The organism is Acidovorax sp. FG27, assembly GCF_040365715.1.
Classification (GTDB): Bacteria; Pseudomonadota; Gammaproteobacteria; order Burkholderiales; family Burkholderiaceae_C; genus Paracidovorax.
Genome location: NZ_BAABVY010000001.1, coordinates 56,607 through 113,671, shown reverse-complemented (window position 1 = coordinate 113,671; position 57,065 = coordinate 56,607). Strand labels below are relative to the sequence as shown.

Annotated in this window: 50 protein-coding genes (2 of these 50 cut by a window edge); 37 read left to right on the top strand and 13 right to left on the bottom strand. The window is 64.7% G+C overall.

What is annotated here, in order from left to right; genetic code table 11:
• Positions 1-1,069, top strand: partial view of an apolipoprotein N-acyltransferase gene (gene lnt / locus ABWV53_RS00500; protein WP_353361827.1) — the 3' portion only. The gene continues 554 nt to the left of window position 1, outside the view; the window shows 1,069 of its 1,623 coding nt (coding positions 555-1,623); its start codon lies beyond the left edge, outside the window; it ends in the stop codon at positions 1,067-1,069.
• A gap of 10 nt (positions 1,070-1,079) precedes the next feature.
• Here lnt and ABWV53_RS00495 read toward each other — a convergent pair whose 3' ends face one another.
• A complete protein-coding gene (locus tag ABWV53_RS00495; RefSeq protein ID WP_353361825.1) occupies positions 1,080-2,012 on the bottom strand; it encodes a LysR family transcriptional regulator in 933 nt (310 codons plus the stop codon).
• A 327-nt stretch (positions 2,013-2,339) separates the two neighbouring features.
• On the opposite strand from ABWV53_RS00495, the gene ABWV53_RS00490 reads away from it, so the two are divergent.
• The 12 genes from ABWV53_RS00490 (at position 2,340) to ABWV53_RS00435 (ending at position 17,618) form a co-directional block, all read left to right on the top strand.
• Positions 2,340-3,452: a type II asparaginase gene (locus ABWV53_RS00490; RefSeq protein ID WP_353361823.1), complete on the top strand. Its 1,113-nt coding sequence runs from the start codon at positions 2,340-2,342 to the stop codon at positions 3,450-3,452.
• A gap of 330 nt (positions 3,453-3,782) precedes the next feature.
• Complete coding sequence (gene fabA, locus ABWV53_RS00485) at positions 3,783-4,325, top strand: 3-hydroxyacyl-[acyl-carrier-protein] dehydratase FabA (RefSeq protein ID WP_353361821.1); 543 nt, start codon at positions 3,783-3,785, stop codon at positions 4,323-4,325.
• Positions 4,322-5,548 (top strand): beta-ketoacyl-ACP synthase I, encoded by a 1,227-nt coding sequence (fabB, locus tag ABWV53_RS00480; RefSeq protein WP_353361819.1) that lies wholly within the window; start codon positions 4,322-4,324, stop codon positions 5,546-5,548. The genes fabA and fabB overlap by 4 nt, the downstream gene beginning before the upstream one ends.
• 327 nt (positions 5,549-5,875) lie before the next feature.
• A complete protein-coding gene (locus ABWV53_RS00475; RefSeq protein WP_502903800.1) occupies positions 5,876-6,709 on the top strand; it encodes an ABC transporter permease in 834 nt (277 codons plus the stop codon).
• A complete protein-coding gene (locus ABWV53_RS00470) occupies positions 6,699-8,078 on the top strand; it encodes an ABC transporter ATP-binding protein (RefSeq protein ID WP_353361815.1) in 1,380 nt (459 codons plus the stop codon). The genes ABWV53_RS00475 and ABWV53_RS00470 overlap by 11 nt, the downstream gene beginning before the upstream one ends.
• Positions 8,071-11,019, top strand: a complete 2,949-nt coding sequence (locus ABWV53_RS00465) for a glycosyltransferase (protein ID WP_353361813.1) — start codon at positions 8,071-8,073, stop codon at positions 11,017-11,019. The genes ABWV53_RS00470 and ABWV53_RS00465 overlap by 8 nt, the downstream gene beginning before the upstream one ends.
• 293 nt (positions 11,020-11,312) lie before the next feature.
• The gene (gene glyQ, locus ABWV53_RS00460; RefSeq protein WP_353361811.1) at positions 11,313-12,269 is read left to right on the top strand and encodes a glycine--tRNA ligase subunit alpha; all 957 of its coding nucleotides are present in this window, start codon (positions 11,313-11,315) and stop codon (positions 12,267-12,269) included.
• 24 nt (positions 12,270-12,293) lie between these two features.
• A complete protein-coding gene (gene glyS / locus ABWV53_RS00455) occupies positions 12,294-14,465 on the top strand; it encodes a glycine--tRNA ligase subunit beta (RefSeq protein ID WP_353361809.1) in 2,172 nt (723 codons plus the stop codon).
• 79 nt (positions 14,466-14,544) lie between these two features.
• A complete protein-coding gene (locus tag ABWV53_RS00450) occupies positions 14,545-15,156 on the top strand; it encodes a D-glycero-alpha-D-manno-heptose-1,7-bisphosphate 7-phosphatase (RefSeq protein ID WP_353361807.1) in 612 nt (203 codons plus the stop codon).
• 86 nt (positions 15,157-15,242) lie between these two features.
• Complete coding sequence (locus ABWV53_RS00445) at positions 15,243-16,025, top strand: lysophospholipid acyltransferase family protein (protein WP_353361805.1); 783 nt, start codon at positions 15,243-15,245, stop codon at positions 16,023-16,025.
• Positions 16,026-16,028: 3 nt separating this feature from the next.
• Complete coding sequence (locus tag ABWV53_RS00440) at positions 16,029-17,075, top strand: M48 family metallopeptidase (RefSeq protein ID WP_353361803.1); 1,047 nt, start codon at positions 16,029-16,031, stop codon at positions 17,073-17,075.
• Between the two features lie 81 nt (positions 17,076-17,156).
• Positions 17,157-17,618 carry a rhodanese-like domain-containing protein gene (locus ABWV53_RS00435; RefSeq protein ID WP_502903799.1) on the top strand — a complete coding sequence of 154 codons (462 nt, stop codon included), beginning with the start codon at positions 17,157-17,159 and terminating at the stop codon, positions 17,616-17,618.
• Between the two features lie 6 nt (positions 17,619-17,624).
• Here the strand turns inward: ABWV53_RS00435 and ABWV53_RS00430 are convergent, their stop codons facing one another.
• The 8 genes from ABWV53_RS00430 to lysM all read right to left on the bottom strand — a co-directional run bounded on the left by ABWV53_RS00430 (position 17,625) and on the right by lysM (position 26,411).
• The gene (locus tag ABWV53_RS00430; RefSeq protein ID WP_353361799.1) at positions 17,625-18,035 is read right to left on the bottom strand and encodes a GtrA family protein; all 411 of its coding nucleotides are present in this window, start codon (positions 18,033-18,035) and stop codon (positions 17,625-17,627) included.
• 5 nt (positions 18,036-18,040) lie between these two features.
• A complete protein-coding gene (locus ABWV53_RS00425) occupies positions 18,041-19,378 on the bottom strand; it encodes an NAD(P)/FAD-dependent oxidoreductase (protein WP_353361797.1) in 1,338 nt (445 codons plus the stop codon).
• Complete coding sequence (locus tag ABWV53_RS00420; protein ID WP_353361795.1) at positions 19,378-20,316, bottom strand: NAD-dependent epimerase/dehydratase family protein; 939 nt, start codon at positions 20,314-20,316, stop codon at positions 19,378-19,380. The genes ABWV53_RS00425 and ABWV53_RS00420 overlap by 1 nt, the downstream gene beginning before the upstream one ends.
• Before the next feature lie 40 nt (positions 20,317-20,356).
• Positions 20,357-22,090 carry a hypothetical protein gene (locus ABWV53_RS00415; protein WP_353361793.1) on the bottom strand — a complete coding sequence of 578 codons (1,734 nt, stop codon included), beginning with the start codon at positions 22,088-22,090 and terminating at the stop codon, positions 20,357-20,359.
• Between the two features lie 3 nt (positions 22,091-22,093).
• A complete protein-coding gene (locus ABWV53_RS00410) occupies positions 22,094-22,858 on the bottom strand; it encodes an SDR family NAD(P)-dependent oxidoreductase (RefSeq protein WP_353361791.1) in 765 nt (254 codons plus the stop codon).
• A 50-nt stretch (positions 22,859-22,908) separates the two neighbouring features.
• Positions 22,909-24,117 carry an FAD-binding oxidoreductase gene (locus ABWV53_RS00405; RefSeq protein ID WP_353361789.1) on the bottom strand — a complete coding sequence of 403 codons (1,209 nt, stop codon included), beginning with the start codon at positions 24,115-24,117 and terminating at the stop codon, positions 22,909-22,911.
• 113 nt (positions 24,118-24,230) lie between these two features.
• Entirely contained in the window at positions 24,231-25,703 is a 1,473-nt protein-coding gene (locus ABWV53_RS00400) for a UbiA family prenyltransferase (RefSeq protein ID WP_353361787.1), read from the bottom strand.
• 225 nt (positions 25,704-25,928) lie between these two features.
• Entirely contained in the window at positions 25,929-26,411 is a 483-nt protein-coding gene (lysM, locus tag ABWV53_RS00395; RefSeq protein ID WP_353361785.1) for a peptidoglycan-binding protein LysM, read from the bottom strand.
• Between the two features lie 195 nt (positions 26,412-26,606).
• On the opposite strand from lysM, the gene ABWV53_RS00390 reads away from it, so the two are divergent.
• Positions 26,607-27,383, top strand: a complete 777-nt coding sequence (locus tag ABWV53_RS00390; RefSeq protein WP_353361783.1) for a type III pantothenate kinase — start codon at positions 26,607-26,609, stop codon at positions 27,381-27,383.
• Between the two features lie 45 nt (positions 27,384-27,428).
• Here ABWV53_RS00390 and ABWV53_RS00385 read toward each other — a convergent pair whose 3' ends face one another.
• A complete protein-coding gene (locus tag ABWV53_RS00385) occupies positions 27,429-28,223 on the bottom strand; it encodes a hypothetical protein (protein ID WP_353361781.1) in 795 nt (264 codons plus the stop codon).
• A gap of 26 nt (positions 28,224-28,249) precedes the next feature.
• A complete protein-coding gene (locus tag ABWV53_RS00380) occupies positions 28,250-28,924 on the bottom strand; it encodes a TetR/AcrR family transcriptional regulator (protein ID WP_353361779.1) in 675 nt (224 codons plus the stop codon).
• A 183-nt stretch (positions 28,925-29,107) separates the two neighbouring features.
• Between ABWV53_RS00380 and rfbB the strand changes: the two genes are divergently transcribed.
• From rfbB to rfbC, 5 genes are read left to right on the top strand one after another with little or no spacing between them, the layout of a single operon-like run.
• Complete coding sequence (gene rfbB, locus ABWV53_RS00375) at positions 29,108-30,178, top strand: dTDP-glucose 4,6-dehydratase (RefSeq protein ID WP_353361777.1); 1,071 nt, start codon at positions 29,108-29,110, stop codon at positions 30,176-30,178.
• Complete coding sequence (gene rfbD / locus ABWV53_RS00370; protein WP_353361775.1) at positions 30,175-31,065, top strand: dTDP-4-dehydrorhamnose reductase; 891 nt, start codon at positions 30,175-30,177, stop codon at positions 31,063-31,065. The genes rfbB and rfbD overlap by 4 nt, the downstream gene beginning before the upstream one ends.
• 16 nt (positions 31,066-31,081) lie before the next feature.
• Complete coding sequence (gene rfbA, locus ABWV53_RS00365; RefSeq protein WP_353361773.1) at positions 31,082-31,969, top strand: glucose-1-phosphate thymidylyltransferase RfbA; 888 nt, start codon at positions 31,082-31,084, stop codon at positions 31,967-31,969.
• Positions 31,966-33,804, top strand: a complete 1,839-nt coding sequence (locus tag ABWV53_RS00360) for an O-linked N-acetylglucosamine transferase, SPINDLY family protein (RefSeq protein WP_353361771.1) — start codon at positions 31,966-31,968, stop codon at positions 33,802-33,804. Before rfbA ends, ABWV53_RS00360 begins: the two co-directional genes overlap by 4 nt.
• Before the next feature lie 29 nt (positions 33,805-33,833).
• Entirely contained in the window at positions 33,834-34,379 is a 546-nt protein-coding gene (gene rfbC, locus ABWV53_RS00355; RefSeq protein ID WP_353361769.1) for a dTDP-4-dehydrorhamnose 3,5-epimerase, read from the top strand.
• Between the two features lie 45 nt (positions 34,380-34,424).
• On the opposite strand, the gene ABWV53_RS00350 is transcribed toward rfbC, so the two are convergent.
• Positions 34,425-36,308: a hypothetical protein gene (locus tag ABWV53_RS00350; RefSeq protein WP_353361767.1), complete on the bottom strand. Its 1,884-nt coding sequence runs from the start codon at positions 36,306-36,308 to the stop codon at positions 34,425-34,427.
• 347 nt (positions 36,309-36,655) lie between these two features.
• On the opposite strand from ABWV53_RS00350, the gene gspE reads away from it, so the two are divergent.
• The 18 genes from gspE (at position 36,656) to ABWV53_RS00260 (ending at position 55,566) form a co-directional block, all read left to right on the top strand.
• Entirely contained in the window at positions 36,656-38,398 is a 1,743-nt protein-coding gene (gspE, locus tag ABWV53_RS00345; RefSeq protein ID WP_353361765.1) for a type II secretion system ATPase GspE, read from the top strand.
• The gene (locus ABWV53_RS00340) at positions 38,391-39,659 is read left to right on the top strand and encodes a type II secretion system F family protein (protein ID WP_353361763.1); all 1,269 of its coding nucleotides are present in this window, start codon (positions 38,391-38,393) and stop codon (positions 39,657-39,659) included. The genes gspE and ABWV53_RS00340 overlap by 8 nt, the downstream gene beginning before the upstream one ends.
• 28 nt (positions 39,660-39,687) lie before the next feature.
• Entirely contained in the window at positions 39,688-40,143 is a 456-nt protein-coding gene (gene gspG, locus ABWV53_RS00335; protein ID WP_353361761.1) for a type II secretion system major pseudopilin GspG, read from the top strand.
• 36 nt (positions 40,144-40,179) lie between these two features.
• Positions 40,180-40,626, top strand: a complete 447-nt coding sequence (locus ABWV53_RS00330; RefSeq protein ID WP_353361759.1) for a GspH/FimT family pseudopilin — start codon at positions 40,180-40,182, stop codon at positions 40,624-40,626.
• Positions 40,623-41,027, top strand: coding sequence for a type IV pilus modification PilV family protein (locus ABWV53_RS00325; RefSeq protein WP_353361757.1), 405 nt, complete (start codon positions 40,623-40,625; stop codon positions 41,025-41,027). The genes ABWV53_RS00330 and ABWV53_RS00325 overlap by 4 nt, the downstream gene beginning before the upstream one ends.
• Positions 41,024-41,734, top strand: coding sequence for a prepilin-type N-terminal cleavage/methylation domain-containing protein (locus ABWV53_RS00320; RefSeq protein WP_353361755.1), 711 nt, complete (start codon positions 41,024-41,026; stop codon positions 41,732-41,734). The genes ABWV53_RS00325 and ABWV53_RS00320 overlap by 4 nt, the downstream gene beginning before the upstream one ends.
• A gap of 61 nt (positions 41,735-41,795) precedes the next feature.
• Entirely contained in the window at positions 41,796-42,617 is an 822-nt protein-coding gene (locus ABWV53_RS00315; protein ID WP_353361753.1) for a type II secretion system minor pseudopilin, read from the top strand.
• Positions 42,618-42,620: 3 nt separating this feature from the next.
• On the top strand, positions 42,621-43,928 hold the full coding sequence (locus ABWV53_RS00310) for a PilN domain-containing protein (protein WP_353361751.1): 1,308 nt from the start codon (positions 42,621-42,623) through the stop codon (positions 43,926-43,928).
• Positions 43,928-44,488, top strand: a complete 561-nt coding sequence (gene gspM, locus ABWV53_RS00305) for a type II secretion system protein GspM (RefSeq protein ID WP_353361749.1) — start codon at positions 43,928-43,930, stop codon at positions 44,486-44,488. Before ABWV53_RS00310 ends, gspM begins: the two co-directional genes overlap by 1 nt.
• Positions 44,485-45,219 (top strand): hypothetical protein, encoded by a 735-nt coding sequence (locus tag ABWV53_RS00300; RefSeq protein WP_353361747.1) that lies wholly within the window; start codon positions 44,485-44,487, stop codon positions 45,217-45,219. Before gspM ends, ABWV53_RS00300 begins: the two co-directional genes overlap by 4 nt.
• A 24-nt stretch (positions 45,220-45,243) precedes the next feature.
• The gene (gene gspD / locus ABWV53_RS00295) at positions 45,244-47,703 is read left to right on the top strand and encodes a type II secretion system secretin GspD (RefSeq protein ID WP_353361847.1); all 2,460 of its coding nucleotides are present in this window, start codon (positions 45,244-45,246) and stop codon (positions 47,701-47,703) included.
• A gap of 60 nt (positions 47,704-47,763) precedes the next feature.
• Complete coding sequence (locus ABWV53_RS00290; protein WP_353361745.1) at positions 47,764-48,180, top strand: hypothetical protein; 417 nt, start codon at positions 47,764-47,766, stop codon at positions 48,178-48,180.
• A gap of 174 nt (positions 48,181-48,354) precedes the next feature.
• Positions 48,355-50,088, top strand: coding sequence for a cell surface protein (locus ABWV53_RS00285; RefSeq protein WP_353361743.1), 1,734 nt, complete (start codon positions 48,355-48,357; stop codon positions 50,086-50,088).
• A gap of 101 nt (positions 50,089-50,189) precedes the next feature.
• A complete protein-coding gene (locus tag ABWV53_RS00280; protein WP_353361741.1) occupies positions 50,190-51,194 on the top strand; it encodes a peptidylprolyl isomerase in 1,005 nt (334 codons plus the stop codon).
• A 234-nt stretch (positions 51,195-51,428) separates the two neighbouring features.
• On the top strand, positions 51,429-52,229 hold the full coding sequence (locus tag ABWV53_RS00275; RefSeq protein WP_353361739.1) for an ABC transporter permease: 801 nt from the start codon (positions 51,429-51,431) through the stop codon (positions 52,227-52,229).
• A 68-nt stretch (positions 52,230-52,297) separates the two neighbouring features.
• On the top strand, positions 52,298-53,581 hold the full coding sequence (locus ABWV53_RS00270; RefSeq protein WP_353361737.1) for an ABC transporter ATP-binding protein: 1,284 nt from the start codon (positions 52,298-52,300) through the stop codon (positions 53,579-53,581).
• Positions 53,582-53,729: 148 nt separating this feature from the next.
• The gene (locus ABWV53_RS00265) at positions 53,730-54,626 is read left to right on the top strand and encodes a class I SAM-dependent methyltransferase (RefSeq protein WP_353361735.1); all 897 of its coding nucleotides are present in this window, start codon (positions 53,730-53,732) and stop codon (positions 54,624-54,626) included.
• A gap of 82 nt (positions 54,627-54,708) precedes the next feature.
• The gene (locus tag ABWV53_RS00260) at positions 54,709-55,566 is read left to right on the top strand and encodes a class I SAM-dependent methyltransferase (RefSeq protein WP_353361733.1); all 858 of its coding nucleotides are present in this window, start codon (positions 54,709-54,711) and stop codon (positions 55,564-55,566) included.
• Positions 55,567-55,876: 310 nt separating this feature from the next.
• Here ABWV53_RS00260 and ABWV53_RS00255 read toward each other — a convergent pair whose 3' ends face one another.
• Positions 55,877-57,065, bottom strand: the 3' portion of a protein-coding gene (locus tag ABWV53_RS00255; RefSeq protein WP_353361731.1) for a methyltransferase domain-containing protein. The gene runs 2,843 nt beyond the window's last position; only the last 1,189 of its 4,032 coding nucleotides appear in the window; the start codon falls outside the window, past its right edge; the stop codon is at positions 55,877-55,879.

Sequence of the window (57,065 nt, the reverse complement as noted above, 5' to 3'; positions counted from 1 at the left end):
CAGCGTGGGCGTGTACGGCATCGGCTTCGCCGCCGCCGCGCTGGCCATGGGCATCGCGCTGCTGCGCCGGGCCGACGCGCGCCGCCGGGGCGTCTGGGTGCTGGCGACCGTCGCGCTGCTGGCCTGGGCGGCGCTCACGGCGCAGCGGCATTGCGCGGTGGAGCTCTGCCACACGGCCATCGAGCCGCCGCGCACGCTGTCGCTGGCCCTGCTGCAGGGCAACATCCCGCAGGACGAGAAATTCCAGCCCGGCAGCGGCGTGCCGCTGGCGCTGCGCTGGTACGCCGACCAGCTCGACGCCGCCACCGCGTCGCTGGTGGTAGCGCCGGAAACCGCCATTCCCCTGCTGCCCCAACAGCTCATGCCCGGCTACCTGGAGGGCATCACCGCCCGCTACGCCACCGGCCGGCAGGCCGCGCTGATCGGCATTCCGCTCGGCAACGGCGAGCTGGGCTACACCAATTCCGTGCTGGGCTTCGCGTCCGGGCAGCGCGCTCCCTACCGCTACGACAAGCACCACCTGGTGCCGTTCGGCGAATTCATTCCGCCCTTCTTCCGCTGGTTCACCGAGCTGATGAACATCCCGCTGGGCGACTTCAACCGCGGAGCCGTCGGCCAGCCGTCTTTCGACTGGCAGGGCGAGCGCATCGCGCCCAACATCTGCTATGAAGACCTGTTCGGCGAGGAGCTGGGCGCGCGCTTCGCTGATGCCTCCACCGCGCCGACGGTGATGGTCAACCTCAGTAACATCGGCTGGTTCGGCGACAGCCTGGCCATCGACCAGCATCTGGCCATCAGCCGCATGCGCACGCTGGAGTTCGAGCGCCCCATGGTGCGCGCCACCAACACCGGCGCCACGGCCGTCATCGACCACCGGGGCCGCGTGACGCACGCGCTGGCGCCGCACACGCGCGGCGTGCTCGCGGCCGAGGTGCAGGGCAAGAGCGGCGCCGTCACGCCGTTCGCGTGGTGGGTGTCGCGCTGGGGGCTGTGGCCGTTCTGGGCGCTGGGGCTGGCGGTGGCGGGGGCTGCGTGGGCAGCGCGGTGGCGCCGCACGCTCCGCGGCTGAGACCGGATTCCTACTCCGCAGGCTGCGCGGGCTGCGCGTGCGGCCGTGCCAGTGCGCGGTCGAGCAGCCCCGGCAGCGACGCCAGCAGCCGCGCCGCCTGGCGGTCGGGCGGCCAGCGGGTGGCGTGGTAGGCGTAGAAGGGAATGGGCGGCAGGTCGCGCACCGGCACGGCGGCCATGGTGGCGGCGTCCAGGTTGCTGGCGGTGAGGAACTCCACCATCGTCCAGCCCATGCCGCGCTTGACCAGCTCCAGCGCCAGCTGCGATGTCTGCACCTGGATGCCCAGCTCCTGATGCACGCCCAGCTGCCGCGCCAGCTCCGCCATGTGCGGGCGCATGGGGTCGTCGCCCAGCAGCGGAATCATCGGCGTATTGGCCAGGAAGCTGAGCGGGTCGGACCGGTTCACGCGCACGGCGCGCTGCCAGATCTCGCGGGTGATGGCGATGAAGAGCGGTCCGCTGACCAGGATCTCGCTGTGCACCTGCGGGTGCGGATGCGGGTAGAAGCCCAGGCCGACGTCGACCGCGCGGGTGAGCAGCGCCTGGGCGATCTGATCCTGGTGCAGCGTGCGCACTTCGATCTGCACGCGGGGCGCGCGCAGGGCGTGCTGCTCCAGCACCGCCGGCAGGAAGGCATGCGTGACCGAAGGAATCGCGGCGATGCGCACCAGGCCGCCCTCCGGCTGGCGCAGGTTCAGGGCCGTGTGGCGCAGCTCGTCCAGCTGGCGGTGGATCTGGCTGGACGCGGCGAACAGCGCCTGCGCTTCGGGCGTGGGCACCAGCGTGCCGCGCACGCGGCTGAAGAGCAGGTAGCCCAGCTGCAGCTCGGCATGGGCGATGGTCTTGCTCACGGCCGACGGCGTGATGCGGATCAGCCGCCCGGCGGCGCTCATGTTGCCGGTCTGCATGACCGCCTGGAAGACTTCGAGTTGCCGCAGGTTCATGGGGCTCAGCAGGAGGGTCCGCGCCGCTGCCGGTGGGGAAAGATAAGGAGGGCCGGGACGGATTCGTTCGCGCCGACGGGGCCGCGCCACCGGCTGGCACGGATCGTGATAGCGCTGGGCGGCGGTGTTTTCCCGGATATGACTTCCGTTCACACCCGGCCGGCGATTATTCCCCATCGGCCTCTCGGCGGCTCCCTACCATACGGCACCTGCGGCGATCGGCGCGGGTCGGTGGGGAGCCGGGCCAGGGCGCGAGGCGTGCCCCGGCCGCGAACCACCGCCGCATTGCAACGACCCCTTCCTGACATTTCCGGAGAATCGACCACCATGTTTTCGCACCTGAAACTCAAGCGCCTGCTGGCCGGCGCCGCCTTTGCCGCCTGGGCCATCGCCGCGCCCGCGCAGCAGCTGGCCCCCGCCGCGCAACCCGCGCAGCAGGCCGTCGTCGTCGCCAAGCCCCAGGTGGTGGTGCTGGCGACCGGCGGCACCATCGCCGGCGCGGGCGCCTCGGCCACCAACAGCGCGTCGTACGCGGCCGCCAAGGTGCCGGTCGACAAGCTGCTGGCCGGCCTGCCCGAGCTGGGCAACGTGGCCACGGTGCGGGGCGAGCAGGTGTTCCAGATCGCGTCGGAGAGCTTCACCAACGCGCAGCTGCTGGCGCTGGGCAAGCGCGTGTCCGCGCTGGCCAAGCAGCCCGACGTGAACGGCATCGTCATCACCCACGGCACCGACACGCTGGAAGAGACCGCCTACTTCCTGAACCTGGTGGTGCGCACCAGCAAGCCCATCGTGGTGGTGGGCTCGATGCGGCCGGGCACGTCGCTGTCGGCCGACGGCGCGCTGAACCTGCTGGACGCCGTCACCGTGGCCGCCAGCCCGGAATCGGCCGGCAAGGGCGTGCTGGTGACCATGAGCGACGAGATCCAGAGCGGGCGTGACGTCACCAAGGGCGTCAACATCAAGACCCAGGCGTTCCGCAGCCAGTGGGGCCCGCTGGGCATGGTGGTCGAAGGCAAGAGCTACTGGTTCCGCGCGCCGGTCAAGCGCCACACGGCGCAGTCGGAATTCAACATCGACGAGATCGACACGCTGGCGCCGGTGGAGATCGTCTACGGCTACGGCAACGTGCCGCGCTCGACGGTCGAGGCCGTGGGCCGCTCGGGCGTGAAGGCGCTGATCCACGCCGGCACCGGCAACGGCTCGGTGGCCGACCGCGTGGTGCCCGCGCTGCAGGAGCTGCGCGGCCAGGGCGTGCACGTGGTGCGCTCCTCGCGCGTGGCCGACGGCTTCGTGCTGCGCAATGCTGAACAGCCCGACGACAAGTACGACTGGGTGGTCGCGCACGACCTGAACCCGCAGAAGGCCCGCATCCTGGCCGCCGTGGCGCTGACGCGTCCGCAGAGCAGCCAGGAACTGCAGCGCATCTTCTGGCAGTACTGATCTGCTGATCTGCTGAACTGAGAGCCGGGCGGGGTACGCCGCCGCTCGGCGGCAGCCTTGCGCCACCCTCCACAAAAGCCCCATCCGGGGCTTTTGTGGGTTCTGGCCTACCGGCCAGGTGGCGCTTTGGGGGCAGGATAGGTGATCTCCCTTGTCCCTGGCGCATGCCCGGGGCATCGGCACGCTGGATAATGCAGGGCGGCGGCCCGGCACAATATGGGCCCCTGTACATGCGCCGCCATGGCGGCGCATGCTGGCATTTGCGAGTTTTTTTTAGTTTCCCACCCCTCCCCCGCGACGGCAAGGTGCCGATCTGGAGCACGACTGACAATGGCTGATTCCTTTTCCTATGAACAACTGATCGCCTCGGGTGAAGGCCGGCTGTTCACCCCCGACAGCGGCCGCCTGCCGCTGCCGCCCATGCTGATGTTCGACCGCATCACGCACATCGACGCCGACGGCGGCGCCCACGGGCTGGGAAAGATTCGTGCCGAACTCGACGTCAAGCCGGACCTCTGGTTCTTTGCCTGCCATTTCCAGGGCGACCCGGTCATGCCCGGCTGCCTGGGGCTGGACGCCATGTGGCAACTCATCGGCTTCTACCTCACCTGGCTGCAACTGCCCGGCCGCGGCCGCGCCCTGGGCGCGGGTGAAGTCAAGTTCACTGGCGAAGTGGGCCCTCAGGTCAAGCTCGTCACCTACGAGATCGACATCAAGCGCGTCATCAAGCGCAAGCTGGTCATGGCCATCGGCGATGCCCGCCTGCTGGCGGACGGCCAGGAGATCTATGTGGCCAACGACCTCCGCGTCGGCCTCTTCAAGCGCGAAGAAGACGGGAAGGACGGAGCACCCGCAGCGGGAGCCACGGCATGACCAGCAAGAAGCGCGTCGTCATCACGGGCGCGGGCATCGTCTCGTGCATCGGCAATGACCGGCAGACGGTGGTGCAGTCGCTGCGCGAAAGCCGCTCCGGCATCCGCGCCATGCCCGAGTTCAAGGAGCTCGGCCTGCGCAGCCAGGTGGCGGGCATTCCCCAGATCGACCTGGACGCGCTGATCGACCGCAAGCTGCGCCGCTTCATGGGCGATGCGGCGGCCTACGCCTATCTGTCGCTGAAGGACGCCATCGCCCAGGCGGGCCTGGCGCCCGAGCAGGTCTCCAACCCCCGCACCGGCCTCATCATGGGTTCGGGCGGCGGCTCGCCGGCCAACCAGATCGAGGCGGCCGACACCCTGCGCTCCAAGGGCATCCGCCGCGTCGGGCCCTACCAGGTCACGCGCTGCATGGGCTCCACCGTGTCGGCCAACCTGTCCACGGCCTTCGCCATCAAGGGCATCAATTTCTCGATCACCTCGGCCTGCAGCACGTCCGCGCACTGCATCGGCGTGGCGGCCCAGCAGATCGCCTTCGGCCTGCAGGACGTGATGTTCGCGGGCGGCGGCGAAGAGCTGTCCTGGGGCCTGGCCATGCTGTTCGACGGCATGGGCGCCATGTCCGCCAAGTACAACGACACGCCCGAGAAGGCGTCGCGCCCCTACGACGTGGACCGCGATGGCTTCGTCATCGCTGGCGGTGGCGGCGCGCTGGTGCTGGAGAGCCTGGAGCACGCCCAGGCGCGCGGCGCCACCATCCTGGCCGAGATCGTCGGCTTCGGCCTGTCGTCGGACGGCGAAGACATGGTCGCGCCCTCGGGCGACGGCGCCATCGCCTGCATGCGGCAGGCCGTGGCCGAAGCCGGTGGCGGCCCCATCGACTACGTGAACACGCACGGCACCTCCACCCCGGTGGGCGATCTGCCCGAGCTGCGCGCGCTGCGCGAGGTGTTCGGCGACAAGGTGCCGCCGTTCTCTTCGACGAAGTCGCTCACCGGCCACTCGCAGGGCGCGACGGGCGTGCAGGAGGCGATCTACTGCCTCTACATGCTGCAGGAAGGCTTCATCGCCGGCTCGGCCCACATCGAGAACCTGGACCCGGCCGCCGAAGGCATGCCCGTGGTGCGCCAGTCGCGCGACGCCGAGCTGACCACCGTGCTGTCCAACAGCTTCGGCTTCGGCGGCACCAACGCCAGCCTGGTGCTGCGCCGCTGGACGGCCTGATCCGGCACCGCAACGCACCGCCTTGGTGTGTTGCTATGAAAATAATAGCTACAGGCGCTTATGTATTAAGCGAATGTAGCTATTTTGCTTTCGTCGGTCGCGTGCTATCTGTCAGGCGGAATATGCACTGCTGGGGGTTGTAGAATCCGCCGCTTTGCGCTTGCCCGCTTACTTCGGCGCGCCATCACCGGACGCCACTTCAACCATGGTCATGTGGGCTTTCCCGCGATCCTCATCTAGCCTGCCCTCATTCATGCGTCACAGCACTGCACGAATCCATCACCAGGCGAAGTCTTGCCGGTCATTCGAAAGCGGCGAGGTGTTGGTTTGAATCCGAATGCTGAACAGCCCACGTCGTTGCGCTCCTGTGTCGGAAGCCTATGGCGACACAGATCCTTGATTGTCCAAATGGCCCGTCGGGAGGTGGTGGGACGATACAAGGGATCGGCCATGGGCCTGCTGTGGTCGCTGATCAACCCACTCATGATGCTGGTCATCTACACCTTCGTTTTTTCGGTGGTGTTCAAGGCGAAGTGGCATGCAGGCGATGCCGCCGAGCCTCGCTCGCAGTTCGCCATCTTGCTGTTCGCCGGAATGATCGTCCAGGCGTTCTTCGCCGAGGTGCTCAACCGCTCTCCCCAGTTGATCGTGGCGAACGCCAACTACGTCAAGAAGGTGGTGTTCCCTTTGGAAGTTCTGGTAGCGGTAGTGACCTTGGCTGCCCTCTTTCATACGGTCATCAGCGTCGGCGTGCTGTTGCTGGCATACGCCGTGGTGCACGAGGGACTGCAGTGGACAGCTGTTTTCTTGCCTCTCGTGTTTCTGCCCCTGGCGATGCTGTCGATGGGTTGCGGATGGGTCATCTCGTCACTGGGTGTGTTCGCCCGTGACATCGGCCAGATAGTCGGTGTCTTGACGACGGTGCTGATGTTCCTGTCGCCCATTTTCTTTCCCGTTAGTGCACTTCCACCATCGATCCAGCCCTGGATGCAACTCAACCCCCTGACCTTCATCATCGAACAGACTCGCGCGGTGCTGATCTTCGGCCAATTGCCAGATTGGTCCGGGCTGGCAAGCTACGCATTCTTCGCCTCGATGGCTGCTTGGGCGGGTTATGCATGGTTTCAGAAAACCCGCAAAGGTTTCGCCGATGTCCTCTGACGAAATCGCCATCCGGGTAGAACATCTCAGCAAGTGCTACCAGATCTACGACCAACCTGGTGATCGCCTCAAGCAGTTCATCGCACCCAGGTTTCAACGCTGGATGGGACGGGAGCCGCGCAATTTCTACAACGAGTTCTGGGCATTGCGTGATGTGTCTTTCGAGGTGCGAAGAGGGGACACGGTGGGCATCATCGGACGCAACGGGTCGGGGAAGTCCACCCTCTTGCAGGCCATCTGCGGCACGTTGACGCCTACTGCGGGCCGCGTCGAAGTGCACGGTCGGGTCGCTGCGCTCCTGGAACTCGGCGCCGGCTTCAATCCGGAGTTCTCCGGTCGCGACAATGTCTACATGAACGCCGCGCTGCTCGGGTTGAACTCCGAGCAGGTCGATCAGCGGTTCGACGCCATCGCGGCCTTCGCGGATATCGGTTCCTTCATCGAGCAGCCGGTGAAGACCTATTCCAGCGGGATGTACATCCGGCTTGCTTTCTCGGTGATCGCTCACGTGGACGCTGACGTTCTCATCATCGACGAGGCACTCTCGGTGGGGGACGCTGTTTTCACCCAGAAGTGCATGCGCTTCATCCGGTCCTTCCAGGAGAAGGGCACGCTGCTTTTTGTCAGCCATGACATGGGGTCTGTCCAGAATCTGTGCCGGACTTCTCTCTGGATGTCGCACGGCCAAATCATGCAATCGGGCTCGTCACAACGCGTGGTGGAGGCCTATCTGCGCTCTACGTTGCAGGATGTATATGGCAACGCCACGGATCTTCAAGAGCTGAACACAGATTCGTCGGCCAGTGCGTCCAACGAAGGATCCAGCGTGAATGCGTCGGCAGCGGAGGTGGCGCCGCCTGTGGTGGATTACGAAGCTTCGGTCCGTATCGAGCATTCCAACCTGGAGCAAGCGCGGGGCTGGAAAACGGGAGGGGCGGAAATCACCGCAGTGGAGTTGAAGAGAGCGGACGGCGAGGATGTCGCACTGCTGGAGGGTGGAGAGCGGGTGCAGGTCACGATACGTGCCGTGGCACATCAGGATCTTGATCGCCCGATCCTGGGGTTTCTTTTGAAAGATCGACTCGGGCAGGACCTGATCGGGGAAAACACCCTTCCCCTCACTGCGACCTCTCCACGATCCATGAAAGCGGGTCAGGTTTGTACCGCACGCTTCACCTTCCGTCTTCCGATGTTGCCCAACGGCGCATACGCCCTGATGGCCTCAGTGGCTGACGGCACGCTGGAGAGCAACGTGCAACACCATTACATGCACGACGCGCTCATCCTTAATGTTGCATCCAGCAAGGTCCGTTGGGGCTTGGTGGGCGTGCCATTCGAGAGTATTGATTTTGAGGTGACCCATGGTTGAACCCACGTTGATGCAGCTTTACCGGTCGCATCAGGGCAAGGTCTCGGACAAGTGGGATATCTATCTCGCTGAATACGACAGGCTGTTCACGCCATTCAGGAACTCACCGATTCGGCTGCTGGAAATCGGTATTCAGAACGGCGGCTCGTTGGAGATATGGGCTTCATACTTCCTGGCTGCGCGCAGCATCATCGGGTGTGACATCAACCCCGAATGCCGACACCTGGTCTATGCAGATCCACGCATCTCAGTCGTCGTTGGCGATGCAAATACAGACGCGGCGCACGCTGCGATCCTGAGCCATGGCGGTGACCTGGATATCGTCATAGATGATGGATCTCACACATCGAGCGACATCGTCAAGTCGTTCGTGCGGTACTTTGCTCATTTGAAGCCAGGAGGACTTTTCCTGGCTGAGGATCTGCATTGCAGTTACTGGGCGGGCTTCGAAGGCGGGCTGTTCGATCCTGCTTCGTCCATGGCTTTCTTCAAGCGCCTTGCCGACGTGATCAATCACGAGCACTGGGGAGTGCGCGCCGAGCGTGCAGATGTCCTCGCCAGCTTCGCGCGTGAATACGACATCGGTTTCGACGAGGAAATCCTCGCCCAGGTGCACTCGGTGGAATTCATCAACTCACTGTGCGTCGTGCGCAAGGCGGACGCACCGCGAAACGTTCTGGGAGTGCGCCATATCGTGGGGGGTGAAGCCCTCGTGGTGGCAGAGCTCAACACGCTGACCCCCTATGTTCCTGATGAGTCGAACAATCGGTGGTCGCAAGTTGTGCCCCTGCCTGAAGACGAGCTGCCCCGCTTGCGCACCGAGTTGAGTCATCTCCAGGCTCGTCACGCCGAGCTGGAGAGCGCCCTGCATGCGGAAAGACAAAGCCTGGCAACCGAACGGCAAAGCCTCGAATCCGCTAGGGCCCGTGTGGGTCTTCTCGATGCCGAGGTCAGCCGGGTCACCACTCTGGTTCGGGCGATGGAGAATACGCTCAGCTGGCGTATCACGCAGCCGTTGCGCAGCGCGCGCGGAAAGATGGCCTGGGCTCGGCGTTTTGGCCGGGTACTGGCAACCCGACTGGGCTCGGGTGATGCAGTCGTCGCTACGGGGAAGGCGGTTTTCTCGGTGGCGCGCGAACGTGGTATTGAGGGGGTTTTAGAGGCATTGGCACGGGCAGGCCAGCAGCGGGCTCCGGGCACTTCGAATGGCGTACCGGGTGACTACGCAAGGTGGATGGCGGCATACGACACCATTGACGACACGATGCGGCAGAGACTGCGGTCAGAGATCTCGTCCATGCCGACGCACCCGTTGATTTCCGTCGTCATGCCTACCTACAACGCCAGGATCGATTGGTTGCGGGAGGCCATTGAATCCGTGCGTTCGCAAATCTATCCGCACTGGGAACTCTGCATTGCGGATGACGCCTCCAGCGACGTGGAAGTCCGCCGCCTGCTGGCGCGCTACGCCAAGGACGATCCGCGCATCAAAGTGGAGTTCAGAAAAGAAAACGGTCACATCTCTGCAGCGTCCAACTCGGCGGTGGATCTGGTCAGAGGCCAATGGATCGCGCTCATGGATCATGACGATCTGCTGCCCGAGCACGCCCTCTTCTGGATGGCCGACGCCATACACCGCTTTCCCGATGCGCGCCTGTTCTATTCAGACGAAGACAAGATCGGTGCGTCGAACCAACGGTGCGAGCCCTATTTCAAGCCGGATTGGAACCTGGATCTCTTTTACTCGCAGAACTTCTTCTGCCACCTCGGCGTCTATGACGCGTCACTCGTGCGAGACGTCGGGGGCTTTCGCGTCGGTTTTGAAGGCGCGCAGGATCATGACTTGGTGTTGCGCTGCATCGAGAAACTGGAGCCTTCACAGATCCAGCATGTGCCTCGCATCCTCTATCACTGGCGGGCGCATCCCCAAAGCACGGCGCAGGCCTCGGAAGCGAAGCCATACGCACTGGAAGCGGGAAGGCGCGCCATCAGTGAGCATCTTGCGCGCAAGGGAGTGGAAGCCACTGTCACTGCCGACCTGAGCGGCTATCACGTTTCGTACGCGCTTCCGGCAGCGCGGCCTCTGGTCTCGCTGGTCATTCCCACGCGCAATGCTGCGGGACTGGTTCAACAGTGTATCGACAGCATCGTCGAAAAGACTCTCTACCGAGAGTACGAAATCATCCTGATAGACAACGGGTCTGACGATCCGGCCGCAGTCGACTACTTTAAAAGTCTCGATGCTAGGCCTGGAATTCGGGTGCTGCGCGACGATGGCGAATTCAATTACTCGGCGCTGAACAATCGGGCCGTCGAGGAAGCGCGCGGCCAGTTGATCGGGCTGATCAATAACGATATCGAAGTCATCGCACCGGAGTGGTTGGGTGAGATGGTCGGTTTGGCGCTGCAGCCTGGCGTGGGTGCAGTGGGCGCCAAACTGCTTTACCCCGACGGCCGGTTGCAGCACGGGGGAGTGGTGCTGGGGCTGGGCGGCGTTGCTGGTCATGCCATGAAATACTTTTCCCGTGGCCATACCGGGTACTTCAACAGAAGCAATCTGATTCAGTCGTACTCTGCCGTCACGGCCGCTTGCCTCTTGGTTCAGAAGAGACACTATCAGGCAGTGGGTGGTTTGAACGAGCGCGATTTGAAGGTGGCCTTCAATGACGTCGATTTCTGCCTGCGGTTGCGTGAAGTCGGCTTGAGGAATGTTTGGACTCCTCATGCGCTGCTCTACCACCATGAGTCGGCGACACGGGGACAGGACATCGCTCCGGAGAAGCAGCAAAGATTCGCGTCGGAAGTGCATTACATGCACAGGCGTTGGGCGGCCGAACTCGTGCGTGACCCCGCTTACAACCCCAACCTGACCCTGATGGCGGAAGACTTTTCGCTCGCCTTTCCTCCACGAGTGGAATCGTGGAATTCACCAGCCCAGTAGAGCGCGCCTGTCTCGCGGTATCGCCCGGCCGCGGGCCGGAGAGCTGATGCCGCGCGAAGGCCTTTTGGGGGGTCACTGCTCCGCGAACGGTCTTCGTGTCCACGGTGCTATAAAGTCTATAGCTGCAGTTGTTCGTATGCCGAGCGCTGGCAACGATTTTTAATTCGAGCAACCCGTACGGCGCTGCCGCCGGTGCCCTGCCGCCCCGGGCTCGTAAAATCGGCGGTTCCGCGCGCGCCCGCGTGCCTTTCCCCTTTATCCATCGCATGGCCCCCGGCCGTGCCAGAACACGCATGTTGACCTTCCAGCAAATCATCTTGAAGCTGCAGTCGTACTGGGCTGAACAAGGCTGCGCGCTGCTGCAGCCCTACGACATGGAAGTCGGCGCCGGCACTTCGCACACTGCCACCTTTCTGCGGGCCCTGGGCCCCGAGCCCTGGAAGGCCGCCTATGTGCAGCCCAGCCGCCGGCCCAAGGACGGCCGCTACGGCGAGAACCCCAACCGCCTGCAGCACTACTACCAGTACCAGGTGGTGCTGAAACCCGCGCCGGCCAACATCCTGGAGCTGTACCTGGGCTCGCTGGAGGCGCTGGGGTTCGACCTGAAGAAGAACGATATCCGCTTCGTGGAAGACGACTGGGAGAACCCCACGCTGGGCGCGTGGGGCCTGGGCTGGGAAGTCTGGCTCAACGGCATGGAGGTGACGCAGTTCACCTATTTCCAGCAGGTCGGCGGCATCGACTGCAAGCCCGCCACGGGCGAGATCACCTACGGCCTGGAGCGCCTGGCCATGTACCTGCAGGGTGTGGACAACGTCTACCACCTGACCTGGACCGACGGCCTCAGCTATGGCGACGTGTACAAGCAGAACGAGGTGGAGCAGTCCACCTACAACTTCGAGCATGCGGACGCGGACTTTCTCTTCACCGCCTTCAACGCCCATGAAAAGCAGGCCCAGCACCTGATGGAGCAGCAGCTCGCCCTGCCGGCCTACGAGCAGGTGCTCAAGGCCGCGCACAGCTTCAACCTGCTGGACGCACGCGGCGCCATCAGCGTGACCGAGCGGGCCGCCTTCATCGGCCGCATCCGCAACCTGGCGCGGGCGGTGGCGCGCAGCTACCTCGACAGCCGGGCGCGGCTGGGCTTCCCGATGGCGCCCAAGGACTGGGCCACCGAGGTGCTGGCCGATCTGGCCAAGGCCGAGCAGCAACAGCAACAACAGAACAACAACAACAAGAAGGCCGCCTGAAGGCGCAGCGCGGAGCATCCAGACATGACCTATCCCAATCTCCTCGTTGAACTGTTCGTCGAAGAACTGCCCCCGAAGGCGCTGCAGAAACTGGGCGACGCCTTCGCCGGCGTGCTGTTCGAGCAGCTCAAGGCCCAGGGCCTGACGGCTGCCCATTCGCGCAGCACCGCCTTCGCCTCGCCGCGCCGGCTGGCGGCGCACATCACCGAAGTGGCGCCCGCCGCGGCAGACAAGGCCGTCTCGCACAAGCTGATGCCGGTGGCGGTGGGCCTGGCCGCCGATGGCACGGCCACGCCCGCGCTGCTGAAGAAGCTGGCGGCATTGGGCGCCGACGCCTCGGCCGTGCCGGGCCTGGCCCGCGTCAACGACGGCAAGGCCGACGTGCTGTTCTACAACAGCACCGCCCGGGGCGCTACGCTGGCCGACGGGCTGCAGAAGGCGCTGCAGGACGCCATCGCCAAGCTGCCCATCCCGAAGGTGATGCGCTACCAGCTGGCCGACGGCTGGAGCAGCGTGAACTTCGTGCGCCCGGCGCATGGCCTGGTGGCGATGCACGGCACCGAGGTGCTGCTGTCGGTGAAGGCGCTGGGCCTGGCCGCGGGCAACACCACGCAGGGCCACCGCTTCGAGGCGGCGGTGGATCCGGTCGTCATCCAGAGCGCCGACAGCTATGCCGAGCAATTGCAGCGCGAAGGCGCCGTGATCGCGAGCTTTGCCGAGCGCCGCGCCGAGATCGCGCGCCAGCTGCAGGCGGCGGCCGAGCGCGTGGGCGGCGGCGTGCGTGCCATCGACGACGACGCACTGCTCGACGAAGTGACCGCGCTGGTCGAGCGGCCGAACGTGCTGGTCTGCGAATTCGAGAAGGAATTCCTGGACGTGCCGCAGGAATGCCTGATCCTGACGATGAAGGCCAACCAGAAGTACTTCCCGCTGCTGGACGCCGAGGGCAAGCTCACGCACCAGTTCCTGGTGGTGAGCAACATCAGCCCGCAGGACGCCAGCGCCGTCATCGGCGGCAACGAGCGCGTGGTGCGCCCGCGCCTGGCCGACGCCAAGTTCTTCTTCGACCAGGACCGCAAGAAGACGCTGCATTCGCGCGTCGGGCTGCTGGCCAAGGTGGTCTACCACAACAAGCTGGGCACGCAGGGCGAGCGCGTCGAGCGCGTGCGCGCCATCGCCCGTGCGATCGCCGAGCAGCTCTTCGCCGGCATCGGCGCGCAGAGCCCCGAGCTGGATTCGCCCGACGGCGAGATCGCCCGCGACTACCTGCTGTCGTGCGTGGACACGGCCGCGCTGCTGGCCAAGACCGACCTGGTCACCGACATGGTGGGCGAATTCCCCGAGCTGCAGGGCATCATGGGCGGCTACTACGCCGCCAACGACGGTCTGGCGCACGAGGTGGCCCATGCGATCGAGGACCACTACAAGCCGCGCTTCGCCGGCGACGAACTGCCGCGTGAGAACGTGGGCGTGATCGTGGCCCTGGCCGACAAGCTGGAGACGCTGGTCGGCATGTTCGGCATCGGCAACCTGCCCACCGGCGACCGCGACCCGTTCGCGCTGCGCCGCCATGCGCTGGGCGTGATCCGCATGCTGGTCGAAAAGGATCTGCCGCTCGATCTGCAGTCGGTGCTGGCGAGCGCGGTGCCCGCCTTCGGCGCCAAGATCGAGGACGCGAGCACGGCGCTGGCCGACTTCATCTACGACCGCCTGGCCGGCAGCCTGCGCGAGCAGGGCTACAGCGCGCAGGAAGTGGACGCCGTCATCGCCCTGCGCCCGCAGCGCCTGTCGCTGGTGCAACGGCAGCTGGCGGCGGTGCGCGCCTTCTCCACGCTGCCCGAGGCGCCGGCGCTGGCCGCGGCCAACAAGCGCGTGGGCAACATCCTGAAAAAAGCCGAGGTCGAAGGCGCGGTGGACCCGCACGTCAACCCCGACCTGCTGCAGGAAAAGGCCGAGCAGGATTTGTTCGCCGCGCTGCAGCGCTTCGTGCCCGAGGCCGATGCGCAGTTCGAGGCCGGCGACTTCACCGCCAGCCTGCAGACGCTGGCCGTGCTGCGCGCACCGGTCGATGCGTTCTTCGACGACGTGATGGTCAATGCCGAGCAGTTGGACCTGCGCCTGAATCGCCAAGGCCTGCTCAAGCGCCTGCACGTGGCGATGAACCGCGTGGCCGACCTGTCGCGCCTGGCGGCCTGACCCTGCCCGACGTTCGTCGCCCCGCACCGCCGTGCCGCCCCTCGTCGCCCACCGCCCGTCACCCACCGACCGCCGCGCCATGAAAATCGCCATCCTCGACCGTGACGGAACGCTCAACGCCCTGGGCGACGAGGAGTTCATCGCCTCCGAAAGCGACTGGCACCCGGTGCCCGGCGCCTTCGAGGCGCTGGCCCGGCTGAACCGGGCGGGCTGGCACCTGGTGGTGGCCACCAACCAGCCGGGCCTCGGGCGCGGCCTTTTCGACGTGCTGGCGCTCAACGCCATCCATGCGCGCATGCACCGCATGATGGCCGCGGCCGGCGGGCGCATCGACGCGGTGTTCTACTGCCCGCATGCCGACAGCGAGCCCTGCACCTGCCGCAAGCCCCTGCCGGGCCTGATGGAGCAGGTCTGCGACCGCTACGGCGTGGAGGGCAGCGACGTGGTCGCCATCGGCAGCTGCGCCACCCATCTGCAGGCGGCCGCCGCCATCGGCGCGCGCCAGCTGCACAGTGTCTGCACTGGCCGCGCGGCCGGGCTCTTGCCCGAGCAGCCCGTGCCCGAGGGCTGGCCGGCCGGCACCCGCCTGCACGCCAGCCTGGAGGCGTTGGCGGCCACGCTGCTGGAGGTGACCGCCGCTCCGCGCCCCGGCGAGCCGCCCGAGGCGGCCGGCCTGGCCGTGGCCGTCTGATGCTGTTGAAACCATAGCTGCCTGCGCTGGATCCATCGGCGCTGGAGCCCGAAAACCCTTCGAAAACGCGCCCGAGCGACCCTGCCATGGCCTTCCTCGCGTCCCTCCTGCACCTGCTGTGGATGACCGTCACCGTGGTGCCCTACACCCTGGCGATCCTGATCGTGCGGGCCCTCGGCGGCCACAGCCGGGCCCGCTACCGCATCGCCCGCGCCTGGCTCAAGCTCAGCGTGGATGCGGCGCGGTGGTTCATCGGCATCCGTACCCGCGTGGCGGGCATGGAGCACCTGCCCACCGACCCGGCGCAGGGCGTGGTGCTGCTGGTCAAGCACCAGTCCACCTACGAGACCTTCCTGATGCCGGCGATCATGCCGCGCCCGCTCGCCTACGTGTTCAAGCGCGAGCTGCTGCGCATTCCGTTCTTCGGCTGGTCCATCGGCAGCCTGGACATGATCCATATCGACCGGGGCCAGCGTGCCGAGGCCTTCGGCAAGGTGCTGGCCCAGGGCCGGCGGCTGCTGGCGCAGGGCACCTGGGTGATCATGTTCCCCGAGGGCACGCGGGCCGCGCGCGGCGAGCGCGGGCAGTACAAGAGCGGCGGCGCGCGCCTGGCCATCGAAGCGGGCGTGCCGGTGGTGCCCATCGCGGTGACGTCCGCCAAGGTGTGGCCGCGCAAGGCCTTCGTGAAGCGGCCGGGCACGGTGGACGTGTCCATCGGCCGCGCCATCCCGACCACCGGCCGCTCGCCCGACGAGCTGATGCGCGAGGTGGAGGCGTGGATCGAAGGCGAGATGCGCCGGCTCGACCCCGATGCGTATGCGGCAAGCGGCGCCCCGGCGCACGCGCTGCCCGGCCGGGCGGAGCGCTGAGCCATGCAGCGGCTGGTGCAACTGGCGCTGGACCTGTGGGGCGGCGGAACGCCCGCGCCCACGGCGCCCGGGGCCCGGCCGCCTGCACCGGCACCGCATGCGCCAGACGCCGGCGCACTTAGGGTGAATTCAGACCAAAATCGGCCTCCAGCGCTTGATGCACCTGGGCCAGACGCTATAAAAAAAGTAGCGGAGCGAAATCGCCCACCTGCGGCCCGGCCGGCTGCTGCGCCGCCTGCCGAGCCGCTCGGCACCTTGCTCGCTCCCGCCATCTTCCGCCACCCGCGCGCGCAGCGCGAGGTGCTGCTGGGCGACGCGCTGATCGGCTATGCGCTGCAGCGCGCCCGGCGCCGCAGCATCGGATTCACCGTCGGCCCGGACGGCCTGGCCGTGCGCGCGCCCGGCTGGGTGACCATCGCGGGCATCGAGCAGGCGTTGCAGGAGAAGTCGGACTGGATCCTGCGCAAGCTGGCCGAAGCCCAGACCCGGCAGGACAAGCAGGCCAGCGGCCGCATCGTGTGGCGCGACGGTGCCGTGCTGCCCTACCTGGGCGCGCCGCTGACGGTGGTGCTGGACCCGACGCACGGCTTCACCGGCCAGGGCGCCGCCCTGGTCGACGAACCGGCGGCGGACCCGGCCGGTGGCGCGGCCGCGCCGGCCCGCACCCTGCGCGTGGGCCTGTCGCGCAGCGCCTCGCCCGAGCAGGTGCGCGACGCCGTCCAGGCCTGGCTGATGCGGGCTGCGCGCAGCCACTTCACGCGGCGGCTCGACCACTTCGCGCCGCTGCTGGGCGTGCGCTGGACGCGGCTGCGCCTGTCGAGTGCGGAAACCCGCTGGGGCAGCGCCAAGACGGACGGCTCCATCCGCCTGAACTGGCGGCTGCTGCACTACGCGCCGGCCGTGATCGACTACGTGGTGGCGCACGAGCTGGCCCATCTGCGGGTGATGGACCACAGCCCGCGGTTCTGGGACACGGTGGCGAGCGTCATGCCCGACTACGCCGGCCTGCGCAACCAGCTGCGCGACCAGCCGGCGCCGCTCTGGGAGTGACCGGGCGAGGCGGCGATGGCCTCTCCGGCGTTTGCCCATGCGGTGGCCGGGGCCGCGGTCGCCTCTGACAGAATGCGGCGCATGACCTCGATCCACCAAGACGCTGCTGCTTTTTCTTCTGGTTCCGCCGCGCTGGACGGCCCCCGGCCCGCCGACGGCTATGCGGGCGATGTGTCTCCGCAGCTCGCCTGGCACTGGGTGCAGTCGGGCGAGGCCGTGCTGGTCGACGTGCGTACCGATGCGGAGCGCGATTGGGTCGGCTTCGTGCCCGGCGCCGTCGCCGCGCCCTGGAAGCACTGGCCCGGCATGACGCCCAACCCCGCCTTCGACGACACCCTGCGCGCTGCCGTGCCGCCAGGGGGCAAGGCCGTGCTGCTGTGCCGCAGCGGCGTGCGCTCGGTCGCCGCGGCCCGCCGCGCGGCGGAGCTGGGCATCACCGCCTACAACGTGCTGGAAGGCTTCGAAGGCGATGCCGACGAGAACGGCCACCGCAACCGGCGTGGCGGCTGGCGCTTTCGCGGCCTGCCGTGGCGGCAGGGCTGACGTCGTTCATCCTCGGTTGGAGAACGACCAGCGCTTGTGCCCCAGGTAGCTGGTGAAGACCGGCACCACCACGCCCACGGCATGGGCGATTTCCGGCACGAAGCGGTGCACGCCCAGTGCCGGCAGCAGCCAGCGGGCCAGCAGCATGCTCACGGCCCAGGTCTGCGCCACGGCCACGAGGTTGACCAGCACGAAGAACAGCATCGACTTGTGCGTCTGCTGGCGGCTGTCGGTGAAGACAAAGGCACGCGCCAGCACGAAGGCGGTGACCATGCCCACGCCGTAGGCCAGCACCACCGCCCAGGAAAACGGCATCCACTGGTTCAGCACGATGCGCGCCCCGAAGTTGGCGAGCGCGGCCAGCCCGCCCGTTACCAGGAAGGCCACGAACTGGCGCGATCGGAAGAGGGCCAGCATGCGGTTCAGGCGCCGGCCGCCGGCGCTGTGGCGGCGGCGCTCCGCGCCATGCGGCGGCCGAAGCCGATGCTCTCGGAAATGCCCCGGTCTTCGGGGTAGTAATACGACGTGTCGGCCACCCAAAGGCCCTGCACGGGCAGCTGCACGGGCGGCAGGCTCTGCAGGTAGTTGGGCGGGCAGATCGGCTGCGCATAGCGGTAGCGGCTCGCGCGCATCGCCAGGAAGTCATCGTCCTGCAGCGCGGGGTTGATGGTGCGCAGGTAGCGGCGCACCTTGTCGAGGAAGGCCTGGTCGGGCTCGGCGTACTTGGGGTGCTCGCCCGGCATGTAGAACGGCACGTAGACGATGGATTCCGGCAGCGGGCGCAGGTTGCTGTATTCCACCAGGCCAGGGATGTCCATGTCCGGATCGTTCACGTTGAGCCAGAAGTTCTCGGTGAGGGGCTTGCGCAGCTTGGCGATCACGCAGACCACGGCGATGTTCTTCAGTGCCGCGAAGCGCGAGAGCACGTCCTGCGGAAGATCTGGCATCAGGCGCGGCACGAAGGGCAGGGGCACGGTGCTGATCACCTTGTCGAAGGCCTCGAAACCCTGCGCCGTTTCCACGCCTTGCACGCGGCCCGCCTCCATGCGCACCCGGGTGACGGGCGTGGAGAGGCGGATTTCGCCGCCGTGCGCGCGGATGTCCGCCGCCATGCCGTCCAGCAGGGTGGCGGAGCCGCCTTCGAGGTGGCCGAGCTTTTCCTGCATGAGGCTGTAGCGCGAGCGGCCGATGCGGCGGATGCGGCTCCAGATCCAGGCGGCCGAGAGGTTGCCCGTGTGCTCGTAGAACTTGTATTCGAAGAGGCGCCGCCACAGCACCTCGTAGGCCTCCGCGCCCACCCAGCGGCGGATCCAGCCCGTGGCCTCGACGCCGTCGAGCGGCTTCCAGTCGTTGCGCTTGGTGGAGAGGAACGCGTGCAGTCCGTAGCGGAACTTGGCCACCAGCCCCAGGCCCTGGAAGCGCAGCAGCGCCACCGGGTTGCCCCAGGCCTGCAGGCGCTTCTGGAACCAGTAGCCCATGCGCGTGGCACGCCAGCGCATCTTTTCGCCCAAGCCCAACTCGTCCAGCACCTGCAGGAAGTCGTGGTCGGAGGTGCAGTGGAAGTGGTAGTAGCGCTCGATCGGCAGGCCGTCGAAATCGAACATCGCGGTCATGCCGCCCACGCGGTCGTCGGCTTCGAACACCACCGGCCGGTGGCCGTCGCGTGCGAGCTGATAGGCCACGGCCAGGCCCATGGGGCCGGCGCCGAGCACGGCGATGCGCTGGCCGGCTGCGGCCGTCGAAGAGGTAGCGGCGTTCATCAGAACTCCAGCACCACGCGGCTGTACTCCGGGTGGTGGAAGGTTTCGTGGATGGCCTCGGCAAAGGGTGTGGCCCGCACACCGAAGATGCCGGGCCAGTCGATCACCTCGAACTCGTCGTGCGCCACGAGGGCCTTGAGCTGGTCAGCGGTGAAGGGCGGGTCGCGGTCGAAGAGCGCCCAGATTTTCAGCAGCACGTAGAAGAGGCCGTAGGGGATCTTCACGATGGCGGCCTTCGCGCCGGTGGCGGCCTTGATGGTGCGGATGATGTCGATGTAGTCGACCTTCTCCAGCCCCGTGATGTTGAACACGCCGCCCACGCGGCGCTCCTCGATGCAGCGCACGATGATGCGGCAGAAGTCGGCCGCGTAGAGCGGCTGGCGCATGTAGCGGCCGCTGCCGGGAATGGGAAACACCGGCACCCGGCGCATGAAGCGCGAGAGCCAGCCCAGGTGCTTGCGGTCGAACCAGCCGAACATCAGCGTGGGCCGCAGCACGATGCAGGGAATGCCGCTGGCCAGCACCATGTCTTCCTGCTTGCGCTTGGTGTCGGTGTAATGGTCCTGCGCGACCGACTCCACCACCGACGAACTGATGTGCACGGTGTGCGGAATGCGGTGCTGCTGGATCAACGCGAGGATGTGCTGGGTCGATGTGATGTTGTTGCGCACGAAGGGCTCGAGCTGCGGCGCGCCGATCTGCGCCTGCAGCATCACCACCGCGTCGGCCCCGTCGAAGTGGCGCGCCCAGTCGCCGGGCTCGGCCAGGTCGGCCAGCTCGGTCACGATGTCGGGGTGCATCTGGCGCAGGATGGCGAGGTTGGCCGCGTGCTTGTCGATCACCACCAGGTTGTGGAAGCCGTGGAGCTTCAGGTGGGCGACGAGGTTCTGCCCGACGAGCCCGGCGCCGCCGGGGAGGATGATCTTGGGTGAATGCATGGCGTGTGGGATGCGTTGTGCGGGCGGGGGCCGGGGCTTTTTACTGCGCTGCCGGCAGCGCCACGCTGACGGAGCAGGGCGTGCCCGGCGCGGTCAGCATCAGCGTGGCCGGCAGGCTGGCAGGAGCGGCCCGGAGGTAGGCGGTGAAGGTCAGGTGGGGCAGGCGCGGCGAGCCTTCGCCCGCCACATGCCGCTTGCGCCAGCGGTCGCTGACGCCCACGCCCGCCACCGTGCCGTCAGGTTGCAGGACGTGCAGGGCGATGGGATTGAAGATGGAAGCCTGCACGGGGTGGCCGTCCGGCAGCAGGGCCCCGGTCACCAGCAGGAAACGCGGGTCTTGTGGAATGGGCTGGACGCTGTCGATGGTGGCGCGGCAGGCGGGTGGCGGTAAGGGTTCCTGACGGCCCAGGGCGTGCTGGGCTCCAGCCAGCGGAGGGTGGGCAAACACGCCGATGCCGTGATCCGCGGCGATGAGGGCCAGCCGGACTGCATAACTTTCGTCCCAGACCAGCATGCCCGTACGCCTCGCATCGTGCACGTCCAGCAGAAGTGCCAGCGCGGCTGTCATGCGCAGGTGGGGTACGTCGGTGCTGCGTGTGGCACGCATCTGGGTCTGCATGATCAACGCGAGCAGCACCACGAGCAGCACCACGGACAGCACCCTCGCCTTGCCCCTCAGCGCCGAGATTACGGGCCAATAGAGGATCGCGAGCGCGGTCCAGGCCATCATGGTGGGGGTCGTGTAGCGGCTCGAGATCGCGGTGACCAGGCCGAACCCGAGTCGTCCGCCTGCTGTGGCGAAGGCGATGCCCGAGACATAAGCGATGAAAATCAACAGCGAAAGCTCCAGGGCGCGCGTCCGCGGCGAGCGCAGCGCGGTGATCGCCTGGCGAGCAGCGAGGACGATGAACACTGCGCCGAACACCTGACCAACCCACATATGCTCTTCCAGGCGGAACAGCCGTTGAAACGGGCTGCCAAGGTATTGCAGCATGTACTGCACCATGCCGAGCGGTCGCTGCTGCAGCGTGGCAAGAAGGCTGCCGTGCCCCCCGGGTGATTTGTAGTCCAGCAGGTAGAGCGCCATGCATCCCGCCGTCAGAGCCAGCAGCAGACTGGTCCGGCGCCAGCCCATGCGCAGCAGCAGGGCATACAGCACCATCATCGGCAGCGCCATGATGCCGTTGATCATGGTGCCGATACTCATCACCCCCAGAGCGCAGGCGGCGGCGAACCAGGCACGATGCCTGCCATTTTGCGTCGAACGGTAGAGGCAGTAAAAGCCCATGAGCGGAACCAGCTGGGCCAGGAAAAACTGGCTCTGAAAGGCCCACTCCAGGTTCTCATGTTGCACCCACGACAGGAGCCACGCGCCCATCACCACCCAGGACAACACACTTTGCAACGGCGTGAGCGAAACCGCACGGGCGCGCAGGTAGGCATGAAGCGTCGCTAGCGACGTCAGGGCCAGCAGGTAGTTCACCGCAATGAGGAACACGAAGCGGCCACCGAAGACATGGCTTTCCAACCAAAAAAGCGCACGGGTGACCACCAGCCGATGCTCGTTCATCTGTTCCCACCAGGCCGGCCAGCCGACTCCCGTCGCGACCTTGTGCAGAAAGCTGACGAAGTGCCACATATCCCACACCGGCACGGGTGTGTAGGCGCGCCACGCGGCCACGGCCGTGGCCAGCACGAACCAGCCGGCGTAGAGCAGCAGTGCCGCTACCGCCCAGGGAGTCCACTGCAGACGACGCGATGACCACGTAGCCATGGCTCAGATGTCCATCTTGTTGAAGATGGCCCGGGGCAGACTGCGGATCACCAGCATGATCAGCGCCCACTTGGCCGGTGCATACACGACGGGCCTGCCCCGCTCCATGCCGTTGATGGTCGCCGCGGCCACCGACTCCACGCTGGCGAGCCGAGCCCCGCTGGCCTTCAGGTGCGCGGTCATCGGCGTGTCGGTCGGCCCGGGCTTGATCAGCACCACCGCGATGCCCGTGCCCGCGAAGCGGTGCTGCAGGCCTTGGGCATAACGCTCCACCAGCCCCTTGGCAGCGCCATAGACGTAGTTGGATTTGCGGCCGCGGTCGCCCGCCACCGAACCGATGATGCCGATCGTGCCTCGGCCCACCGACTGCATGGAGCGGGCAAAGGCTTCGGCGCATAGCACGGGCGAGAGCCCGTTGACGACCATGGCCGCTTGCGCTTCGGCGGACCGCTGCTGGCAGCCAGCCTGGTCCGGCAGGTCGCCATGCGCGATGAGTACGGCGTCCGGCGTGCAGAGCGCATGGACCTCCGCTGACATGGCGTCGATGGAAGCCGCCTGCGTCAGGTCGGCTTCGACGATGTCCACGGTGGCTTGCGGCGCCCGCACCCGGAGGTCGTTGGCGACGCTATCCAGCCGCGCAGCGTCACGCCCCACAAGTACCATCCGCCGGGCGGGGCCGGCCTGCAGCCACTGGCGCGCGCAATGCTGGGCGATGAGCGAGGTGGCGCCCACGATGACGATGGTGTTGAAGTGCGATGGGGTCTGCATGGGAAAGGATTCAAGGCATGGGAGTCGGCGGCGTCGAAGGATGACGGCGGTCACCAACCCATCAGCCGTTGCGACATCGCCGACTGGATGCCGGGATCGCGAAACGGCAGGAACTGGGGGAGCTTCGGGTAGCCGGACTCGAAAAGCGCACGCGGCATGCGCGCATCCTTGGCCGGGTACAGCCGGCCTCCGGCTTGGGCCACGACGCCGTCGAGCCGTGCAAACAGCTGCAGTGTGCTCTCGCCCCGATTGGGGAAGTCCAGCGCCAATGTGACGCCAGGTTGCGGAAAGCTCATCAGACCCACCGCTTCGCGCTGCCCGAAGGTCTTCAGCACGCCGAGGAACGAGCCTTGGCCCGTGGCGGTGATCTCTTGCAGCAAGGCGGCGATGGCCTGCGGGCCCGAGGCGTGGGGCACCACGCACTGGTACTGGTAGAACCCGGCGCGGCCATAGATGCGGTTCCATTCCTGCACGTTGTCGAGCGGGTAGAAAAAAGGAACGTAGTGCTGGCGGGCACGGCCGGCGCGGCGGCGGTTCAGATGGTAGTAGGCGGCGTTGAAGGGCCGCAGGGTGGCGCTGTTCACCAGCGAGATCGGTGGCGCAAACGGCACGGTGAGCGGTCGACCCAGCGCGGCGGGGGCCGCATGCGGCGCTTCGCCGGCTTCAGGGCGCGCCATGTTGGCGCGCAGAAAGATGCCTCGCACCGTGCGTCCGTTGTCTCGAGCGGAGAGGCAATCGATCCACGACACCGTGTGCTCCCACGCCTGCTCGGAGCTGTCGGCCAGATCGAAGAAAGCGCCGAGCGTGCGGTAGGGAATGGTCTCCGTCTCTAGCCAGGCGCCGGGCACCCGCACCAGCCGCAACGTCGCCTGGGTGATCACGCCGGTCAGGCCCATGCCGCCGACGGTGGCGGTGAACCAGTCGCTCTGCACCTGGGGGCCGCAGCGGATGCGCTCGCCATCGGTGCGAAGCAGTTCGAGGCAGCGCACATGGTCGCCGAACGAGCCCTGCACATGGTGGTTCTTGCCATGCACGTCGTTGGCGATGGCACCGCCGACGGTGACGATCTGCGTGCCCGGCGTCACCGGCAGCATCCATCCGCGGGGAACGAAGGCCTGCTGGATGTCGCGCAGCAACACGCCGGCCTCGCAGGTCAGCTCGCCCGTGGTTTCGTCCCAGGACACCATGCGATCCTGCGGTGCGGTCAGCCAGAGCGTTCCGCCGGGGTTCAGGGCCACGTCGCCATAGCTGCGGCCCATGCCGTGTGCGAGGCCGCGGCCGCCCGAGTGCAGCGGGAGCGCTTTCGGGGGATGATCGGTCAGGGGGCTCAGCGTGTGGTGGTCCGCGGAGAGTCGGCCCCACGAGCGGGCGATTACCATGGGTAATGCGCGCTGGCTGCCATCAGCACGGCGCAAAAGAGCGCGCCGGCTACCAGGCTGGCGCGGTCCTTGAAAGCGAACACCAGCGGGTCGTCGTGCATCTGGCCGCGTGCCGCGCAAAGCCACATGCGGCTGACCCAGAAACACATGATGGGCACGGCGCCCCAGATGAGTTCCGGCGTGTCGTACATGACCAGCACCGTGGCGCTGTTCAGATAGAGCGCCAGCACCACGACGGCGGTGTAGCCGGCCGCGACACCTAACGACTGGACCATCGATGCGTCGGACACTTCGTATCCACGGCCGTGGGCGCGTGTCTTGCCGGCTGCCTGCTGCACCAGCAGTTCGGCATAGCGTTTGACGAAGGCCAGCGACAGGAACAGGAAGGCCGAGCACGCCAGCAGCCAGAAGGAGAGGGGCAGATCGGCCGCGACCGAACCGGCCACGATACGCAGCGTATAGAGGCAGGCCAGGGTGATGCAGTCCAGCAGCGCAATACGCTTGAGCGACAGCGAGTACGCCCAGGTCAGCGCCAGGTAGACCAGCATCCAGGCCAGGAACTGCGGCCCCACCAGGGCTCCGAGGTACAAGCTCGCTACCGCGAGGAGGGGGACCGCGATCGCGCCGTGCAACGAAGACAACGTGCCCGCTGCGAACGGGCGGAGCCGTTTGCGCGGATGCGCCCGGTCGCTGTCAAGGTCGAGCAGATCGTTGGCGATGTAGACCGACGACGCGCACAGGCCCCACGCGAGGAATGCCACCGACAGCGTGGCGAGAGAGTCGATATCCTGCAGCCGATGGGCGGCCAGCAGCGGCACGAGCAGCAGCAGGTTCTTCAGCCACTGGTGCACGCGCATGGCACGAAGCCACAGCAGCGCACGCCGTGCGCCCCGGATACCAGGCACCTCGTGGACGACGTTGCCGAGCGCGCGAGCCCTCGCAGCGACAGTGTCCGAGGCATTGACGACGATGGCCTGGCGGGACACCTTCCATACGGCCAGGTCCACGCCCGCGTTGCCGGCGTAGTCGAAGCCCCGCGCCCCGAAAGTCTTGACCAGGGCATCCGCCTTGTACGCCCCGGACAGGTTCAGCACGCCATCGCTGGCCATCACCTGGTCGAACAGGCCGAGATGGCGAGCGATGTCATGCGCTATCGATGCATGGGAGGCCGTACACAGCACCAGGCGGCGGCCCGTCGCCTTCTGCTCTCGCAGCCAAGCCAGAAATGGTTCGTTGAACGGCAGCGAGGCGGCGTCGATCCGCGTGCGATCGGATATCTGCTTTTTGAGCACCGCCTTGCCGCCCGCCAGCCAGGCGGGCATCTGCAATGCGGTGGCTGGACGGGTTCTCGCCAGTTGCAAAGCCGATTCGTGCAGCATGTCCGTGAGGATCAGGGTCCCATCGAGATCGACCACGAGCGGAATGGAGGGGTCGGCCGTCGCTGCGGTGCCCGAAAGGGTGTTCAACGGATAACTTTCAAAGATTGCCAATGTTTCGGATTGTGTACGAGGGCCGGCGGATTGTATGGCTGGAGCAGGCCAGGATTTCGTCTTCGGCCAGAGTGCGCATGTGCGCACCACGTCGTTCAGGGGAAGAAAGCCATCCCAAAAACAAAACGCCTGTGCGTTGTCCGCGACAGGCGAGTTGGGGGGGGAAGGCAGGCCGTGATGGGCATGCCTTGCCTTTCATTCTTAGAGCGCGGGGATACGCAGCTTCTGTCCGGGGTAGATCTTGTCGGGGTCCGTCAGCATGGGCTTGTTCGCCTCGAAGATGACGGGGTACTTGTTGGCGTCGCCATAGAACTTCTTGGCGATGGCGGACAAGGTGTCACCGCGCACCACGTCGTGGTATTGCGCTTCGGGCTCCGGGTTCGTCACGCTCATTTGGTTGTCGACGCTGGTCACGCCCGCCACGTTGCCGCAGCACAGGGTGACCTTTTCCTTGGCGGCTTGCGTGGGCGCTTCGCCCTTCACGGTGACCTTGCCTTCGGGGCCCTGGAACGCCACCTGCACGTTACTCGTGCCCAGGTTCTGCGAAGCGATGTACGTCTCGATCGCCTTGCTGGCCTTGGTGTTGAGTTCGTCCTGGGTGGGCGCAGCCGCGGTGGCCGCGTGCGCGTCCTTGCCTCCGAACAGTTTTTCTCCGGCTTCCTTGATGAAATTGAAAAGACCCATGGCTTCATTCCTCCGGTGGTGTTGAACGAGGCTGCAATGTACCGGGGCGCCTGCGCACCAGGCTGTCGGAAAGTATGCCGAAAGTGCATTTTTGACATTAGATGGACGATTGATTCCTCGGGGCGGTCTGTCGCCCCCGTTACCTTCGCTCCGCCTCCGCCGGGGCGTGGAAGCAAAACTCACGATAATCGGCCCATGACTTTTCTGGCCATCGACGTTGGCAACACCCGTCTCAAGTGGGCCCTGTTCGACGCACCGCATGCCTCGGCGCCCATGCGAGCCCACGGTGCCGAGTTCCTGGACAACATCGACCGGCTGGCCGACGGTGCGTGGGCGGGACTGCCTGCGCCCACCCGCATGTTGGGTTGCGTGGTCGCCGGCGACGCGGTCAAGCGCCGGGTGGTCGAGCAGATGGAGCTGTGGGACGTTCCGGCGCAGTGGGTCGTGTCGTCGGCGCAGGAGGCCGGGCTGGTCAACGGGTACGACCATCCATCCCGATTGGGTTCGGACCGCTGGGTGGCCATGATCGGCGCCCGACATCGCATGCTGGCCGGAGGGCGGGCGCGGCCCTTGATCGTGGTGATGGTGGGCACGGCTGTGACGGTGGACGCCATCGACGCCGAAGGCCGCTTTATGGGCGGCCTGATCCTGCCCGGGCACGGCATCATGCTGCGGGCGTTGGAAACAGGTACGGCAGGGCTGCATGTTCCCACCGGCGAGGTACGTCTCTTTCCCACCAACACCAGTGACGCGCTGACGAGCGGCGGCACCTACGCCATCGCCGGAGCGGTGGAGCGCATGGTGCAGCACGTCACCGCCCACTGCGGCGAAGAGCCCGCCTGCATGATGACCGGTGGTGCGGGTTGGAAGATGGCGCCGAGCATGACGCGCCCGTTCGATCTGGTCGAGAACCTGATCTTCGACGGTTTGCTGGAAATCGCCGCCCGCAGATTCGCGCCGGTAGCGGCGTGAGAGGGACCGGCCCCTGAGCAACTGATGGCGCCGCCACGGGGCGCTTCAGGCAGAGGGGTCAGGCACGCACTGCAACCACTGGGCTTGTGCCAATGAAAGGGCCAGATGCTCGGCGGCATCGCGGGGCTGGGCCCGGGCCGCTGATTCGTAGAGCCGCATCGCCGCCTGTCGGCCTGCATCGCCCTCCAGCATGACCAGCGCCCGGGCGTGCTCCAGCCTGCCGATGATGCTGTGTGGGTCGATGGCGTGCGCCTCCTGGAACAGCTTCAAGCCGGTGTCCGTGCGCGCACCGAAGGCCAGGCCTCCCACCAATGCGCCTACCTTGTCGATGACCTCGGCATGGAAGGTGCCCAAGGCCAGCCGCGCATCCGCATGCCCCGGCTCCAGCACCAGCACTTCCGCCAGCAGATCCCGCACCTTGCTGCCCAACCCTTCCGCCAGAGCCTTCGTCACGCTGCCGCGCTGGGCACAGCGGCCAAGTGCATATGCCTGCCAGAACCGCGCATTGGGATTGCGTGGTTCTTCCAGTGCCTGTCGCTCTGCACGTTCCGCCGCCTGCCGCAGAAGTTCGAGCTGGCGGCGCGCATCTGGCTCCAGGTAGAGGGCGTAGACGATCGTGGCCTTGTTGGCCGCCGTCCACCCGGCCGGGCCTGCTGTCAGCCCTGCGTGGCGTGCTTGCTCGAATTGCCCCGCATGAAACAACGCCCAGGCGTGCAGGACATCGGCATCGTGGGGCCAGGGTTCGGCGTCGCCCGCATGCAGCTGGGGCCAGGCAGTCCGCAAATCGGCAGCGTCCCTGGTGAAGTCCGCCGTGGAGCGAAACGGGATCCAGTGGGGCATGGGGTATTTTCCCGGTGGACCAAAAGTCAGGCCGGCAGCGCCATGTCCGCGGGTTCGGCGGGGGAAGCCAGCATCGCGAGGCGACTGCGCTGTTCTGCAGGCAGGTAAGGCGTCAACAGGTTCATTGCCAAGTGCACACCACGCAACAAGGCCTGCTGGGCGCTCGCTGGCTCCAGCGCATGCCGAGGGTTGCGCACGTAGTCGAAACTGATCCAGTAGGTCACCAGCACGACCATGCTGGTGCTGGTGTCTGCGATGTGCTGCTCGTCCATGTCCAGCACGCCGTTCGCACGCAGGCCGCGCAGCATGCTTTGCATGGCCTGCATTTGATGGCCGATCACGGGCTGAACCGCGGCTTCGAGCTGCCGGTTCCTCGAGATCAAGTCGTTCAGGTCACGGTAGAAGAAGCGGTACTGCCAGATCAGCTCGAACAAGGCGCGCAGGCCCCGCCACGCATCGTCCAGCGTCCGGGCGGCACCACAGTCCTTCAAAACCGCACCAAGCGCCAGATCAAATCGGGCGAACAGCGCGTTGATCAGTTCGTCCTTGGCGGGGTAGTGGTAGTAGAGGTTGCCCGGGCTGATGCGCATCTCGGCCGAAATGGCGGTGGTCGAGACGTTGGGCTCGCCGAAACGATTGAACAACTCCTGGCTGGTTTCCAGAATGCGTTCGGCCGTGCGGCGCGGCGGTTTCTTCGCCATGTGCTGCCTCCACTGTCTCGTTATGTCCAAGGCTCGCAGCCACTCTACTCGACGTACTGGAGATGCACACGCTGCAGTGCAGCATAGGGGCGACCACACCGAACTCGCAACGGCTGGGTCAGAAATCGCAGGTGTGATAATTCCTGTCCTGCCGAACCGGCCCTTCAGACTTTTTCTCTTTTTATGATTCTCGTGACTGGCGGCGCAGGCTTCATCGGCGCTAACTTCGTTCTCGACTGGTTGGCCGCACATGACGAGCCTGTCGTCAACCTCGACAAACTCACCTACGCGGGCAATCTGCAGACGCTCGCCTCCCTCCAGTCCGACCCAAGGCACGTGTTCGTGCAGGGAGACATCGGCGACGTCGCTCTCGTCGGCCGTCTTTTGGCGGAGCACCGCCCCCGCGCCGTCATCAACTTCGCGGCCGAGTCGCATGTGGATCGCTCCATCCACGGGCCGGGCGAGTTCATCCAGACCAATGTGGTGGGAACCTTCCACCTGTTGGAGTCGGTGCGGGCGTTCTGGCAGGGCCTTCCTGGCGAAGAGAAGTCTGCGTTTCGCCTGCTGCACGTCTCGACCGACGAGGTGTACGGCACCCTGTCCGCGGATGCGCCGGCCTTCACGGAGCACCATGCCTACGAGCCCAACAGCCCGTATTCGGCCAGCAAGGCAGCGAGCGACCATCTGGTGCGTGCCTGGCATCACACCTATGGCCTGCCGGTGCTCACCACCAACTGCAGCAACAACTACGGCCCCTATCACTTTCCGGAAAAGCTCATCCCGTTGATGATCGTCAACGCACTGGCGGGCAAGCCGCTGCCGGTCTACGGTGACGGCATGCAGGTCAGGGACTGGCTCTACGTCAAGGACCACTGCAGCGCCATCCGCCGCGTGCTGGCGGCTGGTGTCGTTGGAGAGACCTACAACGTGGGCGGCTGGAATGAAAAGCCCAACATCGAGATCGTGCACACGGTCTGTGCCTTGCTGGACGAGATGAGCCCTCGGCCTGACGGCAAGCCTTACAAGGACCAGATCACCTACGTCACCGATCGCCCCGGCCATGACCGCCGGTATGCCATCGACGCCCGCAAGCTCGAGCGCGAACTGGGCTGGAAGCCCGCGGAAACCTTCGAAACCGGCATTCGCAAGACGGTGGAGTGGTATCTGACCCATCGCGACTGGGTAAGCGACGTGCAGAGCGGCGCCTACCGCGAATGGGTGGAAAAGCAATACGACACCAAGGCGGCCGCATGAAGGTGCTGCTGCTGGGATGCAACGGGCAGGTCGGCTGGGAATTGCAGCGCAGCCTGGCCCCCCTGGGGGAGCTGACAGCGCTGGACCACGACAGCGCGGAGCACGTGGCCGATTTCAGTCGCCCCGAAGCCGTCGCGGAGACCGTGCGGCGGCTTCGCCCGGACGTGATCGTCAACGCGGCCGCCCACACGGCCGTGGACAAGGCAGAGAGCGAGGAAGCCTTCGCTCGCACGCTGAATGCCACGACCCCGGCTGCCATTGCCAGCGTCGCGCATGAACTGGGCGCCTTGATGGTGCACTACTCCACCGATTACGTCTTCGACGGAAGCGGCGCCCGACCTTGGCTGGAGAGCGATGCACCCGGTCCCCTGAGTGTCTACGGCCATACCAAGCTGGACGGTGAGCGCCAGGTGGCGCAGCAATGTCCGAACCATCTGATCTTCCGTACCAGTTGGGTCTATGCGGCCAGAGGTGGCAACTTCGCCAAAACCATGTTGCGGCTGGCGCGGGAGCGTGAGCGCCTGACCGTCATCGACGACCAGTTCGGTGCACCCACCGGCGCTGAACTGCTGGCCGACGTCACGGCGCATGCCGTGCGCGCAACGCTTGCCGACCGCGCCAAGGCGGGCCTCTACCACGTGGTCGCCAGTGGCGAAACCCATTGGCACGGCTACGCGCGGTTCGTGCTGCAACAGGCCGAGGCAGCAGGCCTGTCGCTGAAGGCGTCATCTGAGCGTGTGGACGCCGTGCCCACCAGCGCCTTTCCCACGCCGGCGCGCCGGCCCCACAACTCGCGTCTGAACACCGACAAGTTCCAGCGCACGTTCGGCCTCGTTCTGCCTCCTTGGCAAGCCGGCGTGGCGCGGATGCTGCGCGAAACGCTGTAACTCCGTCAGGACCACCATGAACCAACGCAAAGGCATCATCCTCGCCGGGGGCTCCGGCACTCGCCTGCATCCGGCGACGCTCGCCATCAGCAAGCAATTGCTGCCCGTCTACGACAAGCCCATGATTTATTACCCGCTCAGCACGCTCATGCTGGCCGGGATCCGCGACATCCTGATCATCAGCACCCCGCAGGACACGCCGCGCTTCGAGCAACTGCTGGGTGATGGCAGCCAATGGGGCATCCGCCTCCAGTATGCGGTGCAGCCCAGCCCGGATGGCCTGGCGCAGGCGTTCCTGATTGGCGAAGAATTCCTGGCGGGCAGTCCCTGCGCGCTGGTGCTGGGCGACAACATTTTTCACGGACACGACTTCGAGGATCTGCTGGACCACGCCATGCAGCGACAGCACGGCGCCAGTGTCTTCGCCTACCACGTGCTGGACCCGGAGCGCTATGGCGTCGCGGAATTCGATGTGGACGGCAAGGTGCTGTCCATCGAAGAAAAGCCGGTGGCACCCAAGTCGAGCTATGCGGTTACCGGTCTCTATTTCTACGACGGCGATGTGGTGGAACTGGCGCGGCAGCTCAAGCCATCTCCGCGGGGCGAACTGGAAATCACCGACTTGAACCGCCTGTATCTGGAGCGGGACGCACTGCACGTGGAAATCATGGGACGCGGCTACGCCTGGCTGGACACAGGGACCCACGAAAGCCTGCTGGAAGCAGGGCAGTTCATCGCCACGCTGGAGCATCGCCAGGGACTCAAGATTGCCTGCCCCGAAGAAATCGCCTGGCGGCGCGGGTTCATCGACAGCGTCCAGCTCGAGCGTCTGGCCAAACCTTTGTACAAGAGCGGCTACGGCAAGTATCTGGAGCGCATCTTGAAGGAACAAGTGCGGCCATGACCCGACAGGCGGGGAGCGTCGATCCCTGGAGCCAGCGCCTTCGTGAAGGGCTGCAGTTGCAGCAGCAGGGATTGTTTGACAAGGCTGAATCGATCTACCGCAACGTACTGGCCGAGCAGCCGCAGCACGCATTGGCTTGGCATCTGCTGGGCATTGCGAAGGCACATCAGGGAAGCTCCAGAGAAGCCCTGCGGTGTTTTCAGCAGAGTCTGCTGATATGGCCTGAAGACCCTGTCGCGTACCACAACCTGGGTAATGCTTTCAAAGACCTGGGCTGCTTCGAGCAGTCCCTCGAGGCGAGCGAACGGGCCATTGCGCGTCGGCCAGGGTACGCCGCAGCCTGGTCCAACAAGGCCGGCATGCTGCAAGTGCTGGGCCGCCATGCGCAGGCGTGCGCTGCCTACCGCAAGGTTCTGGAATTTTTGCCGGGTGATGCAGCCGCATTGGGTGGGCTCGCCCAATCACTTGCGGCATTGTGCGATTGGAAGGAACTGCAATCGGTTCGTCGGTTGGTGCTGAACCGCTTTACTGCCGGCCAGCTGGCGGCTTCGCCTTTCGACATGCTGTGGTTGTCTGGCGATCCATCGGAGCATCGCCGGTGTGCCAAACAATTTGCTGACGAATTGGTGGCATCCCACCGCATCCCGCTCAGCCCGGCCCCTAGCGCCTCCTGCGTCAAGGAAGGTTTCAACCGTCCTATCCGGGTTGCCTACTTATCCGCGGATTTTCACGAGCATGCGACGGCCTACCTGATGGCGCAGGTCTTAGAGATGCACGACAGGCTGCGGGTGAAGAGTTTCGCCTATTCCTTTGGTCAAGACTCGGACGATGCGATGAGACGGCGACTCCGAGCCGCATTCGATGAATTTCGCGAGGTGCGAGAACTCGCCGACGAGGACGTGGTTCGGCGGCTTCAGGAAGATGGAATCGATATCGTCGTGGATCTGAAGGGTTATACGCGCGGGGCGCGCACCGGGATTCTTCTGAGAAAGCCCGCCTCCATCGTGGTGAACTTCCTTGGGTACCCAGGGACGATGGGGCACCCGGCGTATGACTACATCATTGGTGATGCGGTGGTAACGCCTTTTGAGCATGAAGCACACTACGTCGAAAAAATTGTGCAGATGCCGCACTGTTATCAGCCCAATGATGGATTGCGAGCGATAAGCCCTGAGACGTGCCGGCGAAGTGACGAAGGTCTTCCCGCCGAGGGCTTTGTATTCGCTGCATTCAACAACTCCTACAAAATTACTCCTGAGCTGTTCGACGTCTGGATGCGGTTGCTGAGATCGGTACCTCAAAGTACGCTTTGGCTGATCAGCGACTCCGAAGACGTCACACGCAATTTACGTAGTGAGGCCGAACTACGTGGCGTGGCCGCCCAGCGACTTGTATTTGCTACCCGTAAGCCACTGGATAGTCATCTGGCCCGCCATCAACTCGCGGATCTTTTCCTGGACACGTTGCCTATTAATGCCCATACAACGGCAAGTGATGCCCTTTGGGCGGGCTTGCCGGTGGTGAGTTGTCTGGGTGACACGTTTGCAGGCCGTGTTGCCGCCAGTTTGCTCAACACGATGGAAATGCCAGAGCTGATCACACGCAGTCTGAATGAGTACGAAAGTCTGGCTCGGGAACTGGCACTGGATCCCGTACGCTTGCAGACCCTCAAAAATAGATTGATGCCGAAGAAATCCACTTCCGCATTGTTCGATGCGGCAGGGTTCACTCACGATCTTGAGTCCGCGTATGAGCAGATGATGAAATTTTATCTACAAGGCTCGGCTCCACAGCACTTCTCGGTCAAAGAAGTGCGGAGCCATGGCGCCGAGTAAGGTCATCGGTCCAACAAAGTGAATAGTCCATGAAAATTACCGCTACAAGCATTCCTGAAGTCCTTATCATCGAGCCCAAAATTTTCGGCGATGCGAGAGGGTTCTTCATGGAGAGCTTTAATCAGAAGCAGTTTGATGAGGCAACCCGTAGTGAGTACCAGTTCGTGCAGGATAACCACAGCCGGAGTTCACGCGGGGTGTTGAGAGGGTTGCATTACCAAGTGCGTCAGCCGCAAGGGAAGTTGGTGCGTGTGGTAAGTGGCGCAGTGTTTGACGTGGCGGTAGATATCCGGAGAAGTTCACCCACCTTTGGTCAGTGGGTGGGTGTGGAGCTCAGCGAAGAGAATCGTCGCCAACTGTGGGTGCCGCCAGGCTTTGCCCACGGCTTCGTCGTTCTCAGTCCCACGGCTGATTTTCTCTATAAGACCACAGACTACTACGCGCCTGAGTACGAGCGCAGCATCGCCTGGAACGATCCTGACTTGGCGATCGACTGGCATTTCGAAGGCACGCCCAGTTTGTCGGCCAAGGACATGAAGGGCGTGCCTCTGAGTCAAGCGGAAGTATTCGCCTGACGTTAGCCACCGTGCAGGGGTTGCCTAGTGACGGTGGCACGTCAATCAGTGGCCAGTCGCAGCCAGTGACCGTTGCACGGACTGGTAGAGATGGTCCGACCCGAACTTGGGATTGTCCGGGTCGAAGGAGAACATGTTGTGCCCTCGGGGAACCAGCGCACCGTTCCACCGCGGTTCGGCAAAGAAGGAAATAAAGTCCGCGCCGTGCCGTGAATGCGCGTCGAAGATGCGTTGCAGTGAGGCGGCATCCATGGCCTTTAACGGGTGAAATTCAGTGATCCCATAGCGGCTATGGCCGCTGCCGGCCAGCCAGTCGAAATAAGAACGTCCATAAGTGGGCTCGCCATAAAGGCTCACACCCAAGCGAATGGATCCCAAAGGTCGTAGCGATGCCTGGATCGCGAACTTGTTGCCGTCCCAGCTCGGGTTGGTAAATGGCACGATCTGGTGGGTGTAGCGGGGCACGTCCACCAGGCATGAGTTGGCGACCTCGTGCTCGAAATACCGCAGATAGTCCACCACTTGCCGAGCCCGATACGCATGCCATAGCGGAACGAGAGGGTTGTAGTAATAGGAAGACGCATCCTGCGGCGTATCGATGTGCGCCTGCAACTCAGGGCCAGCAGGCCGGCTGGACGGCAAGGTTGCCTGCGGCTGGCGCTGCGGTGTTGTCTGCTGCCGGTCCATGATCGCCAGGTCGCGGCGCCCTAAGTGGGCCAATGTACCGGGTCGCACCTCCAGAAATATGTCCAGCTGATGGATGCCTGCCGGCAGTTGGGTGAAATCCAGATCCATGCGCCAACCGGTGTTGGCGTCTCCGAACTCCGGCTTGGCTGCCAGAACGTCCTGCCGCCCGAGCTGCACTGCAGTCTTGCCGACAAATTGACCGTTGCGATAGAGATGGACCCACGCAGGCCGGCCTGCGTCGACACCCTCGACATGCGCCCAGCCAGAGACCGGAAGCGTGCCATGCGCGAACGCATCGATGTGTTCGGCATAGCGACGCAACGGCTCGGTGCGTATGTCGCGGGACGGGGGATCCACCTCTGAGAAAGCCGCATAGTCACTTCCCACGACGCGGTTGAGCGAATCGATACTGCCGAATTCGGCCGAGAGGTACTGGCGAAAACCTTCGATGGATGCCGTGCTGTAGTCGGTAACGCGATACCGGCCGTCGAACCCCATGCCCGCCTGAAAATTGGGAAAGAGGTGATGCAACTCGCCCAATAGCGTCACACCCCGAATTTTTGCTCGGTCTTTCTCGGGCAGTTGGCAGGTGGCGTCCAGCACTGCACGTACGGCCTGCACACGCTTTTGCGTCAAGGTGTTGTGGGTGGTCGCGAAAGTCCAGTTGTAAACCTTCGAGTCGTAATAGTCGTCGGTACCCATCGCACCATCGCGGGTGCGCCCCATGTTGGCGGGATCCGCAGACAAAACTTCTTCGATGGGGGCGTCCGCCGAGAAATGCGTGGAGAACAAATAGAGGATGGCCGGACGGGGGCTGTCGCGCAATGTGCGGACGAGCCGGCCTACCTTCTCCTCGTCGATTTGCCACTCCCCCTGCGCCGTCGGTTGGAAGAGCCGCAGAAGCGGTACCGGCAAGGTGTATCCGAGGTCTTCGCGCGCCGGAGGCATCCGCTTGGGCTGCAAGCTCGTCAGGGTCGATTCGATCAACGCCGCCGCCGAACCCTGGGGCCCTTGGCAGCGGGCAGCCAGATCCTGCATCGAAGCTGGAAGGGACTCCGGCGAGAGTATGCAGGGCTCAATGATGCCGATCATGGGCGCCAAAAGCAGGCGATCAGCTCGGAGGCCATCTGACGTGGCATGCCGCTGTAGCAGCCACATTCCGCCCGCGCCGGCCAGCACGACGCCAGTGGCTGCGATGGCCACAGAAGCATGAAGGGCGATTCGTCGGGTGGGGCTGTGCATGGGCGGACTGTGGGTGATTGCAAGGGATCGACTGGAAAGCCATTCACGAATCGGGCGTCAGGTGCCTGCTGAGTGGCGCGATGAGCAAAGGCGCAGCATTTGCAGATCGGGCGCGAACCTCTGCAAGATCGCAGAGCGGACGAACCCGCAGCGGTTTGCAGCCCTCCCGTTCGTGAAGAGCGTCCCGGGTTGCCTCCGACTTTAAGCGAAGCGTTCCACTGTCTGACTAGGGTGCACATGACGGTGCCCGCGCTCTGGAGGGCGCGTGGTGGCCGCAGCTACACTTGCACCCGTTCCGCGCGCTCGACCGCACGCGGCGCCGCTCACGGCGAGCCTTTGCATACCCCATGACGACGCATACCCTTCCTGAACGTATAGACCCCTTGGTAGATCCGACGCCCACCTTGCGTCCTGCGTTGGGGGAGTTACTCGTCCAGTCGGGCAAGCTGAGTGCCCGCGATCTGGAGCGAGCGCTCTCCGCTCAGCAGGAGATGGGCGGCATGTTGGGCCGCGTTCTCGTGCGGCTGGGGTTGGTGTCCGAATCGGACGTGATCCAGGCCTTGTCACGGCAACTGGACGTGCCCATCGTTACGGCGGGCGAGTTCCCGGAGCTCATGCCTGAGGTGGATGGCCTGCTGCCAGAGTTCCTGCACGCCAACAGCGTCTATCCGCTGCGGGTGTCCGAGGGTCGTCTGCATGTCGCCATGGCGGTCCCGCAGGATGCTTTCGTGGTCAAGGCGTTGCGCTTGGCCACCGGCCACGCGATCATCCCGCACTTGGCACTGGACAGCGACATCGAGAAGGCCTTGTCCGAACCGACCGAGGAGCAGGGGGCCGAGGGCGACGACGCGGATGACGGATTCGGTGATGGCACCGATGGCGGCGACTTCGTCGAGCATCTGAAGGATCTGGCCAGCGAGGCGCCGGTGATCCGGCTCGTCAACAGCATCATCGGCCGCGTGATCGATCTTCGCGCATCGGACATCCATCTGGAGCCGTTCGACGACGGACTGCATGTGCGCTACCGCGTGGACGGTGTGATCCACACAGGCGAGCTGGTACCGCCCCGCCTGAGCGCTGCCGTGAACTCCCGGGTCAAGCTGCTGGCCCATCTCGACATCGCCGAGCGCCGCCTGCCGCAGGACGGCCGCATCAAGACCCGCGTCAAGGGCCGCGAACTCGACCTGCGGGTATCCACGGTGCCCACCGTGCACGGCGAAAGCGTGGTGATGCGGGTGCTGGATCGCGCCAGCGTGCGGCTCGATCTGGAAAAAATGGGCTTCGAGAAAGATACGCTGGGGCGTTTCAACGAGCTGCTGGCTCGGCCCCACGGCATCTTGCTCGTGACCGGCCCGACCGGCTCCGGCAAGACGACCACGCTGTATGCGGCCCTCTCCAAGATCGACGCGGAGGCCAACAAGATCATCACGGTGGAAGACCCGGTGGAGTACCAACTGGAGGGTATCAACCAGATCCAGGTGCACCCCCAGATCAACCTGACCTTCGCCAACGCGTTGCGTTCCATCCTGCGTCAGGACCCCGACATCATCATGATCGGTGAAATGCGGGACGGCGAGACGGCCCAGATCGCCGTGCAGTCTGCGCTGACCGGGCACCTGGTACTGTCGACGCTGCACACCAACACGGCGGCCGGTGCGGTGATCCGCATGCAGGACATGGGCGTAGAGAGTTATCTCATCACCTCGGCAGTCAACGGCGTGCTGGCCCAGCGGCTGGTGCGCACCTTGTGCGGGCAATGCAAGGAGGCTTACGAGCCCGGGCCCGAGATACGCGAGCGGACGGGGCTGAGCCGGTTTTCTGCCTTGGGGCAGCCTGTCTACCGTGCCGTGGGCTGCGAGCACTGCAGGCAGTCGGGTTACCGGGGCAGAACGGGTATTCACGAGTTGTTCGTGCTGGATGAGCCCATGCGGCGCGCCATCATCGAGGGGCGCGACGCCAATGCGCTCAACGCCCTGGCCTCGCAGGCGGGCATGCTCAATCTTTATGAAGACGGACTGCGCAAGGTCGCTGCAGGCATGACTACGCTGGATGAACTGGCGCGGGTGACACAGGACCAGTCCGATGCCTGATTACTCATGGCGGGGCGTTTCCGCCGCCGGCAAGATCACCGAAGGCCATCTGCATGCGGCCGGCGAGGCCGCGGTCCTGAAAGTGCTGCGCGAGCAGGGAGTGACGCCCTTGTCCGTGGTCGAAGGCGCCATGCCTGGCGCGGCGGTGGGCAAGGGCGCTTCGGCCACCACGGCCACAGGCGCGGCGGCCATCGCGCCGGTGCGCAAGGGGCGGGTGGACAAGAGCGCCGTCAAAGCCTCCGATGTGTTGGCGCTGACCTCTGAGCTCTCCATCATGCTGCGGGCAGGCCTGGCGCTCGACAACGCGCTGCGTGTGCTGATCGAGATGAGCTACAAGCCCAGCGTGGCCGCGATGCTGCAGGGCGTGCTCGACGCCGTGAAGGGCGGAACGCCGCTCAGCCGCGCGTTGGCGGCCCACCGCGAGCTCTTCGGCGATTTCTACATCAACATGATTCGATCCGGGGAGGCCAGCGGGCAGATGTCTGCGGTGATGGAGCGTCTGGTGGAACACATGGAGCGGCAACGCGCCCTGCGCGAGAGCGTGATCTCCGCCACCATCTACCCTGCCATCTTGTTGGGTGTGGCGGTGCTCTCGCTCATCGCGATGCTGGGCTTCGTGGTTCCGCAGTTCGAGAAACTGTTCACCGACATGGGCGATGCGCTGCCCTTGCCGACCCAGTGGGTCATGGCGTTGGGGCATGCGTTCAAAAGTTACGGGCTGGTAGTCGCGGTGTTGCTGGTCGGCCTGAGCTCGCTGACGATGCGCTGGCTCCGCTCTCCTGGCGGACGCGCGTGGTGGCAGGCATGGCTGCTGCGGCTGCCGCTGGTCGGCCGCCTGACCTTGAAATATCAGTTGACACTTTTTTCCCGTTCGCTCGGCACCCTGCTCGGAAACGGCGTTCCAATGCTGACGGCGCTGCACATTGCCACCGATACCGTGAGCAACACCGTGCTTCAACAGTCCCTCGGGAAGGTCGCCCCCATCGTGAAGGAAGGCGGCAAGGTCGTGCAGGCGGTTTCGGCCACCCGCATCTTCGAGCCGCTTGCCATCAACCTGATACGCGTGGGCGAAGAGACCGGGCGGATCGGGCCCATGATGCTGGAGTTGTCCAACATATTGAACCGTGAAGTGGAAACCGGTATCAAACGGCTGCTGACCCTGGTCGAGCCCGTGCTGATCCTGGTGCTCGGTGTGCTGATCGCTGCCATCATCGTGTCGATCCTGCTGGGCATCCTGTCGATCAATGACCTCGCCGTATAATTTTTGGTTTACTGAAGGAGCCGTGTTCATGGCGCAATCCCGTGCAAGCCGTACCGTCGGCCAGATGCCCTCCCGCCGGTCCGCGCGCGGTTTCACCCTGATCGAACTGCTGGTCGTTTTGGCCATCCTGACGCTGCTGGCCGGCCTGGTCGGCCCGCGTGTGCTCAATCAGCTCGGTGGCGCAAAGTCCAAGACTGCGGGCGTGCAGATTGCTGACCTCGACAAGTCGCTCGAATTGTTCAAGCTCGACGTCGGCCGCTACCCCACCACCGAAGAAGGGCTGGAAGCGCTGGTCAAGCGCCCTGGCGCCGTCAATGGCTGGGCAGGCCCTTACCTCAAGGGCGGCGTGCCTACCGACCCATGGGGCCACGCCTATCGGTACACCGGTCCCGGTGCGAATGGCGGCATCGAGATCCTGTCGCTGGGTTCCGATGGCGCGCCCGGCGGTGACGGCGAAGCCGCGGACATCCGGAACGCCCAATAAGCCTGCTGCTCTCTCTTTTCCAGTCTCGTTGGCAGCATGCGTCGCGCGCGCGGCTTTACGTTGGTAGAGCTGTTGGTGGTCTTTGCGATCCTGGCCTTGGTCATCGGGCTGGTGCCGGTCGCGTTCGAACGTTTTCGTGAATCGTCGCAGTACCGTGATGCGGTCCGCACCATGTTCAGCCAGATGCGAGCGGCCAGGGGTACTGCCATGGCTGAAGGCCGGGATGTGCGGTTCACGGTGGATCTGCAGGCGAGGTCTTACGGCGTGGATGAAGTGCGCAAGCCTTTGCCAGAGCCGCTGCAGCTGCGGGCCATCGTCGCCGGTCGCGAGCTGGGTACGGACGGCAAGGCTTCCATCCTGTTTCTCCCGAGCGGTGGTGCCACCGGCGGCAGTATCGAAATACTGCGTTCGCCACAGGTCGGTACGCGTTTGCGCGTGGATTGGCTTTCTGGCCGGGTAAGCCAGGAGGCTCTCACCCCATGACGTGCAATGCGCGTCAGCGCGGGCTGACGCTTCTTGAGTTGCTGGTCGCCTTCGCCATCATGGCGCTGGCGCTTGGAATGCTCTATCGTGCGATGGGCGGCAGTGCCCGCAGCGCAGGCGATGTGGAGCGCTACCAGCGTGCGGTGTTGCTGGCTGAGTCCATCATGGCGCTGCGCGACGCGGTGCCCGAGCAGGGGTGGCGGCAATCGGGCGAATCCGGTGGATACCGCTGGCAGGTCAGTTCCGCTCCATACCGCACAGGCCTGTCGGGGCCTGACATTCCTCCGCTCCACGAGGTTGAAATCGTCGTCGGCTGGTTCGATGGCGAGCGCGACCGCAGCTTCGAACTCGCGACGCTGCGGCCGCAGCGCAAGCCGCCTGAAACGGGGTTCACACGATGACCCGCGTCGATTTAGCTGCGAGCCAAGGCCGTCCTCTGTTCTCGCCCCGCCGCTTTGGGGAAGGGAGTTGCCGTCGCTTTGCGCCGGGTTTCACCCTCGTGGAACTATTGGTGGTGATTTCGCTGCTGTCGCTCATCATGCTGGCGCTGGGGTCCGCGTTGCGCACGGCAGCGCAAACAGAGAGTCGGGTGGACTCCCGCCTGCAACAGGCAGACGACCTGCGTGTGGCGCAGAGCTTCTTGCGGTCGGTCTTGGAGCGGGTGTCCGGGCAGAAGATCACGGGGTTGGTGCCCGCTGGCGCCAGCCAGTTCTTTTTCCAGGGGCAGGCCCAGCAACTGGCGTGGGTCGGCGTCATGCCCGGGCGTTACGGCGCCGGCGGTCGGTATCACTTTCGTCTGGGGCTGGCCGATGGCGCACTGGTTCTGCAGTACACCCCGTGGGTGGACACCGCCACGCCACCCAACTGGGGCGGTGCCGAGTCCTACATCCTGATGACCGGTGCGACAGGACTGGCGATTCAGTATGAAGACGCGCGTTACGAGCCGCCGGCATGGTCTGCTGCTTGGAAGGAAGTCGACGTGCTGCCGCAGCGGGTGCTTGTCTCGGTGCAGGCGGAAACTGGGGATTGGCCCGAGCTCATCGTGCCGCTTCGCGTCATGCCCGCCAGCGACCCCCGTTCCAACGAACCTACTTTTGGGGGGCGCTAGCATGGGCCGCATCGGCATGGCGCCTTGCTGCGCTGGCTCCCAACGGTTTGCGGCGCGCGGCGTGGCGCTGATCGCGGTGCTGTGGATCGTGGCGTCACTCAGCGTGCTGGCGACGGGGTTGACTCGTTCCATCCGGGACGAGGCACGCATGATGTCACTGTCTCGCCAGTCAGTGCAGGCGCAGGCGCTGGGAGACGGCGCGATTCAGGTTGCCCTGCAAGCGCTGCTTGCCAACAACCAGCCGGTGTCGCAGGCGGTGCAGTCGCAAGTGGTCTACCGCGGTGTTTCGATGCAGGTGGAAGTCATTCCCCTGAACGGCTATATCGACATCAATGCGGCGCCTGCGCCACTGCTGGAGCGCCTCTTCGCCGTGGCCGGTGGGCTGCCCTCTGCAGCCGCCCAGGCGGCCGCGCAGGCCGTGATCACGGTGCGCGACACCCCCGATGCGCGAGGCGGTCGGCAGCGCTTCGAGGCGGAGGAAGACCTGCTCAGGGTGCCCGGTATCGACTACGACCTCTATGCTAGACTCGCTGGCCTTTTGACGGCCGACTTGCGCGGCTCGGGCCGTGTGAATCCGATGGCAGCACCTCCTGAAGTGCTGCAGGTATTGACCGGAGGCAACGCAGGCGCTGCGGCACAGATCGCATCCAGAAGAGCTGCGGGCCAGGTGGGGGTCGACACTTCGTCTATCGATGGGTCGCTGACAGACGTTTCCGCAGTGAGGCAATTCCGAGTGCAGGCGAGAGTTCCCATGGGTGATGGGTCGATGGTGCGCGTCGCTCGCAACGTCGCGCTGGACGCCCGTGTCCCCGATGGTGCCCCGTGGCATACCTTTCGCATCCTCCGCAGTGTTGAGCCTGTCCAACGCGCAACTACCCCATAACAGATGCCGTCCCTTTCCTCCGACGCCCGTTTCCTGGGCATCGATCTTCGTGCGCTGTGGCGAGACACTCGGCAGGCCTGGGCCAGCGTGAGCGAATCGCCCGCGCTGTCGTGGTTGACCCCCGAACCCCAAGTCGTGCTGCTGCATGCCGATGGCGGGCAGTCGTTCTGGTGCGCCGGTGTGGGGCACGCGCAGCCCATCGGCCGACTCAAGTCCAGCTTTACGGCCCTCGAAGTGCCGGAAGACCTGGTGCTGCGGCGCTCGATGGCGCTGCCGCGGCTCGGCGCCAGCGATCTGGAAGGCGCCGTGGCACTGCAAGCCCGATCCATCAGTCCGTTTGCTCCGGATGACCTGGTGTGGGGCCACGCGACCCGTCCCGGCGGGGGCGGCGGAGTTAACGCGGACGTGGCGATTGCATCGCGCAAGCAGGTGGCGGAATATGCGGCGTCACAGGCATCGCGGCTGGGTGCCATCGCCGACTATGAAGTCTGGGTGCGCGGTGCTGCGGGTTCGCCGATCGTTCTGCGCGGGTACGGCGAAGCCGCACGCAAGGCTTATGGCCGGCGCTTCCGTCGTGCTGGCTATGCGTTGCTCGCGTTGATCGCCGTGCTGCTATTGGCGATGGCCGTCACCCCGACCCTGCAGTTGCGCATGCGTGCGCTGCAGGCCTTTGCCGCGCACGATGCCCTGGCCAAGGAGGTGGCGCCGCAAGTGCGTCAGCGCGAGGAGATGATGAAGTCCATCGAGAAGCTTGGCGCGCTGTCGGAGTCCGTGGCTGATCGCGTAGAGCCGTTACGTGTGCTCGACATGCTCACGCGGCTGCTGCCTGACGACACGGCCGTGCAAAGCTTCAAGCTGCAGGGCCGCAAGGTCACGCTGTCGGGCATCGCGGGCAATGCGTCCGCCCTGATGCAACTGCTGGGGGAGCAGCCCGGCTTGCGCGACGTCAAGGCGCCCAGTCCCGCGACGCGCGTTGGCGCGTCGACCAAGGAAACGTTTGTTATCGAATTCATGCTCGACCTGAAGGAGTTCGGGGTGGTGCCGCCTGCGGCCGCATCGGCTGCTGGCGCGGTGGGTGCCAATCCGCCAGCGGCAGCCGCCGTCTCTGCGGCGGGTGCTGCAACCGCCGGGTCTGCTGGAACGCCTGCCGCGCCCCCGCCGCCTGCAACGGCAACTCCGGCACCGGCTGCTGCACCCGTAGCGGGCAAGGCGGCTGCAGACAGCGGTGGCGCCACTTTCGGTGGCGGTGCGACGTTTGGCGGATCTGCTCCTGCCGCCCCAGCAGCCCCTGCCGGTGGAAAGGCGCGGTGATGAAGAAGCTACGCATGCGCGAATGGGCGTTGGTGGCCGGCAGCCTGATGCTGGTGTTGGCGCCGTTGGCAGGCGCCGGCTGGTATGTGTTCGGCAAGCATCGCTGGGCCGAGGACAACATGGCCAAGCTCGAGCCGCGTCATGCGCGCATGCTCGGTTTGCAAGCGCAGGGGGAAGAGATTGCGAGCGTGCTGGCCAAAGCCAACCAGATGCGCGCGCAATACATCTACCCTGCAACGCAAGACTCCAACCAAACCGGGAACGTGGCGCAGCAAAAGGTGCGCGACATCTTCAGCGCCGCGGGCCTGCAAATCAGAAGCAGCCAGGTGCTTCCACCCAAGGAGGAAAAGGGCTTCGACCGCATCCCTGTCACATTCCGAACGGATGGCGATCTCATTGCCGTGCAAAGTGCCCTGGCTGTGCTCAGCAGCCAGATGCCCATCATGATCCTGGACGATCTGGACATTCAGGTCATTGGCGGTCTGGCGGTCGCCAATCCCAAATTCGCGCCCAAACTGTCGGCGCAGTTTGGCATCAGCGTGTTGCGGGAGCGTCCATGAAGCGTTACGCCCTGCACATTCTGACCACATTGGCCCTAGCCCTGGCACTTGTCTTGGCCGTCCTCTGGTTTCATGCGGACGGCTCGGTTCGTAACAGCACGTGGGTTCCACCTGAGCCATTGCGTGTGGACTATCAGGCTATGCTGCCGGTACTGCCACCAGTGGGTTCGGCAGATACCAGCCGCTTTGTGGCCATGCTCGACCGGCCGGTGTTTTCGGTGACACGGCGCCCTCCGCCGCCGCCGCCGCCTCCAGAATCCGTGCAGGCACCGCCGCCCGACAACCTCAGCACTGCGCGACTCTCCGGCGTTTTCCAAGGAAACGGTGCAGGTGGGGTGATCATTTTGATCGCCGGCAAACAGCGCCGCGCCCAGATCAACGACTTGGTGGACGGTTGGACGTTGAAGTCCATTCAGGGTCAATCCGTCACGTTCATGCGAGGCGCAGAGCAGCGCGTGCTCACGCTGCAGCGTTCCTTGCTGCAATCCGCGACGGGTGAAAGTGCTGCGGGCGCAGTTCCGCAAGCAGGATCGCAGGGAGCGGGCGGGGTGGTTCGTGGCTCTCCGGGCTCGGCGTTTGTGGTTCCGGCGGTGCGGTATGAGCCTGCCGCCGAGACCCCGGCGACCCAGGCAGCGCAGCCGCCCGGCTCCAATCGACCGGGCGGGCCAGGGGCTGCTGCGGGGGGCGCGGCACCGGCACCGCTCCAGCCTACCTTCGGCGGTCGCTCTTAGGCGCTGCCCCAAGTTTTCACCGTGATGATCGGTTCTCCAGACATGACTTTTCCTCGTTACGCACTGACCGCCTGGACCTGCGCCCTGCTCGCCACGACCGCGTCCGCGCAGACTTCTCCCGCGCTGACTGAAACCGGCATGGCTTCACCAGCCGGGGCGGCTGTTCCAGTGGCACCCGCGCAAGCATCGACGCTGCCCGCGCAGGATGCGGCCGTCGAATCCAGGCCGCGCTTCATGCGCGGCAACGACGTAGTAGTGGCTCCGGCAAAGGAAGTGGCGCCTCTTACTGGCGCTCCGCTGTCGTTCAATTTTGAAGACGCTCCAGTGGCTGAGGTGGTGCGTACGCTGCTGGGCGACATCCTCAAGACGCCTTACGTGCTGCATCCACCGCTGGTGGGGTCGGTCACGCTGTCCACGCGGGTGCCCATTCCGCCCGATCAAGCCGTTTTCTTGCTTGAAAGCGCCTTGCAGGCCAATGGCCTTGCCATGCTGCGCGACGCGCGGGGTACTTACCACGTGGGCAAGCCCGATCTGCTGCGCGGCATTGGCGGCACCATCCGCCAGGCGGTCAAGAGCACACCCCTGCCGCCGGGTTATGGGTCCATCATCGTCCCGCTGCAGTACATCGGTGCTGCGGAGATGGCCGCCATCCTTCGGCCCATGGTGCCCTCCGAGGCCATCGTGCGAGTCGATCCGATGCGCAACCTGCTTGTGCTGGTGGGCACACGCACGCAAGCCGAAGGCTGGCTCGACCTGGTCAATACCTTCGATGTGGACCTGCTCAAGGGCATGTCCGTGGGCATGTTCCCGCTCAAGAACATTTCCATCGAAGACGTGGAAACGGCCATTCGCCTGATGACAGGTGGTGGCTTTGAAGGGGCTGGCGCCAGCGCGACTGGAACTGCAGCGGCGGGTGCCGCGCGCAGTGGCTCGTCTGCAGTGGCCGCTGGCTCGGCAGGGCAGGGGGCCGGCTCCCGCGCAGGTGCCGCCTCCACCGCGACCGGTGGCACGTTCTTCGGCGGCGTGCGCATCGTGCCTGTGGAGCGACTCAATAGCATCCTGGTGGTAACGCCCCGTGCCTCAGCCCTGGAAGAAGCCCGGCGCTGGATCGAGAAGATCGATCAGCCGATCGACAACGGCGCCGAGCCGCAGCTCTATATCTACAAGGTGCAGAACGGCAACGCCAAGCATCTGGCCGGGGTGCTGAGCGGCATCTTCGGCGGCAACACCTCGAGCGGAACAGCAGCCAATAGTGGTGTGGCTCCAGGGCTGGGCGGCGGCTACAGCAACTCCGGATTCGGCAACTCCGGCTTTGGCAATTCCGGATTCGGCAACTCCGGATTTGGCAATTCGGGCTTTAGCAATTCCGGGTTCGGCAACTCGGGATTCGGCAGCAGCGGCAGCTACGGCGGAGGAAGCGGCTTCGGCAATCGGACGTCGAGCGGGCAATTCAGCCAGACTGGGCAAAACGCTGCCAACACGCGCGGCGCGGGGCAGGGCTCGACCACGGCGATGATCGGCAACATCCGGGTGATGGCGGACGAGTTGAACAATTCCATCCTGGTGTGGGGTACCAAGAGCGAGTTCGCCAAGATCGAACCCACCTTGAAGCGACTCGATTTGCCGCCGACGCAGGTGCTGATCGATGCATCGATCATCGAGGTCACCCTCAACGACACCCTGAAGTACGGAGTGCAGTGGGCATTCAACGGAGGGGTCGGGCGTTTCGACGGTGAGGGCCTCTTCTCGAATGCAGCCCGTGCGGCGGGCACCGCGCTGCCGGGCGTTGGCGCGAGCGAGGGCTTCACCTACTCCCTGGCCAACGGCAACGTACGTGTGGTGCTTGACGCGCTGGCGACGAAGGGTCTGGTCAAGATGGTTTCAAACCCATCCTTGATGGTGCTCGACAATCACGTTGCCGTCATGTCGGTGGGCAATCAGGTGCCTGTCCCCTCTCAGCTTTTGCGGGATCCCACCGGGGCTAGCACCCAGTCTTTCCAGTACCGCGACACAGGCGTCAATCTTGCCGTCACCCCTTCCGTCAATGCCGGCAATTTGGTGACGCTCCAGATTGACCAGTCCCTGACCGACACCACCGCCAGTACCGGAGATCAACCAACGTTCCTTCAGCGGCAGATCAATAGCAAGGTAGCCGTCCGTTCGGGCGAAACCGTGGTCTTGGGCGGGCTCATCACAGATTCCGACTCTTCGGGCAAACGGGGCGTGCCGCTGCTGCAAGACATTCCAGTGGTGGGTAACTTGTTCAGCAGCAACTCACGAGAAGGCAAGCGAACGGAACTATTGGTCATCCTGACGCCTCGGGTCGTACGCACGGATCCAGAGATTCGGGAGGTCAGCGAAGACCTGCGTGATCGCCTTCGGGGTTTGAGAGCCATCGAAGAGCGCAACCCCCGGGCGCAGAGCAATTCGGTTGCCCCGGCCGCCACGCTGCCCTTGCCGATCAACCCATTGCCTCCGCAATGATCTGGTCTTTGATTTGATGCATTCGGCATCCCCCCTGTTGCAACCTTGAGGAAGACGACTATGAGAATTGCTCCCATCCTGCGTTCACGCACTGCCGCAATGCTGGCAGTCGCCTGCGCAGCCGCATCGCTGGCGGGCTGCGCCACCTTCGGTGGCCCTGAAGGCACGGTCAAGAGCCGGGCCAACGAATTCTGGCAGGCTCGGCTGGATGGCCGTCCTGACAAGGCGTATGAGTTGACGACTCCCTCTTATCGTGAGCTACGCACCTTGCGACAGTATCGTGTTAAGTTCGCGGGCCTCTCTGCCAAGTCCGTGGACGTGGACAGCGTGACCTGCGAGGCCGAGCGTTGCGTTGCTCGCATCAAGATGGAGGTGGTGCCTCCTATCGCAGGCTTGAAGATGGAACCCATCGAAATGTACTCGGATGACATCTGGGTGCTGGAGGGTGGAAAGTGGTGGCATTACGAGGCGCCCTGAGCACTCTCTTGACCTTCGCGCTGCGGCTTTCTGAAGCTGTGTTGCATTTCATCAACAACGCTTTTTTTTACAGTTTCCCTGGTAGTCTCCCGCTTCGTACGCTGTGCTAACATTCCCCGGCGTAATCAATCGTGGTAGTTGCGCTTACCAACTTTTTTAACTGGAGTTCCTTGTATGAAGAAAAATGTTCTGGCTCTGAGCATTGCTGCCATGATTGGTGGCCTGGGCCTGGCAGGTGCTGCCTCGGCTGGCGTCGTTCCTGGCACGGCAACGTGGACCGGTAACGCAGCTGCGGGCACCGCGGCTACGATGACCACGACCAACGCCACGACCCTGCGTATTTCTGACGCTGGCGTGGGTCACAACCTGCTGGTGCCTTACTTCAACGCTCAGAACAACAACATGAGCGTGTTCCACGTGGTGAACACCGACACCGTGAACGGCAAGGCCGTCAAGGTGCGTTTCCGCAGCGCTTCCAACTCTGACGATATTCTTGACTTCCAGTTGTTCCTGTCGCCTGGCGACGTGTGGACCGCTGCTGTGACGCAAGGTTCTGACGGCATCGCACAAATCACCACGGCTGACAACAGCTGCACGGTGCCTGCCATCGCCAAGAACGTGCCCCAGAAGTTCGTTACCGATCGTCTGAATCCCAACCTGATCCCCGGCGACAAGGCCAACCAAACCCGTGAAGGCTACGTTGAACTGTTCAACATGGCTGACATTCCTGGTCCTGCCAACACCGGCGGCACGGCTACCGCTCTGTACACGGCTATCAAGCACGTGAACGGCGTGGCTCCTTGCTCGGTGGCTGGTTCTACGGCTCGCACGCTGCTGAACACCACGGCTATCACCGCCTACAACGATCAAAACACCGCTGCTCGCGCTGGTTTCGATACGCCTACGTCCGGTCTGCTGGGTGACTGGTACATCCTGAACATTCCACAAACCACGACGTTCTCCGGCGCTTCTACCTCCGTGGTTGCCCTGACGTCCGCTACTGGCGACGCTGGCCGTGCCAACTTCGTGCACTTCCCGCAGACCAGCGGTGCTGTTGCTCCCGCAAGCATCAACACGTTCACGGCTGATCCGCTGTTCCGCACGAACGCTTACCCTGCTTCGGCTGTGGGCAACACGGCTACTTACGGTACGCAACTGACGACGGCTACGCTGCCTGCTGCGAACTATGACCTGCCTGACATGTCGACGCCTTACACCACGGCTCCGTCGGCTACGGCTCCTCTGACGCAAGCCAACCAGCTGACCACGGCCCTGGCTGCCACGTCGGTTACCAATCAGTACGCTACGGATACGGTCATCACGGCTAAGACTGACTGGGTGTTCTCCATGCCCACCCGTCGTTACAGTGTGGTGGCCAATTACGCTGCCACCGGCACCGGCACTGGCGGCCAAACGGTCACTGGTATCAACGCTCCTGCTTATCGTCTGTTCTCGCAACTGGCCGGTGGCTCGTCGACTGCCGAATGGTTCCGTCCTAACAACACCAGCGTGGACTCCGTGGGCAACATCTGCGTGAACGCAGACGCTCAAGTGTTCCGTGACCGTGAAGAAGGCCCGGATGTGGTTGGCGAAGCTCCGATCTTCTCGCCTGGCACGCCTGCTACCGCTGCCCGCTTCGCTTTCTGCGGCGAAACCAGCGTGCTGGCTTTCAAGGACAGCGGTTCGTCGGTCCTGGGTGGCAACGTGGCTCGTCAAACCCTGACGGCTGGTTTCTCGGAAAACGGTTGGGGCGTGATCACCACGACCAACGGTGGTCCTGGCCTGCCAATCCTGGGTTCTTCGTTCCAGAAGCTGACGAACCCGAACGTGGGCAACGGCATCTCTGGCAACTTCGGTATCACCTGGCCCCACCGCTTCACGCGTGTCGTGGCTCCTGCGATCCCTTAATTGTTTAGCTGCTTGAACGGCACTAAAACGCAGTAATGCGATCAAAAAAAGGCGGGGGCTTCCCCGCCTTTTTTTTTATTCCTTTTGCATTTGATTGCCCGATGAAATTCTCTTTGCAACGTATCCAGCCGTCGTTGTCTGCGGCTGCACTTCTCATGCTGTCGCTGACGGGAACCTCCGCAGCCCTGGCTCAGAATGCCGTGAACACCGTATCGGCGGTGGGCAGTGCGCCCGCTCCTGCAGCGGTCCAAGCGAGCAGTTCGCCGACCACGCCTGTAGCCGTTCTGGCCCATGGCAAGACGATCAATGTGACCAATGCCGATGTGATGGCAGATGCCAAAGAACGCATTCCAGCGGAGGCTCGCGATCAGGTGTTGTCACGCGCGTCGAATGTGTCGCAGATCGCCGGTAATTTGTACGCCCGGCGTGCGATGGCTGCTGAAGCCGAGGCTGCGGGTCTGGCCAAGACGCCCGAAGTGGAAGCATCGCTCCGCGTAGCGCGCGACAAGGTGCTGTCCGATGCCTGGATCGCGAAGATCGACGCGCAGCACCAGGTCAGCGATGCGGTGGCTGAAAAGCTGGCCCGTGATATTTACAAGGCCGAACCCAACCGCTTCATGGCGAAGGAGCAGGTCCGCATCAGCCACATTTTGGTGGCCGGCACCACGCCCGAGTCGCGGGCGCAGGTGGAGAAGCTGCTGGAAGAACTGAAGTCGGGTGCGGATTTCGCCAAGCTGGCCGAAGCCAGCTCGGCCGACAAGGCGAGCGCTGCCCGAGGCGGCGACCTGGGTTTCTTTGAAGCCGGCCGTATGGTTCCTGCATTCGAGCAAGCGGCTTTCGCGCTGGAAAAGCCCGGGCAGTTGAGCGGCGTGGTGGAAACGCAGTTCGGCTACCACATTCTCAAATTGCAGGAGCGCAAGCCCGCGGGCGTCCGTCCCTACGACGAAGTGCGCGCCGACCTCATCAAGGAAATTCGCGCCAATGTGATGCAGCAAGCTCGCGCTGAAGAAGCGGTACGGCTGCAGCAGGGAATGCAACTGGACAAGGATGCAGTGAGCGCGTTCTCAGGCACATTCAAGCCGACCGACATCCAGATCAAGCCTTGATCATCGGGTCTCACCAACTCACGTGCGGCGGCGAGGCGCAATCTGAAGGCCGCTCCTGGAGCGGCCTTTCATTTCAGGACACGCTGCATCGTTTCTGTCCGCTTCGCCGGCCAGCCGATCCGAGGTCGCTGTGCAAGAAGTTACGCGGATAGCTGGATCAGATATTAAGCTCGCGTGTTCTTTGAACGGAAGACGCCATGGCATGTCCAGCCCCTTCCAACCCATTGTGATTGCATGCAGACTTTATTGAGCGAATGTCGCGCCGTGTTCAGCGCGCGCGCCTTGGTGTGGGTTCTTACCAGGCGTGAGGTCGCAGCCCGGCATGCCGGCACGGCCGTGGGCATCTTGTGGCCCTATCTCCAGCCTTTGCTCAGCGTGGCGGCTTACTACCTGGTGTTCGATGTGGTGTTCTCCATGCGCCTGCAGGACGGGGGCGTACCGCACGCGGTGGGCACCTTCCTGGTGGTGGGGGCGTTGCCGTGGATGGCGTTCTGCGATGCCGTCTCGCGGGGCATGAACAGCCTGATCGAAGCAGGCGGCATGCTGCAGAAGAACCCTTTACCTCCAGTGCTGTTCACCACCCGTGCCGTGTTGGCTAGCGGCGTGATCTACGGGCCCATCATTGCGCTGGTTGCGCTGGCCTATACCCCATTGCACAGCTTTCGCTTGCCCGTGGTGAGCCTTCTTCCCCTCATGGCGGGCCAGTTATTGCTGAGCATGTTGCTCGGCTACTTGCTGGCCATCCTCGCCGCTGCATTGCGCGACACGGTCCAGATCGTCGGGTTCCTGCTGTCGGTGGGCATTTATCTCACACCCATCTTGTTCCCGCTTTCCATGTTCCCCGAAGGTTGGCGCTGGGTGCTGTGGCTCAACCCCATGACGGCGCTCGTCATCGGCTACCAGCAGGTGCTGCTGCAAGGGGTGTGGCCGCCGGCAGCGGTGTGGATGGCGCTGGGTGTGTGGCTTGCGGTGGTCGCTCTGGCGCTCAACGTGGTGGTGCGGCGCAGCCGCGATCAGCTGGTGGATTGGCTATGAGCGAGGTGTCGGTGAAGCCCCTTTCCACACAGCCCGAGGCGCCGGCATCCAGCCTCGCAGCGCCTGACTTGAACGAGATCGTGCTGAAGATAAGGAACGTCAGCAAGGAATACAAACTCTACCCCTCGCCGCGTTCACGTCTGCGGGCACTGGTCACAGGCAAGGCCACGCATCGCAGCCATTGGGCACTGCGCGATGTGTCGTTCGAGCTGCACCGAGGCCAGTGCATCGGCGTGGTGGGCGATAACGGCGCGGGCAAGAGCTCGCTGTTGAAGTTGTTGGCCGGCACGCTGCAACCGTCCACGGGCACCATCGAACGCGTCGGCCGGGTGACGGCCATTCTGGAACTGGGTGCCGGCTTCCACCCCGACTTCAGCGGGCGCGACAACCTGTACTTCGGCGGCAGCCTGATCGGCATCGATCATGACGAGATGGCCCGGCTGGAGCCCGAGATCATCGAGTTCTGCGAGCTCGGCGAAGCGCTGGACCGGCCGGTGAAGACGTATTCCTCGGGCATGGCCGTGCGCCTGGCCTTTGCCTTGGTGACCGCCGTGCAGCCGGACGTGCTGATCATCGATGAAGCGTTGGCCGTCGGCGACCAGCACTTCCAGAAGAAGTGCATCGAACGCATCATGGCGTTCCGCAACAACGGTTGCACCATTCTTTTCTGCTCGCACAGTCCGTATCACATCCGGCACCTGTGCGACGCTGCCATCTGGCTCAAAGCTGGCCATGTAGAACAGTTCGGGGCCACTGAGCCGGTCCTTGCTGCCTACGATCTGCACACCCGCGAACGACAGGCCAGGGAGCAGGAAGCCATCGAATCGGCAAAACAGCCAGCGCCGGCACCGGTCTCCACCGAAATTCCTTTCGCGCAGGATGCGAACGACACACCCGAGGTGCCGGCCCATCCGCAGGGCCCGGTCGCCGCGGTGGACAGCGGCAACGCCTGCATACTGTCAGTGGATGTGAAGGACCTGGGCGAGCCGGAAGGTAGCCAGCCGGCCATCCTCCACAGCATGGACTTGGTGGTGACCATCACCGCACGTGGCCGGGGCGACGAGCGCCCCCACATAGGCTTCATGATCGAGCAGTCGAAGGGGGTGGGCATTACCTCGCTGGCCACGCATGAAGACGGCGCCGTGCCGCAACAGTTGCCGGATGGCACCTGGCAGTCGGTGCTCACCTTTCCCGATCTGCCGCTGCATAGCGGGGATTACGTCATCAGCGCCTTCTTGTTCGATGAGACGGGATTGGCGGTGTACGACGAGTGGTTCCAGTTCAAGCACTTCCGCTTCATTTTTCCCAAGCCCCTTCCGGGTCTGGTGCGCCTGCCACACCACTGGGCCTAGCTGGCAGCGGCGTGTGGTGGAGCGCGGTGGCGCTCGATCTTCGGGCGTGCCTTTCGCGCATGCAGCCCGGCGCCCGCTTCATTGACGCCCGGGCCTCGTGCGGGTGATACCCGTTCGATGCGACGCCGCCACGGATAATGACGCTCCCATGACAATGACAACCACCCCATCCCAGACCAGCTCCGGCGCACAGTTGCTGGAAGAAGGCCGCGAGTTGCTGGCGCGAGGCGACCGCGCCGGCGCTGCGCAAGTGCTGACCCGCGCACGCGCAGCCCGCGACGCCCTGCTGGAAGCCCATGCGCTGATCGAACAACATGGCTTGGTGGGTTCCTTCACCAACATGACCGGGCTGGACTGCCGCATCTCGTCCAGCGACGACATCTTTCACTTCTTCGCGGGCCACCCGTCCAGCCTGAATCCGCTGCGCGATTACTTCGCCGATGGCTGGCGCACGCTGTCGGAACTGATGCTGTTGCTCGAAGCGGTGGACCGGCCCCTTCTTCGCACCCCGCGCGTGCTGGAGTTCGCCAGCGGTCATGGCCGCTTTACGCGCCATCTGGTCAAGGCCCTCGGGGCACCCCGCGTGACGGTATCAGACGTGGTTCCCAGCGCGGTGGACTTCGCACGTGCCACCTTCGGTGTGGAGGGCTTCCTGTCGGCAAGCAAGCCGGAGGACGTGCGCTGGCCGGGTCAGTACGACCTGGTCTTCGTGCTGTCGCTATTCAGCCACCTGCCGCGCAGCACGTGGTCGCGTTGGCTGCGCGTGCTGCGTGACGCGGTGGCTCCTGGCGGGCTGCTGGTTTTCAGCACGCACGGCGTGAAGGCCGCAGATTTCGACAGTGTGACGCTCGATGCGGACGGCTTCTTCTTCGCGCCCTCGAGCGAATCGAACGCGATCGACGCGAACGAGTACGGCACGGCTTTCACGTCCGAAGCGTTCGTTCTCAAGGAGATCGCCGAGGTCTGGGGACCGGATGCGCTCCAGCACCATGCCCTGGTGCACTTCTGGAACCACCAGGACGCCTACGTGCTGCGCAAGGCATGAGCTCGCCTGCCGGGAGCGCTGATGTTGCCTGTGTAGTAATGGCTGACCCCGGGTCCGTGGACCTGCGACCAAGGAAGTACGAATGAACTGGATGCTGCGCCTGCAGGAAAAGCTTTGGGGTATCGCCCCATGGGACGCCAAGCAGATCACCGACGAATGGTTCCGTGCGCACTTCGACTATGCGTCCGACGTGGTCAACCACTGGGTCGGCAGCGCGCTGGACCTGCGCACGGCCAAGCTGCTCAACTTCGGCTGCGGGGACGGCATCACCGATCTGTCGCTGGTGCTGCGGCACGGCGCCACCGCCATCCATGGCGTGGATATTCGGCGGGAATACGCCAAGCTCCCGCGCATTGCGCGTGAACAGCTCGGCATGTCGCGCATCCCGGCGGCGCTCACCTTCGAGACCATCCAGCCCGGCGCGCCGCTCGCGGGCCGCCGTCCGTTGGTGGACGGCATCATGAGCTGGTCCACCTTCGAGCATGTGCAGCGAGACCAGTTGCTGCCCATCCTGAAAGACCTGCACGCCTGCCTGCGCCCGGGCGGCTTCTTCTTCATCCAGATCGAGCCGCTGTTCTACTCGCCTTACGGCTCCCACCTGCGGCGCTACGACGAAGTGCCCTGGCACCATCTGCTGACCAGCGAGGAAGCGCTGTGGAAGGTGATCGAAGACCATGACGGCCCCATCGATGCGGCCGAGGTCGACTTCGGCTTTGCCGATTTCGGCGTGGATGGCTACAAGCGCTTCGTGTTCAAGGAGTACCAGGCGCTCAATCGACTGACGGCCGATGAGTTGGTGGACTTCACTGTCGCGGCAGGCTTTCATGTGGTGCGGCAGGAGCGCAGGCATGTTCAGATGGACATTCCTGAGGATTTGCGCGGGCGGTATCCAGATGACTGGTTGCTGAACAACGAGATCTTCCTGTTGTTGAGCAAGTAGTGCATTCCAAGTGCTGCTGCTGCTGCTGCAGGCCTCCTGAACGCGCCGGTTCCCTGTGCTGCTGTCTTGCCAACAGCCACCGATCCGGATCGACTGAAAAGTGAAAACAGGCGGGAGCGCAAGCGCGCAGACGCATGGCGAAGCCCCCGAATGCTTTGTCCGCAACGCAGGGGCTTGACGGTCTCGCTTCGATGAAGAAGAACCGTTATGGCCGTCACGGATGAGTACGGGCTCTTCAGCGTGGATGTCGAACGTCGAGCCGCCAAGGCGCTTTGCACCCCGGCCTCTCGTCAGAGAACCGGGCTGGTCCTCAGGCCTTGAGCCAGTCCTTCACCCGCCGTTGCCAGTGCGCAGGAATGCGGCGTGCCACACCCTGCAAAAGGGGAAGTGAACGCAGATAGACGATGGCACTGAGCACGCCCGACTTGGCTTGGTCGGTGGTGGTGGGCTGCGGAACATAGCCTTGTAGCTGGCCAGGGTCGAACACCGGCCTGGAGCCGGGCTCTGCGGGTGCTGGAAGTGGAACTTCGCGCAGATAGTGCGTTTCATAGCGCCAGTCTGGCACTTCTATCGCTGGCAACGGTTTGGGCTGAGTTTGCTCCAACGAAGGACACTCGCCTGTGAGGAAATGATTCTCGCGCATCGCCATGAACGCGTTCACCCAATCTTCCGGCTGTTGATCCCAATCACAGATCCAGCTCCAGGGCCGACCGGCCACCCGTTCCGCGAAAGCTCCCAGATCGCCCACCGCCACTGGCAGCCCAGCGGTGAGTGCGGCGCTCAGCGTGTAGCTGTAAGTTTCTGGCCATTGGGCAGGGAACCATGCCAGATCGGGCTGCAGCCACTCGATGAGCCGAGGCAGATCTTCCTCCGCATATCCACCGTGAATGGTCAAGCGCGAACGAGGTTGGGTCTGGAGATGACGGTACGCGTAACCAATCAAGTGGAACTCGATGGGAACGTCGCGTCGCGCCGCTTCCAACGCCACGGCTTCCAGAATGTCAGCGCCCTTGATGACGCTCATTGCGCCGATCACGACAATCTTCAGTGCCGCCTGGGCACCTAGCACCGGCGGGGCTGGGATCGGCAGTGAATTCGGGTCCATCACGTCGGTGTGGGGGATCGGCAGCACATGGACCGCAGGTACGAAATCGGAGATGCGACGAGCGGTGTCGTGACTGGGCGCCAGCACATGGCGCGCTCCGACGAGCAAGCGCGCGTTCGCAGCGCGCCAGTGCGCTACGTTGCCATGGGAGGGCGCCGCCATATCTGGCGGACAGCAAGCGCATTGCCCCGGTCCCAACTCGCCCACGTACCGATTGCCGGTCCCGGTCATGGAGATGTGCGTGCAATAGCTGAAATAGTCGTGCGCAGTGAAGTCGTACGACACATTCAGCAGATGGGGCAGATCACGGATGGCGGGGTCGTGTCCCAGCAGGTGGTGAAAGTGCACGTGGCCCACGCCGAGCCGGCGCAGCACGCTGAGCAGCTCGGTCCGT

What these genes read in the sequence shown, in the direction of transcription:
- ABWV53_RS00495 (WP_353361825.1), bottom strand. Translation starts at nt 2,012, where the DNA reads ATGAACCTGCGGCAACTCGAAGTCTTCCAGGCGGTCATGCAGACCGGC.
- ABWV53_RS00490 (WP_353361823.1), top strand. Translation starts at nt 2,340, where the DNA reads ATGTTTTCGCACCTGAAACTCAAGCGCCTGCTGGCCGGCGCCGCCTTT.
- fabA (WP_353361821.1), top strand. Translation starts at nt 3,783, where the DNA reads ATGGCTGATTCCTTTTCCTATGAACAACTGATCGCCTCGGGTGAAGGC.
- fabB (WP_353361819.1), top strand. Translation starts at nt 4,322, where the DNA reads ATGACCAGCAAGAAGCGCGTCGTCATCACGGGCGCGGGCATCGTCTCG.
- ABWV53_RS00470 (WP_353361815.1), top strand. Translation starts at nt 6,699, where the DNA reads ATGTCCTCTGACGAAATCGCCATCCGGGTAGAACATCTCAGCAAGTGC.
- ABWV53_RS00465 (WP_353361813.1), top strand. Translation starts at nt 8,071, where the DNA reads ATGGTTGAACCCACGTTGATGCAGCTTTACCGGTCGCATCAGGGCAAG.
- glyQ (WP_353361811.1), top strand. Translation starts at nt 11,313, where the DNA reads ATGTTGACCTTCCAGCAAATCATCTTGAAGCTGCAGTCGTACTGGGCT.
- glyS (WP_353361809.1), top strand. Translation starts at nt 12,294, where the DNA reads ATGACCTATCCCAATCTCCTCGTTGAACTGTTCGTCGAAGAACTGCCC.
- ABWV53_RS00450 (WP_353361807.1), top strand. Translation starts at nt 14,545, where the DNA reads ATGAAAATCGCCATCCTCGACCGTGACGGAACGCTCAACGCCCTGGGC.
- ABWV53_RS00445 (WP_353361805.1), top strand. Translation starts at nt 15,243, where the DNA reads ATGGCCTTCCTCGCGTCCCTCCTGCACCTGCTGTGGATGACCGTCACC.
- ABWV53_RS00440 (WP_353361803.1), top strand. Translation starts at nt 16,029, where the DNA reads ATGCAGCGGCTGGTGCAACTGGCGCTGGACCTGTGGGGCGGCGGAACG.
- ABWV53_RS00435 (WP_502903799.1), top strand. Translation starts at nt 17,157, where the DNA reads ATGACCTCGATCCACCAAGACGCTGCTGCTTTTTCTTCTGGTTCCGCC.
- ABWV53_RS00430 (WP_353361799.1), bottom strand. Translation starts at nt 18,035, where the DNA reads ATGCTGGCCCTCTTCCGATCGCGCCAGTTCGTGGCCTTCCTGGTAACG.
- ABWV53_RS00425 (WP_353361797.1), bottom strand. Translation starts at nt 19,378, where the DNA reads ATGAACGCCGCTACCTCTTCGACGGCCGCAGCCGGCCAGCGCATCGCC.
- ABWV53_RS00420 (WP_353361795.1), bottom strand. Translation starts at nt 20,316, where the DNA reads ATGCATTCACCCAAGATCATCCTCCCCGGCGGCGCCGGGCTCGTCGGG.
- ABWV53_RS00415 (WP_353361793.1), bottom strand. Translation starts at nt 22,090, where the DNA reads ATGGCTACGTGGTCATCGCGTCGTCTGCAGTGGACTCCCTGGGCGGTA.
- ABWV53_RS00410 (WP_353361791.1), bottom strand. Translation starts at nt 22,858, where the DNA reads ATGCAGACCCCATCGCACTTCAACACCATCGTCATCGTGGGCGCCACC.
- ABWV53_RS00405 (WP_353361789.1), bottom strand. Translation starts at nt 24,117, where the DNA reads ATGGGCCGCAGCTATGGCGACGTGGCCCTGAACCCCGGCGGAACGCTC.
- lysM (WP_353361785.1), bottom strand. Translation starts at nt 26,411, where the DNA reads ATGGGTCTTTTCAATTTCATCAAGGAAGCCGGAGAAAAACTGTTCGGA.
- ABWV53_RS00390 (WP_353361783.1), top strand. Translation starts at nt 26,607, where the DNA reads ATGACTTTTCTGGCCATCGACGTTGGCAACACCCGTCTCAAGTGGGCC.
- ABWV53_RS00385 (WP_353361781.1), bottom strand. Translation starts at nt 28,223, where the DNA reads ATGCCCCACTGGATCCCGTTTCGCTCCACGGCGGACTTCACCAGGGAC.
- ABWV53_RS00380 (WP_353361779.1), bottom strand. Translation starts at nt 28,924, where the DNA reads ATGGCGAAGAAACCGCCGCGCCGCACGGCCGAACGCATTCTGGAAACC.
- rfbB (WP_353361777.1), top strand. Translation starts at nt 29,108, where the DNA reads ATGATTCTCGTGACTGGCGGCGCAGGCTTCATCGGCGCTAACTTCGTT.
- rfbD (WP_353361775.1), top strand. Translation starts at nt 30,175, where the DNA reads ATGAAGGTGCTGCTGCTGGGATGCAACGGGCAGGTCGGCTGGGAATTG.
- rfbA (WP_353361773.1), top strand. Translation starts at nt 31,082, where the DNA reads ATGAACCAACGCAAAGGCATCATCCTCGCCGGGGGCTCCGGCACTCGC.
- ABWV53_RS00360 (WP_353361771.1), top strand. Translation starts at nt 31,966, where the DNA reads ATGACCCGACAGGCGGGGAGCGTCGATCCCTGGAGCCAGCGCCTTCGT.
- rfbC (WP_353361769.1), top strand. Translation starts at nt 33,834, where the DNA reads ATGAAAATTACCGCTACAAGCATTCCTGAAGTCCTTATCATCGAGCCC.
- ABWV53_RS00350 (WP_353361767.1), bottom strand. Translation starts at nt 36,308, where the DNA reads ATGCACAGCCCCACCCGACGAATCGCCCTTCATGCTTCTGTGGCCATC.
- gspE (WP_353361765.1), top strand. Translation starts at nt 36,656, where the DNA reads ATGACGACGCATACCCTTCCTGAACGTATAGACCCCTTGGTAGATCCG.
- ABWV53_RS00340 (WP_353361763.1), top strand. Translation starts at nt 38,391, where the DNA reads ATGCCTGATTACTCATGGCGGGGCGTTTCCGCCGCCGGCAAGATCACC.
- gspG (WP_353361761.1), top strand. Translation starts at nt 39,688, where the DNA reads ATGGCGCAATCCCGTGCAAGCCGTACCGTCGGCCAGATGCCCTCCCGC.
- ABWV53_RS00330 (WP_353361759.1), top strand. Translation starts at nt 40,180, where the DNA reads ATGCGTCGCGCGCGCGGCTTTACGTTGGTAGAGCTGTTGGTGGTCTTT.
- ABWV53_RS00325 (WP_353361757.1), top strand. Translation starts at nt 40,623, where the DNA reads ATGACGTGCAATGCGCGTCAGCGCGGGCTGACGCTTCTTGAGTTGCTG.
- ABWV53_RS00320 (WP_353361755.1), top strand. Translation starts at nt 41,024, where the DNA reads ATGACCCGCGTCGATTTAGCTGCGAGCCAAGGCCGTCCTCTGTTCTCG.
- ABWV53_RS00310 (WP_353361751.1), top strand. Translation starts at nt 42,621, where the DNA reads ATGCCGTCCCTTTCCTCCGACGCCCGTTTCCTGGGCATCGATCTTCGT.
- gspM (WP_353361749.1), top strand. Translation starts at nt 43,928, where the DNA reads ATGAAGAAGCTACGCATGCGCGAATGGGCGTTGGTGGCCGGCAGCCTG.
- ABWV53_RS00300 (WP_353361747.1), top strand. Translation starts at nt 44,485, where the DNA reads ATGAAGCGTTACGCCCTGCACATTCTGACCACATTGGCCCTAGCCCTG.
- gspD (WP_353361847.1), top strand. Translation starts at nt 45,244, where the DNA reads ATGATCGGTTCTCCAGACATGACTTTTCCTCGTTACGCACTGACCGCC.
- ABWV53_RS00290 (WP_353361745.1), top strand. Translation starts at nt 47,764, where the DNA reads ATGAGAATTGCTCCCATCCTGCGTTCACGCACTGCCGCAATGCTGGCA.
- ABWV53_RS00285 (WP_353361743.1), top strand. Translation starts at nt 48,355, where the DNA reads ATGAAGAAAAATGTTCTGGCTCTGAGCATTGCTGCCATGATTGGTGGC.
- ABWV53_RS00280 (WP_353361741.1), top strand. Translation starts at nt 50,190, where the DNA reads ATGAAATTCTCTTTGCAACGTATCCAGCCGTCGTTGTCTGCGGCTGCA.
- ABWV53_RS00275 (WP_353361739.1), top strand. Translation starts at nt 51,429, where the DNA reads ATGCAGACTTTATTGAGCGAATGTCGCGCCGTGTTCAGCGCGCGCGCC.
- ABWV53_RS00265 (WP_353361735.1), top strand. Translation starts at nt 53,730, where the DNA reads ATGACAATGACAACCACCCCATCCCAGACCAGCTCCGGCGCACAGTTG.
- ABWV53_RS00260 (WP_353361733.1), top strand. Translation starts at nt 54,709, where the DNA reads ATGAACTGGATGCTGCGCCTGCAGGAAAAGCTTTGGGGTATCGCCCCA.